The sequence below is a fragment of the Enterobacter sp. UPMP701 genome (genome assembly GCF_053709515.1).
Map to the genome: position 1 here is coordinate 1 of NZ_JBSKJN010000017.1, position 56,338 is coordinate 56,338.

Below are 56,338 nucleotides of genomic sequence, written 5' to 3' on the forward strand. Positions count from 1 at the left end.
CATCCGGAAGGATGGCCTTTTTGCGTTTCTGAACCACCGGATGTTGCAGGCCGGGTAAGGCGAAGCCGCCACCCGGCAGGTCAGAGCGCACTATCCACATTCAAACGACGCAATTGCCGCTGATGGAAACCCCCAAGGATCAGCACCGTCGTTAACGCACCAAGCAGCGCGCAAAACATATCAGACTGGGTATCCCATGGATCGCCCTGCGTCCCCAGAAAATCATCCGCACCCTGTCCCATCGCCAAAGCAGCCCACCACTCAATGAGTTCATAGGTGGCGCTAATGGCCAAAGCAACACAGCACACTAGAAATCCCGTCATCTTATGTCCACGAACATACTCACCGCGCAGCAGAATTTCTCGTGCTGCCAGTGCGGGAACCAGCCCCTGGAAGAAGTGACCGAGCTTGTCATACGGATTTCGGCTAAGCCCGAGCATCTCCTGAACCTCAAAACCAACCGGAACCTTTGCATAGGTGTACATACCACCAACCATCAGAATGATGGCGTGGAAGAAAACCAGGGTATAGAGAAGGGGAGTCAGGGGGTATCGCCGGTGCGTGGCAAGCAGAAGTGGGATGATGATAATGACGGGCGTCACCTCCATCAGCCAGGTGACGCGATCGCTCGTGAACAGGCCGGTATAAAACAGGATCATCAGCAGGAGCAGTGACCCGACTTTTAAAGCAGATAAGGTCATATCATTTTCATTGTCAGGGGAAAAAATCACTATTACCTGACAGAAGGGAAAATTCAATGCGTAGCGGATACAGAAAAGCAAAAACCCAGCCATAGGCTGGGTTCTTTAAATAGTGGTGCCCGGACTCGGAATCGAACCAAGGACACGGGGATTTTCAATCCCCTGCTCTACCGACTGAGCTATCCGGGCAACGGAGCGCATTAAACCGCAATCGCGCGCGATCGTCAACATTATTTCGGGAAAAGCTGTTCAACTGCTTAAGTTTGCGGCAATCTGTCCGTTTGTGCCCTGGAATTGCACAAATCTTCCAGACAGTTCAGGCAAGATGTGACAATGCTGACGGTAAGAGGAGGGCAGTATGGCAAACGACTGGCTTGAGCTGCGTCAGCATGCAGAAACAGGTATTGAGACAATTAAGGCGCATTTCGAAGGACATGCCTTTGATCCCCACTGGCATGATAGCTATCTGGTCGGAATAACCCTTTCCGGCACGCAGCAGTTCCACTGTCGCCGTGAACGCCACCGTAGCCAGCCGGGCGATGCTTTTTTACTTGAGCCCGGGGAGATCCATGACGGTGATGCACCGGTAGAGGGGGGCTTTACTTATCTTACCTTTTATCTGGATGAACACTGGCTCACCCGTACGCTTCAAGGGCTGTACGACTCTACTCCCGGGAGCTACACCCTCCACTTTGCCCAAACGCTGACGCGAGAGCCTCAGTTGGTGCGCGCTATCGGTGATACATTTTCCTCGTTACATAACGATGAGATGAAGATCGTACAACAGAGCACAATGGATAACCTGCTCTCTCAGATCACTGCCCACTGCCACTGGCGTAAGAAACTCCCGTCTCAGCTACAAAGCTCCGCTGTGGCGCATCGTGCCCGCGACTATCTCTATGCGCATATCGGCGAGAACGTGGGGCTGTCAGACCTTGCCCGTGAGACGGGTACGGATCGCTTTACGCTCACCCGCTGTTTTAAGCGCGAATTTCACCTGGCACCGCACGCCTGGCTTATCCAGCTGCGCCTGGCAAAGGCCCGACAGATGCTGGCGTGTGGGGAACTGCCTGTTGATGTTGCGACGGCAGTGGGTTTTGCCGATCAAAGCCATCTTGGTCGCTGGTTCCAGCGGGCATATCGTATTTCTCCGGCACACTACCGCCGGTTGTGCACAAACCTTCCAGACGTTTCCAGAAAATAACGGCACATTCGTGGCTCTAATAAAAAAGGAGTCACCTGTGAATTTATTACCTTTCCTGCTGTTTGCATTTGTCGCCTCGATTACACCGGGGCCAACCAATATTCTGGTACTGGCTAACAGTCAGCACTTTGGCGTAAAAAATACGGTTCCTGCGATCCTGGGCGGGTGTATTGCCGCCAGCGCTATTGTTCTGGTTTCAGGCGCGGGGGCAGGGGAAGTGTTACGCCAGTATCCGCTGATACGTCAGGTAATGATCTGGGCGGGCGTGCTGTGGCTTTCCTGGATGAGCTGGCAGCTGTTTAGCGCCCCGGCCGCGAATCTCTCCTCCAGACGCCATGTCCGGTTTACCGCGCGGGCGGCGGCGTTATTACAGATTGTAAACCCAAAAACGTGGATGATGGCGCTGGCAGTTGTCAGCCTGTTTGCTCCGGCAAGCGACCATGCATTACGGGATATTGCGCTGATGGCGCTATGGTTTCTGGCGATTTCCGTGGTCTGTTTGTTGTGCTGGGCGTGGCTGGGGAAGGCGGTGAACCGGATTTTCCGCACCACCGTGGCGATGGTGCGATTTCAGCGTGCGATGGCGCTGTGTTTGTTTATTTCCGCTTGGACGGGAATGCTGGCTTAGGTCAGTGCACCACCCATACGACACTGCGCGAACCGCAAAATATCTTCCGCCAGACGATGCGCCGTATCCACATCAGCCTGGCTACGGTTCACCAGCATACGGCTCAGACAGCCCTCAAGTACGAGCTCCATCTGCCTGGCGACCATTGCCGGGTCATCCACTTCAAGCGTTGTCAGCAGTTCGTGGGTGAAGTTATGCGCCGCCCGTTTTTGCTGATCCGCCAACTGGTGAATAGGATGGCCGGGATCGGGAAAGTAGGTGCAGGCGGCAATGAACAGGCAGCCCGGGTAGCGGTTATTGCTGACACATTCCGTCAGGGCGGTATAGCGCGCCAGCAGTTTTTGCTCCGCAGTTAATTCTTCATTCAGCATCAACTGCCTGCGCCAGATATCCACCTGCTGGCTGAGATAGCGCAGCGCATCATAAAGCAGCGCCTCTTTATCCGGCCAGAAGCGCTTAAGCTCATCCAGAGGGTAATTGATACGGTCGGCTACCATCTCAAGCGTGGTGCTGGCGATCCCTTGAATCTCAAGTAGTTGCAGGGCTTGTCCCAGTACGTCTTCGCGTTGCACGGTTATCTCCTCCGCTATTCCCAACGGTATGTCCCGTCTAAAGTGTTGTTTACGGTTGGCGATTGCGCAAATGCGCGCTGAAGGCCGTTGCATCCATAAACCCGGTTACACGCTGTTCTGGCTGCTCGTCTCCCTGTTTATTGAAGAACAGGATGGTCGGCAGCCCGAGTACGTTAAGCTGTTTAAGCAGGGCCTTATCCTGCGCACTGTTGGCGGTGACGTTTGCCTGAAGCAATACCGTCTCTTTCAGAGCATTTTGCACCTGCGGATCGCTAAAGGTGTATTTTTCAAACTCTTTGCAGGCGACGCACCAGTCGGCATAGAGATCCAGCATGACTGGTTTCCCTTTTGCCTGAGCCAGCGCGCTGTTGAGTTCCTCCACGTTTTTAATTTGCGTGAAATTCAAATGCGCCTGGGGCTGTACTACCGGCGAGCCGAACGCCCAATCCTGAAGCGGACGCGCGCTCACCAGCGCGCCAGCGAGCAGGAGAATTTGCACCAGACGCATCCACGCTTTTTTGGCCCCCAGGCTGACGATAAATGCCCACGCAAAGAAGGCCACGACCAATATTGCCCACAAGCGAATGCCCCATACATCACCCACAATGCGTTCCAGCAGGAATACCGGCAGCGCCAGAATGACAAAACCAAACGCGGTTTTCACCGTCTCCATCCACCGGCCGCTCTTCGGCAGCAGGCGATTGCCAAACACCGTCACCAGAATCAGCGGCAGGCCCATACCGAGCGCATAGAGATACAGCGTACCCCCGCCGAGCCACATATTGCCGCTCTGAGCAATGTACAGCAGGATAGCGCTCAGCGGCGCGGTGGTGCAGGGGGAGCAAATTAACCCGGCGATGGCACCCATTGCGAATACGCCGCCCGCAGAGCCGCCCTGCTGGCGATTGCTCATCAGCGTTAAGCGGGTTTGCAGTGAGGAGGGCAACTGCAGCGTGAACAGGCCAAACATCGACAGCGCCAGCAGGACAAATAGGGCTGACAGTCCGATAAGCACGTAAGGGTGCTGAAGTGCGGCCTGGAACTGCAGTCCGGCCGCGGCGACCACGAGGCCGAGTGCGGTATAGGTAAGCGCCATGCCCTGCACGTAAATAAAGGCCAGGAACAGCGCCCGGGCGGTGGAAAGACGCTGTTTGCCGCCCAGCACAATGCCCGAAATAAGCGGGTACATCGGTAATACGCACGGGGTAAAGGCAATGCCGATACCAATCAGTAAGGCCCAAAGTGCTGAGAACGGAAGGTCTGATGCGGCTTCGCCTTCTCCCCTCACCCTGGCCCCCTCCCCAGAGGTGAGAGGGGAGAAAGCGGCTGCAGCCTTAACTTCGCTGAGCGGAACGATCTTCGTTTCAGGCGGATAGCAGAATCCCGCATCCGCACACCCCTGGTACGTCACCGTCAGCGTGGCGCCTTTATCTGCCTGATTCACCATAACAGGCACGCTCAGGCGCTGGCGGTAGATTTCGCTCTTACCGTAGAACTCATCCTCGTGCCACTCGCCTGCGGGCATCTGCGGTGCGCCGACGCTAGCCTTTGCAGGTGTGATGCTGACCTGCTTGCGGTAGAGGTAGTATCCCTCTTTCACCTGCCAGGTGAGACTGAGGTCGTGCTGGTTTTGCTGAAAGTCGAAAATAAATGCCTGATCGGCAGGAATAAAGTTTGAACGGCCGGGTGCGTCAAACAACCCGGCAAATACTGACGTGCTGCACAGCAGCAGGATCAGCGTAAAGAAGCGTTGAGCCATGAGAGATAGTCGTTATCGCCGTGGACCACTGGCAGCACCAGCAGTTCCGGGGTTTGGTAAGGATGATGAGACTTGAGGCAGTCGAGGAGCGCCTGCTGGTTTGTCAGATTGGTTTTGAGAAACATCTGGACTTCGTACTCCTGCTCCAGCTTGCCTTCCCAGTAATAAAGGGAGGTGGCACCAGGCAGAAGAGTTACGCAAGCGGCCAGTTTTTCGGCCAGCACTTTGGCGGCGAGATCCTGGGCAGAGGCTTCATCAGGGGCGGTACACAGTACGACAACAGCATCAGGCGTGTTCACAAGTCGACCTCCTCATCGCGAAAGTCTTCACTATATCACGCAAGAGGATTGGTCATTAATGAAACGGGCCGCAGAGCGGCCCGATTTTAACTATTTTTACAACGGCTAACCGTTTACAACACAATGCCGCCGATGATAAAGCCGAGGACGACGCAAAGCGTAATCGCCACCACGCCCGGGATCAGGAACGCATGGTTAAACACGTATTTACCGATACGGGTGGAGCCGGTGTCATCCATCTCAACCGCGGCCAGCAGGGTTGGGTAGGTTGGCAGGACGAACAGGGCAGAAACCGCCGCGAAAGAGGCAATCGCCGTTAGCGGCGTCACGCCCAGCATCAGTGCCGCAGGCATCAGCGCTTTGGTGGTGGCCGCCTGAGAGTAAAGCAGCGTCGCTGCAAAGAACAGTACCACCGCCAGCAGCCACGGGTAGTTGTGCAGCAGGTCGCCGGCAACGGTCTGGATATCGCTGATGTGCGCTTTCACGAAGGTGTCACCGAGCCACGCCACGCCCAGTACGCACACGCAGGCGCTCATACCGGATTTGAATGTGCTGGCATTCAGCACTTCGCTGGTGTCGATTTTACAGGTGATGCTAATCAGCGTGGCGATGGTCAGCATGAACACCACAATCGCTTCGTTACGCGGCAGCACCGGGTTCTGGATCAGCCCCACGGTGTCGCTGATGGCGGTCGCGTAGAACATAACGGCGACGATACCAATCAGGAACAGCAGTACGGAGCGTTTTGCATGCGGCTTCAGCTCGAAGACCTGGCTACCGCGCAGGCTCACTTCACCTTTTGCCAGACGCTCCTGATAAACCGGATCGTCTTTCAGCTCGGCACCGAGGAAGTTACACAGCACGGCGGTAATCATCACCGCAATCAGCGTGACCGGAATACAGATCGCCAGCAGCGTCAGGTAGCTCACGCCCATCGGCTCAAGAATACCCGCGAAGAACACCACTGCAGCGGAAATTGGCGACGCGGTGATCGCAATCTGCGATGCCACCACGGCAATAGACAGAGGGCGAGACGGGCGAATACCTTGTTCTTTGGCCACCTCGGTAATCACCGGCAGCGTGGAGAAAGCCGTGTGTCCGGTTCCCGCAAGAATGGTCATAAACCAGGTCACCAGCGGAGCAAGGAAAGTAATGTATTTAGGATGGCGACGCAGCATACGTTCCGCCAGGCTCACCAGGTAGTCCATACCGCCTGCCACCTGCATGGCTGCAATAGCGGCAATAACCGCCATGATGATTTCGATAACGTCAAAAGGGATTGCGCCGGGTTTAATCTGAAAGATCAGGGTAAGAACAAGCACCCCGAGACCGCCGGCAAAACCGATGCCGATACCCCCGAGTCGTGCGCCCAAATAAATCGCCAACAAGACGATGACGAGTTCTGCTCCAAACATAAAGACCTGCCTTGCTTATTAACAAGTTGATATTGAATTGTTGTATTTAGGTAACGCCTAAAAAGAAAAAAGGCACGTCACAAGTGACGTGCCTTAAGGAAGCCTAGCCTGAGCTGTTACTGTTCGCTTTCATCGGTATATCGTTTCGCTTTATATGCCGGGTGCATCAGGTTCTGGGCCGAGAAGATATCGTCCAGCTCGGCTTCGGTCAACAGTCCGCGCTCCAGTACCACTTCACGCACGCTCTTGCCGGTTTCGGCGCAAATCTTACCGACGATGTCGCCGTTATGGTGGCCGATGAACGGGTTGAGGTAGGTGACGATCCCGATAGAGTTGTACACATAGCCTTCACAGACTTCTTTATTCGCCGTGATGCCGTTAATGCATTTTTCCAGCAGGTTATAGCAGGCGTTAGTCAGGATGTGAATGGATTCAAACATCGCCTGGCCAATCACCGGCTCCATCACGTTCAGCTGCAGCTGACCCGCTTCGGAGGCCATGGTCACGGTCGTATCGTTACCGATGACTTTAAAGCAGACCTGGTTTACCACTTCTGGCACCACCGGGTTCACTTTCGCTGGCATGATAGAAGAACCTGCCTGCAGCTCTGGCAGGTTGATTTCATTCAGGCCAGCGCGCGGGCCGGAAGAGAGCAGGCGCAGGTCGTTACAGATTTTGGACAGTTTCACCGCCAGACGTTTCAGGGCGCTGTGTACCATAACGTAGGCGCCGCAGTCGGAGGTGGCTTCAATCAGGTCTTCTGCAGGCACAACCGGCAGGTTAGACACTTCCGCCAGCTTCTGTACCGCCAGCTGCTGATAGCCATCTGGTGTGTTCAGACGTGTACCGATGGCGGTTGCGCCCAGGTTCACTTCCAGCAGCAGTTCGGAGGTGCGCAGCAGATTCTTGGTTTCTTCGTTAAGCAGCACGTTGAACGCGTGGAATTCCTGACCGAGGGTCATCGGCACCGCGTCCTGAAGCTGGGTACGGCCCATTTTCAGGATGTCCTGGAACTCAACGGCCTTACGCTGGAAGCCATCACCCAGCTGGTTGATCGCGTCGACCAGTTTGACCACGGAGGCATACACCGCGATGCGGAAGCCGGTTGGGTAGGCGTCGTTGGTAGACTGGCATTTGTTAACGTGGTCGTTCGGGTTGAGGTACTGGTATTCACCTTTCTGGTGGCCCATCAGCTCCAGGCCGATGTTTGCCAGGACTTCGTTCGTATTCATGTTGACGGAGGTACCCGCGCCGCCCTGATAGACGTCAACCGGGAACTGGTCCATGCATTTGCCGTTGTTCAGCACTTCATCGCAGGCAGCGATAATCGCATTTGCCGCGCTTTTAGGAATGGTTTGCAGCTCTTTATTCGCCAGCGCTGCGGCTTTCTTCACCATCACCATGCCACGGACAAACTCAGGGATGTCGCTGATTTTGCTGTTGCTGATGTAGAAGTTTTCAATCGCTCTCAGAGTGTGAACACCATAGTAGGCATCCGCTGGAACTTCCCTGGTACCCAACAAGTCTTCTTCGATACGAATGTTGTTTAACATGTGAACCTTCTTTTCAAGCTGCCGATGGATTGTACTAAACACACAACACATATGTGGTTTTGAATATTTTCTGACCGACGATTATTCCCTCAATCGGCCAGATGTTCGAGATCATATGCTGATGATAGCGAATTGCCGTAAGCTGGATCACTTATTATCGACCCGATTCCATGATAATTATTAATCTGTGAAATGTGTCACCGCTTTAATATTTCCAAAAAAAATATCCGTGCAAACCGATTGAATTTTAGCTAACCGTCTCCATCTCTTACAGATGCGTGACGCGAACACATTCAGACAGGGGCCAGATGGCGCCTGCCACACAGGAGATGCCAGTGCGCTGGATACCGTTTATTGCTTTCTTTCTTTATGTTTACATTGAGATTTCGATTTTCATCCAGGTTGCCCACGTGCTGGGCGTCCTGCTGACGCTGGTTCTGGTGATCTTCACCTCCGTCATCGGCATGTCGCTGGTGCGTAATCAGGGTTTCAAAAATTTCCTGATAATGCAGCAGAAGATGGCCGCAGGCGAAAGCCCGGCAGAAGAGATGATCAAAAGCGTGTCGCTGATTATTGCGGGCCTGCTGTTGATCCTGCCGGGATTCTTCACCGACTTCCTCGGCCTGCTGTTGCTGTTGCCGCCGGTGCAAAAGCACCTGACCATGAAGCTGCTGCCGCACCTGCGTTTCAGCCGTATGCCGGGTGGTGGTTTCAGCACCGGCCCGGGGGATACCTTCGAAGGGGAATACCAGCGTAAGGATGAGCAGCGCGACCGTTTAGACCATAAAGACGATCGGTAATTTTTTGCCCGGTGGCTTAGCTTACCGGGCCTGTGGATTTTTCCGCTTCGGTAAAAACACCCACAGCCCCGCCAGCATGACAATGGCGTACAGACTCTTCCATCCCACCATCGCCAGCAACAGCAGGCACAGTACACCCCCGACGACCGCCAGTGCTTTATAGCGACCTTTCAGCAGACGGCAGCCCGCCAGCATGCACAGCAGGTAGATCATGATGAAAATACCGTTGGCGTAGATAATCAGCGCATCAAGGTTGATGTCGAGAAGATAAATACCCAGCGAACTCAGAACGCAGCAGCCCAGCACGGTATTCAGAGCATTCATCGGAAGTTGACGTTTAGACAGCCGCGCGAGGCGGCTCTCAGATTTATAAAGAGCCTGTGACCACACCAGCCGGGCGAAGCTCTGGATATAAATGTTGAGGCTGGCAAAGCAGGCAAGATAGCCAATCACGCAGGCCACCCATAAGGCTTTTACGCCAAACAGTTGCACCACGATACCCGGCAGTGACGCGGCGGCGGCTTTATCTTCGCCGAACGCGTTGAAGTGAAGCACCAGCACGGTACAGGCCCAATACACGGTACCCGCCAGCAGCAGACCAATCATCAGGGCACGCGGGAAATCGCGTTCAGGTCGCTTAAACTCAGAGGCTAAATGGGCGAATGCTTCCAGCCCGACAAAACACCAGAACATAACGGAAAGGGCCGCAAAAAGCTGCGAATGATCGACGTCCCTGACTGGCGGGAACGGAATATCTTTTACCGTGATATCGCCCGCCCACCAGATAGCGCCAATGAGTGCAACAATCATCACCGCGACGAGCGTCTGCAGATTCGCGCTTGAACTGGCGCCGCGTGAACCCACCCACCAGACGATGGCCAGCGTGCCCAGTTCGGCCAGCAGCAGCTGTGCGTTATGCCAGCCAAACAGCGCCTGACCAAAACCGGTCGCAATATGTAGCGCTGCCGGAAGACCAACCGGAATGACGGAGAGAAACAGCCAGCCGGTGACGCGCTCCAGACGTGGGCCAAAGGCCAGCCCGACAAAATGCGCCACGCCGCCCGCGCTGGGGAAGTGTCGTCCCAGGATGGCAAACACAATGGCTATCGGGAACACCAGCACAATCAGCACCGGCCACGCCCACAGGCTGTTATTTCCTGCCACCAGCGCCGCCAGTGCCGGTACGGCAAATACGCCCGTACCTAACAAGGAGGTTGAAAGCAGGCCAACGCCCTGCGCCAGCCCCAACTCCTGCTTAAGTCCACTCATTGACATCATCCTGCCAATACCAAAAGAGAGGCGATGGTAACACTTTCGCAAATTTTTTTTCGATTCCCCCTTGAAGGGGTAAAAAGCTATCCCCATCTCTCAGGGCACTAGTCGGAAAACCGCATGCGGGCCGGCGTCATCCATAACTGATAATGACTTTCTCAAAGGAGAGCTATCAATGAGTATTCGTCCGTTACATGATCGTGTGATCGTCAAACGTAAAGAAGTTGAAACCAAGTCTGCTGGCGGCATCGTTCTGACCGGTTCTGCAGCAGCCAAATCAACGCGTGGCGAAATCATCGCTGTCGGTAAGGGCCGCATCCTGGAAAACGGAACTGTGCAGCCACTGGACGTTAAAGTTGGTGACATCGTAATTTTCAACGATGGCTACGGCGTGAAATCCGAGAAGATCGACAATGAAGAAGTGTTGATCATGTCCGAGAGCGACATTCTGGCAATTGTTGAAGCGTAATTTACGCACGAGAATTTGAGGAAATAAGAACATGGCAGCTAAAGACGTAAAATTCGGTAACGACGCTCGTGTAAAAATGCTCCGCGGCGTAAACGTACTGGCAGATGCAGTTAAAGTGACCCTGGGCCCGAAAGGCCGTAACGTAGTGCTGGATAAATCCTTCGGCGCGCCAACCATCACCAAAGATGGTGTTTCCGTTGCACGTGAAATCGAGCTGGAAGACAAGTTCGAAAACATGGGCGCGCAGATGGTGAAAGAAGTTGCCTCTAAAGCGAACGACGCTGCAGGCGACGGTACCACCACCGCGACCGTACTGGCGCAGGCTATCATTACTGAAGGCCTGAAAGCCGTTGCTGCGGGCATGAACCCAATGGATCTGAAACGTGGTATCGACAAAGCAGTCGCATCCGCTGTTGAAGAACTGAAAGCGCTGTCCGTACCGTGCTCTGACTCTAAAGCCATTGCTCAGGTTGGTACCATCTCCGCTAACTCCGACGAAACCGTAGGTAAACTGATCGCTGAAGCGATGGATAAAGTCGGTAAAGAAGGCGTGATCACCGTTGAAGACGGTACCGGTCTGGAAGACGAACTGGACGTGGTTGAAGGTATGCAGTTCGACCGCGGTTACCTGTCCCCATACTTCATCAACAAGCCAGAAACTGGCGCTGTTGAGCTGGAAAGCCCGTTCATCCTGCTGGCTGACAAAAAGATCTCCAACATCCGCGAAATGCTGCCAGTGCTGGAAGCCGTTGCGAAAGCAGGCAAGCCGCTGGTTATCATCGCTGAAGATGTTGAAGGTGAAGCGCTGGCGACCCTGGTGGTTAACACCATGCGCGGCATCGTGAAAGTGGCTGCGGTTAAAGCACCTGGCTTCGGCGATCGCCGTAAAGCAATGCTGCAGGATATCGCTACCCTGACCGGCGGTACCGTGATCTCTGAAGAGATCGGTATGGAACTGGAAAAAGCGACCCTGGAAGACCTGGGCCAGGCAAAACGCGTTGTGATCAACAAAGACACCACCACCATCATCGACGGTGTGGGTGAAGAAGCCGCTATTCAGGGCCGTGTTGGTCAGATCCGTAAGCAGATCGAAGAAGCCACTTCCGATTATGACCGTGAAAAACTGCAGGAGCGCGTAGCGAAACTGGCAGGCGGCGTTGCGGTTATCAAAGTTGGTGCTGCGACCGAAGTTGAAATGAAAGAGAAGAAAGCACGCGTTGACGATGCCCTGCACGCGACCCGTGCTGCGGTAGAAGAAGGCGTTGTAGCGGGTGGTGGTGTCGCGCTGGTGCGTGTAGCCGCTAAACTGGCCGGCCTGACCGCTCAGAACGAAGACCAGAACGTGGGTATCAAAGTTGCGCTGCGCGCGATGGAAGCGCCTCTGCGTCAGATCGTGTCCAACGCCGGTGAAGAGCCATCTGTCGTTGCGAACAACGTGAAAGCGGGCGAAGGTAACTACGGTTACAACGCTGCAACTGAAGAATACGGCAACATGATCGACTTCGGTATCCTGGACCCAACTAAAGTGACCCGTTCTGCTCTGCAGTACGCGGCATCTGTAGCTGGCCTGATGATCACTACCGAATGCATGGTGACCGACCTGCCTAAAGGCGACGCGCCTGACTTAGGTGCTGCTGGTATGGGCGGCATGGGTGGAATGGGCGGCATGATGTAATCATGTTGTTCTGAACCTCTCAGAACGAACCCCGGGCAGAAATGCCCGGGGTTTTTTATTACCGCTACTCAAATGTCCCTTTCACGCACACAACACCTTCGCGCACCATCTGATGGCCTTTCGCCCAGACCTCGTGGATCTTCAGATCATCCGTTAGCACCAGGAAATCAGCATCGCATCCGGGTGCGATCCGCCCCTTATGCTCCAGCCCGAGAAACTCCGCCACGTTACGCGTAAACGGCAGGAGCGCCTCCTCCAGCGGCAGATGATACCGGTTGACCAGCTGCTGCAGCGTCTCAGGCAGAGATTCGAACCCGGCTACGCCAATGCCCACCAGATTACCGTTCGCGTCAAAATTCGGCTGGCTGCCGTTGCCGTCCGAGCTGAGGGTGAGACGGTTAAACGGCACCTGCGCTTCACGAGCCGTCACGATGGCGGTGGCGGCATCTATGGGTTCACGAATGCTGGTGGTGATATCGATGTAACCCCCTTCGCGGGCATAGTTCAGCGCGGCGAGGAACAGCGCCTGGGCGCGGTTGACGTGAGTTGGCAGCAGTTTCGTGCGGGGAACGTCGGCGTTATTCAGGATGTTAAACAGCGGCTCCAGCAGCATCGGGCTATTGCCGAGATGAAACACGGATACGCCCGCTTTGGCACCCAGCAGCCCCCCAACGCGCGACTGAGCGGCCATATTCGCGAGCTGGTCATCTGCCGGTGCGGAAGAGCGATGGTCGGAAATCGCGCATTTCACACCAATGATTTTATCAATCAGCGCCACATCCTTTTCGATACTGCCGGTAATCGTCGGAGACGGCAGCCCGTACGCACCTGTCAGCATCCACGCACTGATCCCTTCATGCTCAAGCGCCCGCGTTTTTGCCAGCAGCGACTCGGGATGGCGGGTCACGCCGTCGGTGCCCAGCAGGCCCACAACGGAGGTGATGCCTGCCGCCACCAGCGCAGACAGCCGCACTTCCGGCGTACGGGTGTGCGGACCGGCTTCGCCGCCGCCGCCGATCAGATGTACGTGCTGATCGATAAATCCCGGGCAAACCACCGCCCCGGCGAGATCGCTTTCAGGGCAGTCTGGTCGCGTTATAGCATGGCCCGTTTTTTCGATCGCAACGATTTTTCCCGCGGCGATCAGCAGGTCGCAATATCCCCGATCCTCCGGCGCGTAAAGATGCGCATTGCGGAAAAGATGGGGGGCGAGCACTGAAAAATCCATTTTTATCTCCTCAGAAGAGTAGCTGCATCACCCACATTGAGAGCAGGGCGTTAATAACGCAGACCGTAATAATGTGCGGGTAATATTTCGGGTTCACCCCGGCGGTACCCAGGCAGCGGCCCGTGTTTTGTACCGGGTTGCCCATCAGATAGATGGCGGGTAGCAGGACGGTGGCATCGTGACCGTTGAGCGTGCCGGCGGCGACCAGACTGGCGCAGACGCCTACGCCGCCTCCCATACTCATCACCGAGGCCAGCATAACCGTTGCCGCTGCGCCCGGAAGTCCCCATAGCGCCATGATCGGCTCGCATACCCTGCCGACAATATCCAGCAGGCCGGTTACCTTGAGCGCCTGAATAATGACAAACGCCATAACCACGTTTGGTAGCAGGCTGGTGGTGGCGATGGTAAAGCCGCGGCGGGCGCCATCAATAAACATGTCCATGATATTTTTACGCGGCTGGGCGATCATTTTTCCTCCTGAACGCGGCGAACTTCCATGTGGGCGATCCACAGACGCAGGAAGTTCGCACCAACAAATTTGAATACCAGAATGACGGCAAGCGGCGTAATCACCGGGACGGTGATGAAGGTAAAGAGTGCGGCTCCGGAAGAAAAATAGTTGGTAATGATGGCGCTACCGCTGGTCTGGAAGGTGGCGAAAATGGCGCGTTCATGGTCAGTAATTGCCCCTTCATCGGTCAACTCTTTGGTCATCCCAGCGGCTGCATCGGTGTTTTGCAGGTTAGCGATAAGCGCCAGAGAGCAGATGCCGGGCACGCCAAGGAGCGGGCGTAAAATGGGCGTCATGAGCTGTTGTGCGGCGCGCAGCCCGCCCAACCCCTCGGTGACAGCAATGATCCCGAGCGATAAAATGACTGAAGGTGCCAGTTCAAGGGCAAACAAGAAGCCATCTTTCGCCCCCGTGCCACCCTCACCGCGAAACGTTAGCGCGCCGTTCACCGGACCAAAGCTGCCGTTTAAGACGGTAAAATCCAGCACACGCCACCATTCGGTACTTTTAGCGAAAAAGCCCGAGAAAAATACGATGGTAAGGACAAACGCCAGATAGCCCACCCATGAAACTTTTTCCTCTCCTGAGGATGATGCACTCATGAAACCCCCTTTTTTAGTCGCGTACAAAAGATGTACGTTGCACCACTAAAAACGATCGGGGGCTAAAACACGATATCCCAAAGGGCATTATCAGAATTCATTTAAGATGTCGGAGGAGTACCATGCGGAATCTGGCTCGCAGAAATGCGCGGGGGTTTTTCTTTTAGTCATCTTTTAGGTATAAGATTCACACACGGACAACTACTGTCCAGCTTATTGAAAACGAGGAATAACATGCGCGTAAAAGTCTGTGCAGGGATCGTAGGAGCAGCATTGCTGCTGGCGGGGTGTAGCTCCAGCAATGAACTGTCGGCAGCGGGCCAGGGCGTTCGCTTTGTGGAAGATAAGCCAGGCAGCGAATGCCAGCTGTTAGGCACGGCCACCGGTGAACAAAGCAACTGGATGTCGGGTCAGCACGGTGAGGAAGGCGGCTCTATGCGCGGCGCGGCGAATGCCCTGCGTAACCAGGCTGCTGCAATGGGTGGAAACGTGATTTATGGCGTGAGCAGCCCGACGCAAGGGATGCTTTCCAGCTTCGTGCCAACGGCCAGCCAGATGAGTGGCCAGGTCTACAAGTGCCCGAACTGAGTTAATTTGCTGATGGCGCTGCGCCCGGACCCGTAGGGCAGTTAAGCGTAGCGCCACCTGCCTTTCTACTGCTGCCGCAGCTGTAAATCCAGCGGCGTTTTACTCGGCTCTCCGCCAATCTCGCGTGCCAGCTTCGGCACCATATACCCTGAGACCAGCGTTAACAGCTCGCGCATAATCTGTCGGGCCTCGTCATCCGTCACCATAAAGTGCGCCGCTCCCTGCACGCGATCCAGAACGTGCAGGTAATAGGGCATCACGCCCGCATCAAACAAGGCGTTGCTGAGGTCTGCCAGCACGCGAGCGCTATCGTTCACGCCGCGCAGCAGCACGCTCTGGTTCAGCAGCGTCACGCCCGCCTTACGCAGACGCGCCATCGCCGCGCGAAATTCATCGTCAATTTCATTCGCGTGGTTAATATGGTTTACCAGCAGCACCTGCAGACGGGACTGCTCAAGGCGTGATACCAGCCCGTCGGTAATACGTGCCGGAATGACAATCGGTAAACGGCTGTGAATGCGCAGACGCTTGATGTGCGGGATGGCTTCCAGCTGCGTCAGCAGCCAGTCCAGCTCATGATCTTTTGCCATCAGCGGGTCGCCGCCGGAAAAAATAATCTCATCCAGCTCTGAATGGTCGGCGATATAGTTCAGCGCGACCTGCCAGTTACGTTTGTTTCCCTGGTTTTCGGCATACGGGAAGTGCCGACGGAAGCAATAACGACAATTTACCGCGCAGCCGCCTTTAACCAGCAGCAGGGCGCGGTTGAGATATTTGTGCAGTAAGCCGGGCACCACGCTGTTCTGCTCTTCCAGCGGATCGGTGCTGTAACCCGGCGCGGTGATAAACTCATCCTGCGACGTAAGCGTTTGTTTTAATAGAGGATCGTCGGGATTGCCTTTTTCCATCCGCGCCACAAACGCGCGGGGAACACGCAGGGCGAAAAGGCGCTTTGCCTCGCGGCCTGCAAGCAACTCTGGGTGCTGATCGAGGTCTAAAAGACGCAGCAATTCATCAGGACTGGTGATTACATCGGCAAGTTGCGATAACCAATCTTCTCTGGACGGGGTGTTTAGGGTTACAATATGCGCCATTTTGTGGCTTAGCTACCAGTTAACAAATTTAGAGGGCCTTATGGCAACGTACTATAGCAACGATTTTCGTGCTGGTCTTAAAATCATGATGGACGGCGAACCGTACGCGGTTGAAGCCAGCGAATTCGTTAAACCAGGTAAAGGCCAGGCATTCGCACGCGTTAAGCTGCGCCGCCTGCTGACCGGTACCCGTGTTGAGAAAACCTTCAAATCTACTGACTCCGCTGAAGGCGCTGATGTTGTCGATATGAACCTGACTTACCTGTACAACGACGGTGAGTTCTGGCACTTCATGAACAACGAAACGTTCGAGCAGCTGTCTGCTGACGCGAAAGCGATTGGCGATAACGCGAAGTGGCTGCTGGATCAGGCTGAGTGCATCGTGACCCTGTGGAACGGCCAGCCTATCGCTGTGACTCCACCAAACTTTGTTGAACTGGAAATCGTTGAAACCGATCCAGGTCTGAAAGGTGACACCGCAGGTACTGGCGGCAAGCCAGCAACGCTTTCTACTGGCGCTGTGGTGAAAGTACCTCTGTTCGTTCAGATCGGTGAAGTGATCAAAGTGGATACTCGCTCCGGCGAATACGTATCCCGCGTGAAGTAATTTACGTCATGATTCGAGGCGCAGCGCCCGCTGCGCCTGATTTTTGCAGGCAGGGATGATGAAACGTACCGTTAAAATTCTGCTTCTGTTAGCACTCTCCAGCGTACTGCTTTCCGGCTGTAACACCGCCCGTGGCATGGGGGAAGATATCCAGGACCTCGGTCATATCATTTCTCACGCAGCCAGCTAAGTCCGTCTAATTTTCCTAAAATTGCTTCCTTTTCCGTCAATCGGCGGGATCTTGTCTATTCTTAAGTTGCTATACACAAAACAACTTTGGCTATAAAAGGAAGATATTATGGTTAAGAAAACAATTGCAGCGATCTTTTCTGTCCTCGTGCTTTCCTCAGTGTTGACTGCATGTAATACCACCCGCGGCGTAGGGGAAGATATCTCCGACGGTGGTAACGCGATTTCTGGTGCAGCAACTAAAGCCCAAAACTAATGAAGCATGGACGGTACGGCGCGTCAGTTCCACCGTACCGTCAATTCTCTACTTCCTGCAGGGATAAAAACGGAGAAAAGCGTGTATCCATATGCAGCTTCATGCGGATATTGCGTTTATAGGTATAAACCGTTTTTCCGTTAATACTCAGGTGAGCGGCAATCTTTTGGTTGCTCGCGCCGTCCATCCATAACGTCAGCACTTTCTCCTCCTGTCGGGTCAGCAAAGGGGCGGCCACCGTCGGGCGGTACGAGCTTGCGCGCGAAATTAACGCGTCATTGATAACCGTCGCGATTTCCTCAAGAGGGGCGTTTTTCATGAGTGAAGACCAGACCGGGAAGTTCCCGAGCCAGGTCGCCAGGTCCTTGTCCTCTCCCGATTGCAGCATAATAAAAGGTAATTGTTCGCTGGCATTCAGCAAAGAAGAGAGTTGCTGGAAATGGTGAATATCCTGTCTGAAACCATGCAGGTCAGCGATGACCAGCTCAGGTTTCCATTGCAGAATGTGCTCTCTGGCGAGGAATAGATTGTTCAGCCCGGTCACAACGTAGTGCCCCGGGAACAAACCGGAATGATTGAGCCATGCTTCAAACCCCGTACGGGTGAAGTGACAACGGTCAATCAAAAGAATCTTGAACATATTTTATTCGCAGTCGGCTAGTGGTTTGGCTTCCTGCCATCAGAAAGCACATCATCATAGAGAAGTCCGATGAGCTATAAATGCCTGAACTCCGCGCCATACTGCGGCTATTTCTGGGCTTAACGCGTTCATCAGAAAATGATTGAAAAAAAATCGCACGCTAACCAAAATATGGGGTGTTATCTGCCTTGCGGGACGACCCGTAAGCGCTTCCTTCATCGGGGACGGCCCCAACTGTTTCTAAGTTAAGGAGCCCGAGATGTCCTGGATTATTCTCTTTATTGCTGGTCTGCTCGAAGTGGTATGGGCGATTGGTCTCAAGTATACCCACGGATTTACCCGCCTGACGCCCAGCGTCATTACCGTCACGGCGATGATCGTGAGCATTGTTTTGCTCTCGTGGGCGATGCGTTCCCTGCCCGTGGGAACGGCTTACGCCGTCTGGACGGGGATCGGTGCCGTAGGCGCGGCGATTACCGGCATTCTGCTGCTGGGTGAGTCAGCGAGCCTGGCGCGTATCGCCAGCCTCGCTCTGATTGTGGCTGGTATCATTGGACTGAAGCTCAGCACCCATTAACGGGGCTGTTTTACCCAGATGAGTTTCGACACATCAAACCCTTGCCGGGTCGCGACGTCCAGCATCTGTTGTTTCATCTCTGACGGAATAGTTGGCGTGCGGGAAAGTATCCACAGATAGTCGCGATCCGGCCCGCAGACCAGCGCGTGACGGTACTCTCTGTCGAGCGCTATCACGTTATAGCCGCCATAAAACGGGCCAAAGAAAGAGACTTTGAGCGCGGCCCGTCGCGGGTCGCCAGTAAAGTAGGCTTTCCCAACCGACTGCTGCCACATCTCCCGATCGGGATTATAGCCCCGGTTGATCACCTGAATACCGCCATCATCCATTGGGCTGTAATTCGCAGTGACCTTCTCTAAGCCCTGCTCAAACCGATGGTCGAGGCGCGCGATTTCATACCATGTTCCAAGGAAGCGTTGTGCATCAAAAGGCGTGACGACGGTAACGCCGGGAGGTGGAGTAGGTGAACTGCAGGCAACCACTAAAAACGCGGCTGTCACCGCGGCGATAACAGGCAAAATGCGCATAGGAGTTTCCTTACTGTTTTTTGTTAAGTGTAGATGACGGCAAGGAAAATGTGGTTTTTGTGCGGTGTGTTTCGCCGGGTAAGCGCAGCGCCACCCGGCAAAGTTTTACTGCAGCGCGTCGAGGATACGGTATGCCGCCTCAACGCGTGTCGGGTTCGGATAGCTTTTATTCGCCAGCATCACAATGCCGAGCTGCTTTTCAGGAATAAAGGCCACGTAGCTGCCAAACCCGCCGGTTGAGCCTGTTTTGTGGACCCAGGACGCGTTGACCGGGGGGGCCGGAGGATTTACTTCTGCTACGGGCAACGGCGCCAGCGCCACCTTATTGTCGCTACCTTCTACCACGGTTTTGGCATCGACCGGCCAGTTAAGCATTTCCCAGCCTAGCCCCTGATACATGGCCCCTACGCGCCAGTAGCGAGACTGCGCCAGGGCAATGCCTTGCCTGAGTGAAGTATCCTGAAGGGAGTCCGGCTTCATGTTGATCATCACCCAGCTCGCCATATCCTGCACGTTGGTTTTCACCCCATACGCCTCTGCGTCCAGCATGCCTGGCGAAACGTGGACCGCTTTACCGTCACGGTATCCCCAGGCGTAATGCGCTTCTTCCGTTTTCGGGACGTTAATCCAGGTATGGTTCAGCTTGAGCGGCTTGAAGACCCGCGTCGTCATGGCTTGCTCATAGCTCATGCCGGAAGGTTTGACCGCCAGCGCGCCAAAAAGGCCGATGCTGGAGTTGGCGTAAAGACGCGTTGTGCCCGGTTTCCACTGAGGCTGCCAGTTCTGATAAAAGCGCAGCAGAGAGGCATTATCAGTGACCTCGTCCGGCACCTGGAGCGGCAGGCCACCAGCGGTATAAGTCGCCAGATCGAGCATGCGAATTCCCTGCCATTGCGTGCCTGTCAGCTCAGGCCAGTATTTAGTCACCGGATCGCCCAGCGAAATTTCACCGCGAGCAATGGCATCGCCACCCAGCACGCCGGTGAAGGTTTTACTTATAGAACCCAGTTCGAACAGGGTTTGTGGAGTAACGGGCTTGTTTGCCGCAACGTCGGCTTTTCCGAAGGTAAAGTAGTGCGGCTGGCCCTGATAAATCACGGCTACCGCCATGCCTGGAATACCCTGCGCTTTCATCAGGGGCGTGACGCTACGCTCTACAACATCAGCCAGCTGTTTTTCTGACATCGGCGCGGCGAGTACAGCGGAGGAGGTGCTGAGCAGCAGGGCGCAGCAAAGGGATTTTTTCATCATTAATTATCTTCCGTAATAGCAGGTCAAGGGTGTGTCCGGGCCCGACAGACCGCTGTAGTTTGTTAGATTTGACTATGGCTGACAAACGGTTAAATTTAGCATTAGCTGTTAATTTTTCTAACGGATGGAACGATGACCCGCAGCTATCTCCCGTTAAATTCGCTTCGCGCCTTCGAAGCGGCCGCAAGGCATCTCAGTTTTACGCATGCAGCGATAGAGCTGAACGTCACCCATTCTGCCATCAGCCAGCACGTTAAGGCGCTGGAGCAGCATCTGAATTGTCAGCTGTTTGTCCGCGTTTCGCGCGGCCTGATGCTGACAACGGAGGGGGAAAATTTGCTGCCGGTGCTGAATGATTCATTCGATCGTATCGCCGGAATGCTGGATCGCTTTGCCAGCCAGCGCGCTCAGGAGAAGCTAAAAGTTGGTGTGGTAGGGACTTTCGCCACGGGTATCTTGTTCTCTCTGCTCGCAGACTTTCGGCGCTGTTATCCGCATATCGACCTTCATCTCTCAACCCATAACAACCGTGTCGATCCTGCGGCTGAAGGGCTTGATTATACGATCCGCTACGGTGGTGGCGCATGGCACGGCACCGAGGCGCAATTCCTGTGCCCTGCGCCGCTGGCACCGCTTTGCTCGCCTGATATCGCCGCCGTGCTGCAGTCTCCGGCCGACATCCTGAAGTTTACCCTGCTGCGCTCCTACCGACGCGACGAATGGTCGGCGTGGATGCAGGCGGCGGGGGAACATCCCCCGTCACCCACGCATCGGGTGATGGTCTTTGATTCGTCTGTCACCATGCTGGAAGCCGCCCAGGCAGGCACAGGGATTGCCATTGCGCCTGTCGATATGTTTACCCATTTGCTCAACAGCGAGCGCATTGTTCAGCCGTTTACAACGCAGATTGATCTGGGTAGCTACTGGTTAACAAGACTGCAGTCGCGGGCTGAAACGTCCGCAATGCGTGAATTTGCCCAGTGGCTGGTGGGAAAAATGCAGAAATAAAAGGCCCGCCGGATGGCGGGCCAGAAGCGTCAGATAGTGACGACCGCAATCAGCGTCACGACCGTCAGGATGGTTGCCAGCCCGTAGAATACCCATTTACCGCTCGGGACATGGATTTTCAGATCGTGCATTGCATGGTGAATACGGTGCAGACCACACCACAATGGCAGGACGATCATCAGGAAGATAAACACGCGACCGATAAAGCTGCTCGCAAAGGCCAGTACGCGCTCATAGCTCAGCGCATCGCCCGGGAACAACCCCAGCGGCAGCATGATCCCGACCAGCAGGATAATGACCGGGGCAATAATGGCGCTCCACATGCCGCCTGCGCCAAACAGCCCCCAGAAGACCGGCTCGTCTGAACGTTTTGGATTTGGATTGATCACAGTAGTCTCCTTACCAGAACAGTGCGACAAACAGAATGACCACAGAGACAACTGCCGTCACTGCCCAGAGCCCTTTAATGACCGGCTCTGGCCCCATTTTTTCGCCTTTTACAATGATGTTCGCTGCTTTTGGCGCCAGTTCAAACCAGGTTTTGGTATGAAGCAGCGCCGCCGCGAGCACGATCAGGTTCAGCACCACGATGATCGGGTTTTGCAGGAAGCCCACAAAGCTGGCCCAGGTTTCCGGCCCGTGTTTAAGGGCGAAAACGCCGTACATCAGCTCAAGGCTGAACCAGACCGCCGGTACCGCCGTGCCTTCACGCAGCATATAGAAGCGATAAAACGGCAGGTTTTTCCACCAGGTGGACGGCATTGGTCGCACGTAGGCTTTGCGTTTAGTCGTCATCATGCACTCCTTAGCGTGGTTTCAGGGTTGCGATAAGAAAGTCTTTCGAGCTTTCCACTTTACCCTGCTGAATTGCGGCGGCCGGGTCGACGTGCTTCGGACAGACTTCGGAGCAGTAGCCCACAAACGTACAGGTCCAGACGCCGTTCTGGCTGTTAAGCTGCGCCATACGTTCTTTTTTGCCGTGGTCGCGGCTGTCTTCGTTATAGCGGTGCGCCAGGGTAATGGCGGCCGGGCCGATAAACTCCGGGTTCAGGCCAAACTGAGGACAGGCGGCATAGCACAAGCCGCAGTTGATGCAGCCGGAGAACTGATGGTATTTCGCCATCTGCGCCGGTGTCTGGGTATTTGGCCCCTGTTCCGGCGTGCGCGGGTTGCCGATGATGTACGGCTTAATCGCTTCCAGGCTTTCGATAAAGTGGGTCATATCGACCACCAGATCGCGCTCGATCGGGAAGTTACCCAGCGCTTCAACCTTGATGCCTTTGGTATAATCGCGCAGGAAGGTTTTACAGGCCAGCTTCGGCACCTTGTTGACCATCATGCCGCATGAGCCGCAGATCGCCATGCGGCAGGACCAGCGGTAGCTCAGGTCCGGCGCCAGGTTGTCTTTGATATAGCCGAGCGCATCCAACAGGGAGGTTTGCTCGTCATAAGGGACTTCGTAGAAAGCGCTGTGGGGGGCGGTATCCACTTCCGGGTTGTAGCGCACCACTTCAACTTTCAGTTTTTGCATCTCAGCCATTCGCCTTCTCCTTCTTCTCGGCGGCTTCTGCTTCTGCGCCGTACACGCGTTTAGCCGGTGGCAGCGTGGTGATTTTCACGTCGCTGTAGTCCAGGCGCGTGGTGCCATCCGCATCGCGCCAGGCGAGAGTGTGTTTCAGGAAATTGACGTCGTCACGTTCGGTACAGCCTTCGTCCAGACGCTGGTGGGCGCCGCGGGATTCTTTACGCGCCAGCGCAGAGTGCGCCATACATTCTGCGACGTTCAGGCCGTGACCCAGTTCGATGGTATAGAGCAGGTCGGTATTGAAGACGCTGGAGGTGTCGGTGATGCGCACGCGCTTGAAGCGCTCCTGGAGTTCCGCCAGCTTGTCGACGGTTTTCTGCATCAGCTCTGGCGTACGGTAGATACCGCAGCCTTCTTCCATCGACAGCCCCATCTCGTCGTGGATCTTTGACCAGTTCTCGTTGCCTTCCTGGTTTACCAGATCCTTCAGGCGTTTCTCAACGTCTGCGACCTGTGCATCCAGCGCGGCACCGTTGGCTTCGCCTGCGGTAGCCGCCCGCTCCATCGCGCGCTCGCCCGCCATGCGGCCAAAGACGACCAGCTCTGCCAGCGAGTTAGAGCCCAGACGGTTGGCGCCGTGCAGGCCGACGGAGGAGCATTCGCCAACGGCAAACAACCCCTTGATGCGTGTTTCACACTGCTGGTCGGTTTCGATTCCGCCCATGGTGTAGTGCGCGGTTGGACGCACCGGAATCGGCTCTTTCACCGGGTCGACGCCCACATAGGCTTTTGCCAGTTCGCAGATGAACGGCAAACGCTCCAGCAGTTTCTTCTCACCCAGATGACGCAGATCGAGGTGAACCACGTCGCCGCGCGGCGTGGAGATGGTGTTGCCTTTGCGCCACTCGTGCCAGAAGGCCTGAGAGACTTTGTCGCGCGGGCCGAGTTCCATGTATTTGTTCTTCGGCTCGCCGAGTGGGGTTTCCGGACCCATGCCGTAATCCTGCAGATAGCGGTAGCCGTTTTTGTTGACCAGGATACCGCCTTCACCGCGGCAGCCTTCCGTCATCAGAATGCCGGAGCCCGGCAGGCCGGTTGGGTGATACTGCACGAACTCCATATCGCGCAGCGGCACGCCGTGGCGGAGCGCCATGCCCATCCCGTCGCCGGTGACGATGCCGCCATTGGTGTTATAACGATAAACGCGGCCCGCACCGCCCGTTGCCATTACCACCGCATTGGCGCGGATCTGGACGAGCGTGCCTTCCATCATGTTCATCGCCACCAGGCCACGTGCATGACCATCGTCGACCAGAATGTCGAGGACAAAATGTTCATCGAAGCGCTGAATTTGTGGGAACTGAAGGGAGGTCTGGAAGAGGGTGTGCAGCATGTGGAAGCCGGTCTTATCGGCGGCGAACCAGGTGCGCTCTATTTTCATTCCGCCGAAGCGGCGAACGTTAACGCTGCCGTCCGGCCGGCGGCTCCACGGACATCCCCACTGCTCGAGCTGGGTCATTTCCGTTGGGCAATGGTGCACGAAGTAGTCAACGACATCCTGTTCGCAAAGCCAGTCGCCCCCTGCAACCGTGTCGTGGAAATGGTATTCAAAGCTGTCATGATCCTGCGCAACGGCGGCGGATCCTCCCTCTGCTGCCACCGTGTGGCTGCGCATTGGATAGACTTTTGAAATCAATGCGATTTTAGCGTCAGGATTAGCTTGTGCTGCAGCAATCGCAGCACGTAATCCAGCCCCGCCAGCGCCTATTACGGCAAGATCGGCTTGAAAAGTTTGCACGACATTCCTCCAGATTTTTGTTATTTCGCAACGCGACAAACTAAAGGTAGTTCACCCGTCCAGACGGACGATTGCGAAAGCGTTTCCACTGCTCCTTTATGGGTAAAAGAGTATAACCGTGTAGACGTCAGGGAAATTTGACGTGTTCGATTTTTTTGCTGTTCTGTGCGGTGATTTATCATTGTGATTGATGAATTGCGTCATGGAATAATCCACCTAAATGAAATGCGCTTTTTTACTGCGCAAAATTTGTCTCTGTCCCTGCTAACGAGTAGACTTCGTGCCCTTGTCTGAAATCGGAGAAAAACTCATGAGCGAAACGGCCACCTGGCAGCCGAGCGCATCCATCCCAAATCTGCTAAAACGCGCCGCAATTATGACGGAGATCCGCCGTTTCTTTGCCGACCGCGGCGTCCTGGAGGTGGAAACCCCGTGCATGAGTCAGGCAACGGTAACGGATATTCATCTGGTCCCGTTTGAAACCCGTTTTGTTGGCCCAGGCCACTCCCAGGGCATGAATCTCTATATGATGACCAGCCCGGAATACCACATGAAACGCCTGCTGGCCGCCGGTTGTGGGCCGGTGTATCAGCTGTGCCGTAGCTTCCGTAATGAAGAGATGGGGCGTCACCACAACCCGGAATTCACCATGCTGGAGTGGTACCGCCCGCATTATGATATGTACCGCCTGATGAATGAGGTGGACGATCTGCTGCAGCAGGTACTGGACTGCTCAGAGGCCGAAACGCTTTCCTATCAGCAGGCCTTCCAGCGCCACCTGGAGATCGATCCGCTGTCGGCGGACAAAACTCAGCTGCGTGAAGTAGCGGCAAAGCTCGATCTGAGCAACGTGGCGGATAGCGAAGAGGATCGCGACACGCTGCTGCAGCTGCTGTTCACCTTTGGCGTTGAACCGCAGATTGGCAAAGATCGTCCGACGTTTGTCTATCATTTCCCGGCAAGCCAGGCCTCGCTGGCGCAGATCAGCACCGAAGATCACCGTGTCGCTGAGCGTTTTGAGGTCTATTACAAAGGTATCGAGCTGGCGAACGGCTTCCACGAACTGACCGATGCGCGCGAACAGCAGCAGCGTTTCGAGCAGGATAACCGCAAGCGCGCCGCGCGCGGTCTGCCGCAGCAGCCCATTGATACCAACCTGCTGGAAGCGTTAAAGGCCGGTCTGCCGGATTGCTCCGGCGTGGCGCTGGGCGTGGATCGTCTGGTCATGCTGGCGCTGGGCGCAGAACAGCTGGGCGATGTGATTGCGTTTACGGTCGATCGCGCCTGAAAAAATGCCGGGTGGCGCTGCGCTTACCCGGCCTATATTACCTGTGGCAATATTCCTTTCCATTTCTTATCGGCAACATTAAAAACTGCCATTTTCTCTGTACACGGGTCTTTTTCTTAAATTGCCTCGTATAGCCACAATATTAGTCTGGTCATCTGCTACCATCCGCGCAGTTTAATTCCTCTTCGGATGGCGATATGTCCCACTCACTTAAAAAGATGACCCTCACCGGGCTCATCCTGATGATTTTTACCTCCGTCTTTGGCTTTGCCAACAGCCCGTCGGCTTTCTATCTGATGGGCTACAGCGCGACGCCGTTTTATATCGTGTCCGCTCTGTTCTTCTTTATCCCGTTTGCGCTGATGATGGCGGAGATGGGCTCGGCTTACCGGAAAGAAGAGGGCGGCATTTATTCGTGGATGAACAACAGCATCGGCCCGCGCTACGCGTTTATCGGGACGTTTATGTGGTTCTCCTCTTACGTCGTCTGGATGGTCAGCACGGCGGCCAAAGTCTGGGTGCCGTTCTCCACGTTTCTTTTCGGCGCGGATAAAACGCAGGTCTGGTCTCTGGCGGGGCTGAGTTCCACGCAGGTGGTCGGTATTCTGGCGGTCTGCTGGATGGTGGTGGTCACGCTGGTGGCCTCTAAAGGCATCAATAAAATCGCCCGTATCACCGCTGTTGGCGGTATTTCTGTGATGTGCCTGAACCTGGTGCTGCTGCTGGTCAGCATCGCCATTCTGTGCCTGAACGGCGGACATTTTGCTCAGGAGGTCAACTTTGTTTCGTCGCCGAATCCAGGTTACCAGTCCGGGCTGGCCATGCTCTCCTTCGTGGTGTTTGCTATTTTCGCTTACGGCGGTATTGAAGCGGTAGGCGGGCTGGTCGACAAAACCGAAAACCCGGAAAAGAATTTTGCCAAAGGGATTATTTTTGCCGCTATCGTCATCTCCGTCGGCTACTCGCTGGCGATTTTCCTCTGGGGCGTCAGCACCAACTGGCAGCAGGTATTGAGTAACAACACCACCAACCTCGGGAATATCACCTACGTGCTGATGAAAAGCCTGGGGATGACGCTGGGTAACGCCATGCACCTGAGCCCGGAGGCAGCTTCTGTCATGGGTGTCTGGTTTGCGCGTATTACCGGCCTGTCGATGTTCCTCGCCTATACCGGTGCGTTCTTCACGCTCATCTACTCGCCGTTAAAGGCGATCATTCAGGGTACGCCAAAAGCGCTGTGGCCAGCACGCATGACGCAGCTGAATACCGCAGGAATGCCTGCTAACGCCATGTGGATGCAGTGCCTGCTGGTGTGCGTCTTCATTCTGCTGGTGTCATTTGGCGGCGATACGGCGTCTGCGTTTTACAACAAGCTGACCCTGATGGCGAACGTGTCAATGACGCTGCCGTACCTGTTCCTGACTCTGGCGTTCCCGTTCTTTAAAGCGAAGCAGGATCTTGAGCGTCCGTTTGTGATCTTCAAAACCCGCGCGGTAACGCTGCTGGCCACCACGGTGGTGGTGCTGGTGGTGGCGTTTGCCAACATCTTTACCGTTATTCAGCCCGTGGTTGAGGCGAACGACTGGAACAGCGCGCTGTGGATGGTCGGCGGGCCTGTCTTCTTCTCGCTGCTGGCGATGGGAATTTATGAGAATTACCGTCGACGCTCGATGGCGTACGTCACGGAAGTGGCGTAGCGGTTAAATACCCCTCCCGAAAGGGAGGGGAGAAAGATTACAGGCTTCCTGCCGGGCGCGATCTTGCCGCCGACGTCAGCGTTTTACCCATCTTACGTCCGTCCATGCTTTCCAGACGCATCTGGAACGGTGGGAACGGCATATCAATTCCGTGCTCGCGGAAGCCCGCCAGAATCAGCTGGTGGATCTCATGGCGCAGCGGCATGCGGTGCCCCATTTCGGCGGCGTAGATACGCAGTTCGAAAATCTGGATCCCCTGCTGTAAATCAACCAGGAACACTTCCGGCGCAGGGTTATCGAGCACCAGCGTACAGCGTTCAGCGGCGGTGTAGAGGATCTGCGTGACCTCTTCGCTGTTGGCATCCGACGGAGCCGGTACCGTCAGCACCACGCGCGTGACGGAGTCCGACAGCGACCAGTTGATAAACTGTTCGGTAATAAATGCCTTGTTCGGCACGATGATCTCTTTACGGTCCCAGTCACTGATCGTGGTGGCACGGGTGTTGATCTTCGTTACGCTCCCGGTCAGATCGCGGATCGTCACCGTATCGCCAATGCGAATCGGTTTTTCAAACAGAATGATCAGGCCGGAAACAAAGTTCGCGAAAATCTCCTGCATGCCAAAGCCAAGGCCGAACGTCAGCGCAGCAACCAGCCACTGCAGTTTAGACCACTCGATACCAATCATTGAGAACCCGACCATCCCGCCAAAAAGCAAGATCAGGTATTTCGTGATGGTCGTAATGGCGTATCCCGTGCCGGGGGTTAAATCCAGATGCTGCAGCAGCGCCAGCTCCAGCAGCGCCGGGAAGTTACGCACCAGCTGGGTGGTGATGATCAACACCAGAATGGCAATCAGCACCGCGCCTAAGGTAATCGGCTCCAGGCTTTCAACGCCCTGCACCGTGGACGACACGTCCCACAGAGAGATGTTCTCCAGGAAGCCAAACGCGGAATGAATTTCCGACCACAGGAAGATCACCGACAGAAGGGCAATCAGCATCAGGATGGAACGTACCAGACGCAGAGACTGGGTACTGATGGCATCCAGATCCAGTTCTACCTCGTCGGCATCCATCGTGCCTTCTGTGCTGTTGACATGTGTTGGCTCTTCCTCGCCCCGGGCGCGCTGGGCAAGGATCTCCGCCCGGCGATGCTTGGCGCGATCGAAGGCCAGACGGCGGCGCTGGATCAGCATCCAGCGGCGGATCACGTGGTAAACCACCAGAAGCAGGAACCAAATTGCCACCGACGTTTCCAGTCGCGCCAGCAGCGCCTGCGAGGTTGCCAGATAACCCACCGCCGCGGCCAGCATCGCAATCAGAGGGGCGCTCAGCAGCAGGTTCCAGAGCAGCCGGTTGAACATGTTGTCGCCGCTGCCGGATTTATCGAGATAAAGCGGTATCCCCGCACGCTTCAGGCTGAGCGTGACGATGGCCAGCGCGCCGCATATCAGCATAAAGCAGAGGCGTCCCAGCGAGCCTGAGAATTCCCGATCATTAAGATTATCAAACATGATCAGCGCCATAATCAGCGGCACAATCAGCCCGATGCTCATCAGGTAGTAACGCATGGCGCGCGCCACGCGGTTACGCGGCCAGCCAAAGTGGGCAATGAAGAGGCCGTTGGGCCGCGCGAAGGTCGCGCAAATCATCACTACCCACAGCAGCGGCACCGTGGCGGTGACGCCATCACCAATGGCGACCGCGAGCGGATAGGGCCACGCTTCCCGCAGACCGTAGCCGAGGGTCATCCACAATACCGGCAGCGGAGACGCGACGAGAATCGACCAGAACACGGTACGCAACGTCAGCCAGAAGTGGTCCTGGGTGACTTTCCCCACCCGTGCGCTGGAGCGCTCCAGGAAGCGGGTGAAATGTCTGCGCGAGTAAATGCTGAACCCCACCAGGATCAATGCGCCCAGCAGCGGGAAGATCGTCTCTTTGCTGGTCAGCATCATCACGCTGGCCTTTCCCAGCTGGCTGAAAGTGTCCAGCGAAATCAGACGGCGCAGATCCTGAACAATATCAATGGGCCATGAGAAGGTCATCGGACGTACGTCGGAGGTCCAGAAGAGATAACGGTGCGTTGCCTCGTTCACCTCTTTCAGCGCATCTTCCAGCTGGCTGTTGGAGACCTTGAGCTTAGTCAGTTCAAGGATCAGCGTATCGCCGCCCTGGAGCAGCGAGTTCAGCAGTTCGCGCTGGGTACGCAGCTGGGCTTCAAGAATCCGGTTTTGCTCGTTGGTCAGGGGCTGTCCGTCAGCCTGACGGATCTGGCGAATTTGCGGCTGCTTATTAAGGAGATCTTCAAAGTGCAGTCGCTGAACGCGCAGCTGGGCCATCTCGGTATCCAGCTGTTGCGGCTTCGGCATTTCAGGCAGGCGCGAAACCTGGGCGCGTAACGCTTCGCCTAACAGGTTTGATGACCCGAGCCACTGGGACTGCTCGCGCAGCGTGTTAAGTGCCTGACGCACCTGCAGGGTTTGATTCGTCGCCTGACGCTGCTGCGAGGCAACCAGATCCATACGCTGCGCCTGCTGATTCAGGGCGGCGGAAAGCTCGCGGTTGACCTTAAACTGATCGACGATACCTTCCGGCAGATTGGCACTGTTTTCCGCCAGCAGCTCGGTGCTTTCAAGGGCACGCTCGGCTTCAAGCTGACGCTGGCTGTTAAGCTGATTACGCAGGGCCTGAAGATAAGCATCCAGTTGCTCGCTCTGCTTCTGAGCGAGTTCAGAGCGCATTCGCGCCAGCTCCTGGCGGTTGTTGGCAGAAAGCTGCGCCAGCTCAAGCTCATCCACAAGGGCCTTCAGACGCGCCGATTCCGCCTGCAGTCCCAGATTTTGAGCCTGAGCCTGCGGCGTGTTGCCGCTTTGCGTACCCACGCGACGCTCAACGTCATTGAGCTGGCGGCGGGCATCGGTTTGCTGCTGCGGAAGCTGGCTGAGGGAATCGGCAATTTCGCGCGCACGCTCCTGCTCCTGCTGAGCCTGGCGGCTCTTTTCCAGAAGCTGGCTGCTGACCTGCAGGATTTCCTGATTCAGGGCGTCGGTGGTCATACCTGCCGGCACATCGCGCGGCTCATCGCGCAGATTAGCAAGCTGCGCGCGCAGCGTTTGCGAGAGTTTAGGGAAGTTGTCGATAACCTGCTGATACTGCTGAGCGCGCTCAAGCGAGCCTTTCCGCTCCTCAAGCGCGTTCAGTGCGGACTGGAGCGACTCAACGGTCTCTGGCTGTGCGGGTTTGGCCGCTTTTGCCTGCTCCAGCTCCTGGGTTATCTGTTTGGCGTCGGGGGCTGTCGCTGCGTACGCCCCCATGCTGAGGCACCAGGCCATCAGTAGAACGATAATCGGGCGCACGTCAGCGATCCTTCTGTTGTTAGCCTTCGTCTTTTTTGTCGTCAACCAGCGGGCTGGCGTCGTGCTCGGCGTCAATCTCTTCTTGCGGCAGCGGAGCAGGTTCTGCATCCGGCGTCACGAAGGTTTCGGTAGAGACCGCCAGCGGCTGACCTAGTCTGGTGACCGACAGGCTTTCGAGCTGTTCAGCCAGCTTCACTTTGCCCGGCGCAAACAGGTTGATGACGGTAGAGCCTAGCTTGAAGCGACCCATCTCCTGTCCTTTCAGCAGGGCGACAGAGCCTTCCTCTTCACCAGCAGGCCACGTCCAGCGCTTGATCACGCCTTCACGAGGTGGGGTGATGGTTCCAGCCCAGACGGTTTCGATGCTGCCGACAATGGTCGCACCCACCAGGATCTGCGCCATCGGGCCGAATTCAGTATCGAACAGGCAGATGACGCGTTCGTTACGGGCAAACAGGTTCGGTACGTTTTGCGCGGTCAGGTGGTTCACGGAGAACAGATCGCCCGGCACGTAGATCATCTCACGCAGGATACCGTTACATGGCATGTGCACACGGTGGTAGTCGCGCGGTGACAGATAGGTGGTGGCAAAGGTACCGTTGCGGAACAGGTCCGCCATCAGGTAATTGCCCGCCAGCAGCGCTTCCAGGCTGTAGTTATGGCCCTTCGCCTGCAGGATTTTGTCGTCTTCAATGTTACCCAGCTGGCTGATGACGCCGTCTGCTGGCATCACCAGGACGTTAGGATCGGTGTTCAGCGGGCGCACTTCGTCGCGCAGCGGGCGCACGAAAAATTCGTTGAACGTGCGGTAGCTGGCGGTATCCGGCTTCTGCGCTTCTTTCATGTCGACCTTGTAATACTTAACGAAAAGGTCGATGACCAGTTTGGTCAGCCAGCCCGCGCGTTTGCTCGCGCCCCAGCCCGCCAGGCGAGTAAGCCACAGTTTTGGCAGAATGTATTGAAGCGAAAGTTTAAATGCGTTTAACAAGGTAGCCTCCAGGCCATTGTTTTGTCGTTCCTGATCCGGCGTTAAGCCGCCGGAACCTGAAAAAAGGGGACGATTTTAGCGATGCTTAGCTTAGTTGTCAGTTATCAGAATCAGAAAAGTTTTTACGCGTTTTTACCTGATCCATGCTCTCAAGAATGCGGTGGTAATTCTCGAAGCGGGTCTCCGCGATTTCACCTTTCTCAACCGCTTCGCGGATAGCGCAGCCCGGATCGTTATCGTGTTTGCAGTCGCGGTACTTGCAAGCGCCTAAATAATCATGGAATTCGACAAAGCCGTTGAAGATTTGTTCCGGCTCAAGATGCCACAAACCGAATTCACGCACGCCCGGAGAATCGATGACATCGCCACCGTGCGGGAAGTGATACAGACGTGACGCGGTGGTGGTGTGCTGGCCCAGGCCCGAGACGTCAGACACATCGTTGGTAAGGATCTCCTGCTGGAGGCCGAGAAGGTTGTTCAGCAGGCTCGATTTCCCCACGCCGGACTGGCCCGCAAAGATGCTGATGCGATCGGTAAGCGCCTCTTCCAGCGGTTTCAGTCCGTCTTTGGTGTAGCTGGACACCATCAGAACGCGATAGCCAATCTTGCGGTAGATATCCATCTGTTCATTAACGAAAGCCATGCCTTCGTCATCCAGCAGATCGATTTTGTTCAGCACGATAATCGGTTCAACCTGCAGCGTTTCGCAGGCGACGAGATATCGGTCGATAATATTGAGCGAAAGTTCGGGCAAAATCGCCGATACGATGACAATCTGGTTAATGTTGGCGGCAATCGGCTTCACTCCGTCGTAAAAATCCGGACGGGTTAACACGGACGTGCGCTCATGGACCGCTTCAACGATACCTTTAACGGTAACGCCTTCTGCTGCCTCTTTACCCGGCCGCCAGACGACGCGGTCGCCGGTGACCAGAGAACGAATGGTTCGGCGGATGTTGCAACGGTGGATTTCTCCATCGGCAGATTCCACGTCGGCGTGCATACCGAAACGGCTGATGACTACGCCTTCCGTTGGTTCGCCAAACAGGTTGTCGTCGTAATCGACCTTCTCCGAAGTGGTTTTAAGACGGCGCTGATGATTGGCATTCACGCGGCGCTGCTGCCCTTTGGAGAGTTTATTTTTACTCAATCGCACTGGCTCCTGGTCGCCCGTAAGGGGCAAAACCTCTATGATACACTCTAATTAATACTAGTTAACCTGCTACTGCTGGTTATGCGAGAAGGGTGGAAAATAACATGAGCGCGGATGAAAACAACCTGATTTGGATCGATCTCGAAATGACCGGCCTGGATCCCGAGCGCGATCGCATTATTGAGATCGCCACACTGGTCACCGATGCCAACCTCAATATTCTGGCGGAAGGCCCAACGATTGCGGTGCATCAGTCCGACGACCAGCTTGCGCTGATGGATGAGTGGAACGTGCGTACCCACACCGGCAGCGGCCTTGTCGAGCGCGTCAAGGCGAGCACCCTGGGTGATCGCGAGGCGGAACTGGCGACGCTCGAATTTCTGAAGCAGTGGGTACCGGCGGGTAAATCGCCGATCTGCGGCAACAGCATCGGTCAGGATCGTCGTTTCCTGTTTAAGTATATGCCGGAGCTGGAGTCTTACTTCCATTACCGCTATCTGGACGTGAGCACCCTGAAAGAGCTGGCGCGTCGCTGGAAACCTGAAATTCTGGACGGCTTTAAAAAACAGGGTACGCACCAGGCGATGGACGACATTCGCGAGTCTGTGGCGGAGCTGGCGTACTACCGCGAAAACTTTATTAAGCTGTGATTTTGAGATCCGGCGCCTTGCGTGGCCGGGTTTTTGTCGTTAAATTGTTCAGCTTGCCGATTTAATAAGCATTTGAACTGAATTTCGAAAAAATCGCTTTAAGGGGGGTTGCAGCTAAAAGGATTTCTCGTATAATGCGCCTCCCGTAACGACAGAGAATTACACGTTACGACAGCAACAAAAGCAGTACAGATTTGCGGGAATAGCTCAGTTGGTAGAGCACGACCTTGCCAAGGTCGGGGTCGCGAGTTCGAGTCTCGTTTCCCGCTCCAAAATTTGAAAGTGCTTCCACAGCACAGACTGCCCAAGCGGGAATAGCTCAGTTGGTAGAGCACGACCTTGCCAAGGTCGGGGTCGCGAGTTCGAGTCTCGTTTCCCGCTCCAAAATTTGAAAGTGCTTCTAAAGCACGGACCACCAAATCGTGGGATTTCGAGTTGCAACAAGGCGGCAACTGAACGAATCCTTAGGAGCTTAATTAAGTAAGTGACTAAGGTGAGTGAAGGCAGCCAACGCAGTGGCAGCTTGAAAGACACAGATTAAGCGGGAATAGCTCAGTTGGTAGAGCACGACCTTGCCAAGGTCGGGGTCGCGAGTTCGAGTCTCGTTTCCCGCTCCAAATTCTTCTTCATCTCAAAAATATCCACAGCGAAAAGAGTCGTTGGGGACGTTTTCTATTGCATCTGAAATACTCTTGTAAACAGAGTTATCCACAGAAACTGCGCTTAACCGAAACAGGGTGAAAGCTTAGCAGGGTGAATAATATCTTTGTAACGTGCTGTATTTAGTTGATAAATTTTCATTTCAAAATGTTATTGAGATCACTTGACCTCTTCTCCAGCCCAGATGGCGCTTGAGTTTTTATTTTTATTCACAGGCTGTGAATATATCACGCATCCCGCGTAAGTCCTTTTTCTATCACCCTGACCAGACGCTGTTTCTTAGGAAGCTGCACCTCGACCACGCAGGCATTTCGCTTCTCAATTTGCTGCGCAATCGCCCATTCTATGTGTTCATCAAGAAGTGGGTGCTCACCTCTACGACTTTCCAGCGCCTGAATATTCGCTTCATCCCACGGGGCATTGCCCAGCGCAACGGCGACATTTCGCAGCCAGCGCAGATGACCAATACGGCGAATGGCCGATCCTTCCGTCACTTTCAGAAACCAGGCTTCGCTCCAGGCGAACAGCTCAATAAGCTGCGGCGCATGCAGCGCCTTACGCGGGCTGAAGTCCTCTTCGTTCGTGAGCTGTGAATAGCGGTTCCACGGGCAGATGAGCTGGCAGTCGTCGCAGCCGTAGATCCGGTTGCCGATAAGCGGTCGAAACTCCTCTGGAATGGCTCCTTCCAGTTCGATAGTGAGGTAGGAGATACAGCGGCGTGCGTCGACGGTGTAAGGCTCAACGATAGCGCCCGTCGGGCAGATGGTCATGCAGGCCACGCAGCGGCCACAGCCTTCCTCCACCGGGCCGTCTACCGGCAGGGGTAAATCAATCAGCAGTTCACCCAGGAAGAAGAACGAACCGGCGTCACGACTCAGAATAAGTGAGTGCTTACCTGTCCAGCCAAGCCCGGCTTTTTCGGCGATCGGGCGCTCAAGAATAGGCGCGGAATCGACAAAGGGTCTAAAATTCAGCGAAACACAGTGCTGCTGAATAGTTTCCCCGAGTTTTTTTAGACGGTTACGCAGAAGCTTATGGTAATCACGTCCCAGGGCGTACCGGCTGACGTAACCCAGAGAGGGATTTTTTAGCGTGCGCGCGAAGGCCGCGTTGGCAGGCAGATAGTTCATGCGCACGCTGATGACGCGTAATGTGCCCGGCAAAAGCTCGTGAGGACGGGCGCGCATCATGCCATGACGCGCCATCCACTCCATTTCGCCGTGGTATTGTTTGTCCAGCCAGGCCTGCAGTTTCGGCTCGCTGGCGGAGAGGTCGGTATCGGTAATACCCACCTTCTGGAAGCCAAGTTCAGCACCCCACTGTTTTATTTTTTGCGCTAATTCATTGAGATCGAGGGGCTGTGACATGACGGACCATACGGTGAAGAAAAACCCCGCAAGTATACCACATTCCATCTGGCATGCGGATGACCTCCGGCGTGCCGAAAAAGAGGCCGCAGACAGCCTCGGGATCACCCTTTATGAACTGATGCTCCGCGCAGGTGAAGCAGCGTTTAACGTTGCCCGCAGCGCGTACCCGCAGGCCGCTCACTGGCTGATTTTGTGTGGTCACGGCAATAACGGTGGTGACGGCTATGCTATTGCGCGTCTCGCGGTTGCGGCGGGTATCCGCGTTACGCTACTGGCCCTGGAGAGCGATAAACCGCTGCCGGAAGAGGCCAGCGCGGCGCGGGAGGCATGGTTGAACGCAGGCGGCGTGATTCACGCGCCTGATATCGTCTGGCCGGAAGATGTTGATCTGATTGTTGATGGTCTGCTGGGCACCGGGCTACGCAGCGCGCCTCGCGAGAACATCGCCGCGCTTATTGAACGCGTTAACGGGCACTCCGCGCCGGTAGTCGCGCTGGACATTCCGTCAGGCCTGATCGCGGAGACCGGCGCGACGCCGGGGGCGGTGATTCATGCTGCTCACACTGTGACCTTTATCGCCCTGAAGCCGGGTTTGTTAACCGGAAAAGCACGGAATGTGGTCGGCGTGTTGCACCATAACGCACTGGGGCTGGAGAGCTGGCTGGCCGGGCAGGAAATGCGCATCGCGCGTTTTGATGCGTCGCAGCTTGCAGCGTGGCTACCGCCGCGCCGACCAACGTCCCATAAGGACGATCACGGCAGGCTGGTGATTATTGGCGGAGACCACGGCACGGCAGGTGCGGTTCGCATGACCGGTGAAGCGGCATTGCGCAGCGGCGCCGGATTAGTGCGAGTACTCACTCGCATTGAAAATATTGCGCCAATAATCACAGCCAGACCGGAGCTGATGGTCCACGAGCTTACGCCCCAGACGCTGGAAGAAAGCCTGGAATGGGCGGATGTGGTGGTCATCGGTCCCGGGCTTGGGCAACAGGCATGGGGTAAACAGGCCCTGCAAAAGGTCGAGAATTTTCGTAAACCGATGCTGTGGGATGCCGACGCGCTTAACCTTCTGGCAATAAACCCGGATAAGCGTCACAATCGCATTCTGACGCCACACCCCGGCGAAGCCGCGCGCCTGCTCAACTGCAGCATGGCAGAAATTGAAAGCGATCGCTTACTTTCTGCTCAGCGTCTGGTAAAACGTTACGGAGGTGTTGCCGTTTTGAAAGGGGCAGGAACCGTTGTCGCCAGTGACGAGACGCAGGGCATTATTGATGCCGGAAATGCGGGCATGGCGAGCGGCGGCATGGGCGATGTGCTTTCCGGTATCATTGGCGCATTGCTTGGACAGAAACTTCCCCTTTATGATGCAGCCTGTGCGGGCTGCGTGGCCCACGGTGAGGCAGCAGACAGGCTGGCTGCACGCGAGGGTACGCGCGGTATGCTGGCCACCGATCTTTTTTGCACGCTGCGGCGTGTTGTTAACCCGGATGTGATTGACGTAGAAAATGACTAATCGAGCGATTCCTTTACCTGATGAACAAGCCACTTTAGATCTCGGCAAGCGCGTGGCGCAGGCCTGTCAGGGGGCAACCGTCATTTATCTGTATGGTGATTTAGGTGCGGGTAAAACCACCTTCAGCCGGGGTTTTTTGCAGGCGTTAGGGCATAACGGGAACGTTAAAAGCCCAACCTACACGCTGGTCGAGCCGTACGCCCTCGACAATCTTATGGTGTACCACTTTGATTTATATCGTCTTGCGGATCCTGAGGAGCTGGAATTTATGGGGATCCGTGATTATTTTGCCAACGACGCCATCTGCCTGGTGGAGTGGCCGCAACAAGGTGCGGGTGTGCTGCCTGACCCGGATGTCGAAATTCACTTAGATTACCAGGCTCAAGGGCGTGAGGCTCGCATCAGTGCGGTTTCCTCATCAGGGTGTTCCTTACTGGCGCGTCTCGCCGGTTAAGAGTAGGGATGACGGGATGATTAGTCGCGTTAAAGGTTGGGTGTTGGCTGCGACGGTGCTGCTGTGCGCGCAGGCCGGGGCGGCAAGCCTTTCGGATATTCAGGTTTCAAACGGCGAAAGCCAGGCCCGGATCACGTTAAGCTTTATGGGGGACCCTGAATACGCCTTTTCACAGCCGGACAGCCACAGCGTGGCGCTGGATATCAAACAGACAGGCGTGATCCAGGGGTTACCGCTGCAGTTCAGTGGTAATAATCTGGTGAAAAGGATCCGCTCGGGTACGCCGCAGGACAGCCAGTCACTGCGCCTGGTGGTCGATCTGACCGAAAAGGGCAAAACGAAGGCGGTGAAGCAACAAAACGGTGCGAACTATACCGTGGTCTTTACTATTAACGCCGACGCGCCGCCGCCTCCACCGCCTCCGGTTGTGGCGAAACGCGTGGAAGAGCCAGTGTATACGCCGCGCTCCTCGGAACCTGCGCGTAACCCGTTTAAATCGCAGAACGATCGCATGACTGCGGCAACCAGCAGCAATACGGTGACGCGTCCGGCAGTCAGCGCGCGCCGTGCTGTCAGCGGCGACAAAGTGATTATCGCCATCGATGCAGGTCACGGTGGACAGGACCCAGGTGCAATTGGCCCGGGGGGGACACGAGAGAAAAATGTCACCATCGCCATTGCCCGTAAGCTGCGTACGCTACTCAATGACGACCCTATGTTTAAAGGCGTGTTGACCCGCGACGGGGATTACTTCATTTCGGTGATGGGACGTTCGGACGTCGCGCGAAAGCAAAATGCGAACTTCCTGGTTTCCATCCACGCGGATGCTGCGCCTAATCGTAACGCAACAGGCGCATCGGTATGGGTACTCTCGAATCGTCGCGCGAACAGTGAAATGGCCAACTGGCTGGAAGAGCATGAGAAACAGTCTGAACTGTTAGGCGGCGCGGGGGATGTGCTGGCAAACAGCCAGTCTGACCCGTACCTCAGCCAGGCGGTGTTGGATTTACAGTTCGGTCATTCTCAGCGCGTCGGGTATGATGTCGCCACTAACGTATTGAACCAGCTGCAGGGCATCGGGGCATTGCATAAGCGCCGTCCTGAACATGCGAGCCTGGGCGTTCTGCGCTCGCCGGATATTCCGTCAATTCTGGTGGAGACCGGCTTTATCAGCAATAACAGTGAAGAGCGTCTGCTGGGCAGCGACAGCTATCAGCAGCAAATTGCCGAAGCGATTTATAACGGTCTGCGAAAATACTTTGACGCGCACCCGCTTCAGTCTGCGCCGCAGGGCGGGGCAGCCCAGACGGCAAGCGCCGCGCTGCCGGGTGAGATGACCGCGACTAATTAAGGAGAATTCATGCCGATTCAGGTTCTACCGCCGCAGCTCGCGAACCAAATCGCCGCCGGTGAGGTGGTGGAGCGCCCTGCGTCGGTGGTGAAGGAACTGGTGGAAAACAGCCTCGATGCGGGCGCAACCCGCATTGATATCGATATCGAACGCGGTGGCGCAAAGCTCATTCGCATTCGCGATAACGGCTGTGGCATCAAAAAGGACGAGCTGGCGCTGGCGCTGGCGCGTCATGCCACCAGTAAAATTGCTTCGCTGGACGATCTGGAGGCGATTATCAGCCTTGGGTTTCGCGGCGAAGCACTGGCCAGTATCAGCTCCGTTTCCCGTTTGACGCTGACCTCCCGCACGGCCGAGCAGCAGGAAGCCTGGCAGGCCTACGCCGAAGGACGCGATATGGACGTCACGGTCAAACCTGCGGCGCACCCTGTCGGCACTACCCTTGAAGTGCTGGATCTGTTCTACAACACCCCCGCTCGCCGCAAGTTTATGCGTACCGAGAAGACCGAATTCGGCCATATCGATGAGATTATTCGCCGTATCGCGCTGGCCCGTTTCGATGTCACCATCAACCTCAGCCATAACGGCAAGGTGATGCGCCAGTATCGCGCGGTGGCAGAGGGTGGGCAGAAAGAGCGTCGCCTGGGGGCCATTTGTGGGACACCATTTCTGGAGCAGGCGCTGGCTATCGAGTGGCAGCACGGCGATCTGGCTTTACGCGGCTGGGTGGCGGATCCGAACGCCAGCAGCGCGGCGTTCGCTGAAATTCAGTACTGCTATGTGAATGGCCGCATGATGCGCGACCGCCTGATTAATCACGCCATTCGCCAGGCCTGTGAAGACAAGCTTGGCGCGGATCAACAGCCAGCGTTTGTGCTTTATCTGGAGATCGACCCGCATCAAGTGGATGTCAACGTTCATCCTGCCAAGCATGAGGTGCGGTTCCACCAGTCGCGTCTGGTTCACGACTTCATTTATCAGGGCGTGGCCACCGTTTTGCAGCAGCAGGCAGAGCCAACGCTGCCGCTGGAAAATGACGCCCCTGCACCGCGTCCGCTTCCGGAAAACCGTGTCGCTGCGGGCCGCAACCATTTTGCAGAGCCTGCCGTGGCGCGTGAACCGGAAGCCTCGCGTTTCTCCTCAGCAGGAGCCGCGCCTCGTCCGACGGGGGCGAACTACCCGAACGCTCACCCTGGCTATCAAAAGCAGCAGGGGGCGTTATACCGCAAATTGCTGGACACGCCAGCCGTTGAGCGTAAAGAGTACGTTCCGGCGCCAGCACCTTCCCTTGACGGTCATAGCCAGAGTTTTGGCCGGGTGCTGACGGTTATCGCCCCGGATATGGCACTGCTTGAGCGTGACGGCAAAGTGATGCTTCTGGCGTTGCCGGTTGCCGAACGCTGGCTTAAGCAGGCGCAACTGACGCCGGGGGAAAATGCGGCTTGTGCGCAGCCGTTATTGATCCCGGTTCGCCTGAAAATATCCGCTGAAGAAACAAGGGTATTGCAGCGTGCAGAGGCCCAGCTGGCGCAAATGGGCATTGAAATTGTGCTCGAACCCCAACATGTGACAATTCGTGCAGTCCCTTTACCCTTACGCCAACAAAATTTACAAAACTTGATTCCTGAACTGATAGGCTACCTGGCGCAGCAAACATCGTTTGAGGCCGCCAATACCGCGCAGTGGATCGCCCGCCATCTGGCCAGCGAACATTCACCGTGGAGTATGGCGCAGGCGATTACCGTGCTGGCGGAGGTGGAACGCCTCTGCCCACAGCTGGTGAAAGCGCCGCCGGGTGGGTTATTACAACCTGTTGATTTAAAAACGGCGATGACCGCCCTGAAACATGACTGACGTAAGCAAGGCGAGCCTGCCAAAGGCAATTTTTTTAATGGGCCCAACGGCCTCCGGCAAAACAGCGTTAGCCATTGAGTTACGTAAAGTTTTGCCTGTAGAGTTGATTAGTGTGGATTCAGCCCTCATCTATCGGGGGATGGACATCGGTACGGCGAAGCCAGACGCAGACGAACTGCGTGCAGCGCCGCACCGTTTGCTGGATATTCTCGACCCGGCAGAGGCCTACTCCGCAGCGGATTTTCGCTGGGATGCCTTAGCCGAGATGGCCGAGATCACCGCTGCGGGACGAATACCGCTGCTGGTTGGCGGAACCATGCTCTACTTCAAGGCGCTGCTCGAAGGATTATCACCATTACCTTCCGCGAACCCTGAGGTGAGAGCAAAGATTGAGCAGCAGGCAGCAGAGCAGGGATGGGACGTATTGCATCAGCAACTGGCAGAGATAGACCCGGTTGCGGCAGCGCGAATCCATCCAAATGATCCGCAAAGGCTTTCCCGGGCACTGGAAGTTTTTTTCATTTCGGGTAAAACTTTAACGGAACTGACGCAAACGTCAGGAGACGCTCTGCCGTATCAGGTGCATCAGTTCGCCATCGCCCCGGCGAGCCGTGAACTGCTCCATCAACGAATTGAGCAGCGTTTTCATCAGATGTTGGCTTCAGATTTTGAAGCAGAAGTGCGGGCGCTATTTGCCCGTGGAGATTTGCATACGGATATGCCTTCCGTTCGTTGTGTGGGATACCGCCAGATGTGGTCGTATCTTGAAGGCGAGATTTCATACGATGAAATGGTTTATCGAGGTGTTTGCGCCACGAGACAGTTAGCGAAGCGCCAGATCACCTGGTTGCGCGGTTGGGAGGGGGTTCACTGGTTAGACAGTGAAAAACCGCAACAGGCGTTAAACGACGTGATTGAGGTTGTTGGTGATATCGCTCACTGAATGTGTACAATTGAGACGTATCGTGCGCAATTTTTCAGAATCGCAAGGTTCTAAGTACAAAACAAGCATATAAGGAAAAGATAGAATGGCTAAGGGGCAATCTTTACAAGATCCGTTCCTGAACGCATTGCGTCGGGAACGTGTTCCAGTTTCTATTTATTTGGTGAATGGTATTAAGCTGCAAGGTCAGATTGAGTCTTTCGATCAGTTCGTGATCCTGTTGAAAAACACGGTCAGCCAGATGGTCTACAAGCACGCTATCTCTACTGTTGTTCCGTCCCGTCCGGTCTCTCATCACAGCAATAACGCTGGCGGCGGCACTGGCAGTAACTACCATCATGGCAGCAACGCGCAGGGTTCTTCAACGCCAGCGCAGGACAGCGACGAAACCGAGTAAGGTTTCAGGCTGTTATCCACACGGGGAGCCAGGGATCCTGCGTTCCCCGCTGATTTTTTTAGAGAGGTTTTCGCTTGTTTGACCGTTATGATGCCGGTGAGCAGGCGGTGCTGGTACACATCTATTTTTCGCAAGACAAAGATATGGAAGACCTCCAGGAGTTTGAATCTCTGGTCTCTTCCGCCGGTGTCGAAGCAATGCAGGTGATTACCGGTAGCCGTAAAGCGCCGCACCCAAAGTATTTTGTTGGTGAAGGTAAAGCAGTAGAAATTGCGGATGCCGTAAAAGCAACCGGCGCGTCAGTCGTGTTGTTTGATCATGCGCTGTCTCCAGCCCAGGAGCGCAACCTGGAAGCTCTCTGCGAATGCCGTGTGATCGATCGCACGGGATTGATTTTAGATATTTTTGCTCAGCGTGCCCGTACCCATGAAGGGAAACTGCAGGTTGAGCTGGCGCAGTTGCGCCATCTGGCGACGCGTCTGGTGCGTGGCTGGACCCACCTTGAAAGACAAAAAGGCGGGATTGGTTTGCGCGGTCCGGGTGAAACCCAGCTCGAAACCGACCGCCGTTTGCTGCGTGGCCGTATTACCCAAATCCTCTCACGTCTGGAACGTGTAGAGAAACAGCGTGAACAGGGGCGTCGGGCGCGAACCAAAGCCGACATCCCAACGGTGTCGCTGGTGGGCTATACCAACGCCGGTAAATCTACCCTGTTTAACCAGATAACCGAGGCCCAGGTGTATGCCGCAGACCAGCTGTTTGCGACCCTGGACCCGACGCTGCGTCGTATTGACGTTGCTGACGTCGGCGAAACAGTACTGGCGGATACCGTAGGGTTTATCCGCCATCTGCCGCACGATCTGGTCGCGGCGTTTAAAGCGACGTTGCAGGAGACCCGTCAGGCGACCCTGCTGCTGCACGTGATTGATGCGGCTGACGTACGCGTGCAGGAGAACATCGAGGCGGTGAACGTGGTGCTCGAAGAGATCGACGCCCACGAAATTCCCACCCTGTTGGTGATGAACAAGATCGATATGCTGGACGATTTTGAACCGCGTATTGACCGAGACGAAGAGAACAAACCGATTCGGGTCTGGCTTTCTGCTCAGGCCGGTATTGGTGTGCCACTGCTTTTCCAGGCTTTGACAGAACGTCTTTCCGGTGAGGTAGCTCAGCACACGCTGCGACTGCCGCCACAGGAAGGCAGGCTGCGCAGCCGGTTTTATCAGCTTCAGGCGATAGAAAAAGAGTGGATGGAGGATGACGGCAGCGTGGGGATGCAGGTGCGTATGCCGATCGTTGACTGGCGTCGCCTCTGTAAACAAGAACCTGCGCTGGCGGACTATATCGTCTGATCAGAAAGGGGAAGCCTGAATAATTCGCCCTTGCATAACAAATATGGAGCATATACATGGCGTGGAATCAGCCCGGTAATAACGGACAAGACCGCGACCCGTGGGGAAGCAGCAATAATCAAGGCGGCAACTCTGGGGGAAATGGCAACAAAGGTGGTCGCGAGCAGGGGCCACCGGATCTGGATGATATCTTCCGCAAGCTGAGCAAAAAGCTTGGTGGCCTTGGCGGAGGAAAAGGTTCTGGCTCGGGTGGTAATTCTACTCAGAGTCCACGCCCGCCAATGGGTGGCCGCGTAGTGGGCATTGTGGCCGCTGCGGTGGTAATCATCTGGGCAGCCAGCGGATTCTACACCATTAAAGAAGCAGAACGCGGCGTGGTCACCCGTTTCGGCAAGTTCAGCCATCTGGTTGAGCCGGGCCTGAACTGGAAACCCACCTTCATTGACGATGTGACCGCGGTAAACGTGGAGTCCGTCCGTGAACTGGCGGCGTCCGGCGTGATGCTGACCTCAGATGAGAACGTGGTGCGCGTCGAGATGAACGTGCAGTACCGCGTGACCGATCCTGAGCGTTATCTGTTTAGCGTGACCAGTGCCGATGACAGCCTGCGTCAGGCGACCGACAGCGCCCTGCGTGGTGTGATCGGTAAATACACCATGGACCGCATTCTGACCGAAGGTCGTACCGTTATTCGTAGCGATACCCAGCGCGAGCTGGAAGAGACCATTCGTCCGTATAACATGGGTATCACCCTGCTGGACGTCAACTTCCAGGCTGCACGTCCGCCGGAAGAGGTGAAAGCCGCATTTGATGATGCGATTGCTGCCCGTGAAAACGAACAGCAGTACATCCGTGAAGCAGAAGCGTACACCAACGAAGTGCAGCCGCGTGCTAACGGTCAGGCGCAGCGTATTCTGGAAGAAGCTCGCGCTTATAAGACTCAAACCATCCTGGAAGCACAGGGTGAAGTGGCTCGCTTCGCGAAGATCCTGCCGGAATATAAAGCGGCTCCGGAAATTACCCGCGAGCGTCTCTATATCGAGACCATGGAAAAAGTGCTGAGCCACACCCGCAAAGTGCTGGTTAACGACAACAAAGGTGGAAACCTGATGGTTCTGCCGCTGGATCAGATGCTGAAAGGCGGTTCTGCACCGGCAGCGAAAGACACCAGCGGTGCCAACAACCTGCTGCGTCTGCCGCCAGCCTCTTCAGGCAGCTCAAGTGCGAACACAACGCCTTCTTCGAACGATGGTGACATTATGGACCAACGCCGTGCTAACGCGCAGCGTAACGACTACCAGCGTCAGGGGGAATAAGGATGCGTAAGTCAGTTATTGCGATCATCGTCATCGTACTGGTCGTGCTGTATACCTCGATCTTTGTGGTGAAAGAGGGCGAGCGTGGGATCAAGTTCCAGTTCAGCAGCGTCGTGCGTGATGGCGACAAACGTCCGGTGATTTACGAGCCGGGCCTGCACTTCAAGGTGCCGTTCATTCAGTCTGTGAAAACGCTGGATGCGCGTATCCAGACTATGGATAACCAGGCTGACCGTTTCGTGACCAAAGAGAAGAAAGACCTGATCGTTGATTCTTACATCAAATGGCGCATCAGCGATTTCAGCCGTTACTTCCTGGCAACGGGCGGCGGTGATGTTTCTCAGGCAGAAGTGCTGCTGAAACGTAAGTTCTCTGACCGTCTGCGTTCTGAAATTGGTCGTCTGGATGTGAAAGACATCGTGACCGACTCCCGCGGTCGTCTGACCCTGGAAGTGCGCGATGCGCTGAACTCCGGTACAGCAGGCACCGAAGACGAAGTGGAAACGCCAGCAGCAGATGACGCGATTGCTAAAGCCGCTGAACGCGTTCAGGCTGAAACCAACGGTAAAGTGCCGGTGATCAACCCGAACAGTATGGCTGCGCTGGGTATCGAAGTGGTTGACGTGCGCATCAAGCAGATCAACCTGCCAGCGGAAGTGTCCGAGGCGATTTACAACCGTATGCGCGCCGAGCGTGAAGCGGTAGCTCGTCGTCACCGTTCACAGGGTCAGGAAGAGGCTGAAAAACTGCGCGCCGCAGCGGACTACGAAGTGACCAAGACTCTCGCAGAGTCTGAGCGTCAGGGCCGTATCCTGCGTGGTGAAGGTGATGCGGAAGCCGCGAAGCTGTTCGCCGATGCCTTCAGCCAGGATCCAGACTTCTACGCCTTTATCCGTAGCCTGCGTGCTTACGAGAACAGCTTCCAGAGCAACCAGGATGTGATGGTGCTCAGCCCGGACAGCGATTTCTTCCGTTATATGAAGACGCCGACTAACGCAACGCGATAAACTCAGGCTCGTTTGAGTATTCAAACCACCGCTCCCAACGGCGCGGTGGTTTTCTTTTATAAGGATGAAAAATGAATTCAACGATCTGGCTCGCACTAGCCCTGGTTCTGGTGCTGGAAGGTCTCGGACCGATGCTCTATCCGCGCGCCTGGCGTCGAATGATCGCCACGATGAGCCAACTGCCGGATAATATTTTGCGTCGTTTTGGCGGCGGTCTTGTGGTTGCTGGTATCGTTATCTACTACATGTTGAGGAAAACGATTGGCTGATCAAAAACTAACCGCAATTGGCATATTTTAGGGTCAAAAAGTGCTGTATATCTGAAAAAGCGATGGTAGAATCCATTTTTAAGCAAACGGTGATTTTGAAAAAAATGGGTAACAACGTCGTCGTACTGGGCACCCAATGGGGTGACGAAGGTAAAGGGAAGATTGTTGATCTTCTGACTGAACGGGCTAAATATGTTGTACGCTACCAGGGCGGTCACAACGCAGGCCATACTCTCGTAATCAACGGTGAAAAAACCGTCCTCCATCTTATTCCATCAGGCATTCTTCGCGAAAACGTCACCAGCATCATCGGTAACGGCGTTGTGCTGTCTCCAGCTGCGCTGATGAAAGAGATGAAAGGTCTGGAAGACCGTGGTATCCCTGTTCGTGAGCGTCTGCTGCTCTCCGAAGCCTGCCCGCTGATCCTGGATTATCACGTGGCGCTGGACGTGGCGCGTGAAAAAGCGCGTGGCGCGAAAGCGATCGGCACCACCGGTCGTGGTATCGGTCCGGCTTACGAAGATAAAGTGGCACGTCGCGGTCTGCGCGTGGGCGACCTCTTCGACAAAGCAACCTTCGCTGAAAAACTGAAAGAAGTGATGGAATATCACAACTTCCAGCTGGTGAACTTCTACAAAGCCGAAGCCGTTGACTACCAGAAAGTGCTGGATGACGTCATGGCGATCGCTGACATTCTGACCGGTATGGTTGTTGATGTGTCCGATCTGCTGGACCAGGCGCGCAAGCGTGGCGATTTCGTCATGTTCGAAGGCGCGCAGGGTACGCTGCTGGACATCGACCACGGTACCTATCCGTACGTTACCTCCTCTAACACCACCGCCGGTGGCGTGGCAACGGGCTCCGGCCTGGGCCCGCGTTATGTGGATTACGTTCTGGGCATCATCAAAGCATACTCCACTCGCGTGGGTGCGGGTCCATTCCCGACCGAGCTGTTTGATGAGACCGGCGAGTTCCTGTGCAAGCAGGGTAACGAGTTTGGCGCGACCACCGGTCGTCGTCGTCGTACCGGCTGGCTGGATGCGGTTGCCGTGCGTCGCGCAGTGCAGATCAACTCCCTGTCTGGCTTCTGCCTGACCAAGCTGGACGTCCTGGACGGCCTGAAAGAAGTGAAAATCTGCGTAGGCTACCGTATGCCAGATGGCCGCGAAGTGACCACCACTCCGCTGGCTGCTGACGACTGGGAAGGCATTGAGCCAATCTACGAAACCATGCCGGGCTGGTCTGAGACCACCTTCGGTGTGAAAGAGCGTAGCGGCCTGCCGCAGGCGGCGCTGGATTACATCAAGCGCATTGAAGAACTGACCGAAGTGCCGATCGATATTATTTCTACCGGCCCGGATCGTACTGAAACGATGATCCTGCGCGACCCGTTCGACGCATAATCTTCGTGACTGCTGGCCTGCGGGGAAACCCGTAGGCCGGATAAGCGCAGCGCCATCCGGCGACCGCTCCTGGATCTCCGCTTTTTCGCCCCGTCTGTCAAATAAATTAGCCGCTAACTATCTGGCTGGTTTATCATCATTAATGAATATCTCTGCGGTTTGACCGCGTTTTCCCTTTTTCCTGAGGTTGATGTGCAGTTAACAAGTTTCACCGATTACGGCTTACGCGCGCTGATTTACATGGCGTCGTTACCCGATGGGAAGATGACCAATATCTCTGAAGTGACAGAGGTGTACGGTGTGTCCCGTAATCATATGGTCAAAATAATCAATCAACTTAGTCGTGCCGGATACGTTGCTGCCGTCCGCGGGAAGAATGGAGGGATCCGTCTCGGTAAACCGGCGCAGAGTATCCGTATCGGGGATGTGGTACGTGAGCTGGAGCCGTTGTCTCTGGTGAACTGCAGCAGCGAGTTCTGCCACATTACGCCCGCTTGCCGCCTGAAACAGGCGCTTTCTAAGGCCGTGCAAAGTTTTCTCAAGGAACTGGATAACTACACGCTGGCCGATTTGGTTGAAGAGAATCAACCGCTTTATAAATTATTGCTGGTGGAATGAAGAAAATTTCCACCGGAGCTGACAACGGAGGAACCGACATGTCACAAGATCCTTTCCAGGAACGCGAAGCCGAAAAATACGCGAATCCTATCCCCAGCCGCGAGTTCATCATTGAACACTTAACAAAACGCGAAAAACCCGCCAATCGTGAAGAACTTGCCGTTGAATTAAATATTGAAGGTGAAGAGCAAATTGAAGCGCTTCGCCGCCGCCTGCGCGCCATGGAGCGTGACGGGCAGCTGGTCTTTACTCGCCGCCAGTGCTACGCGTTGCCAGAACGCCTTGACCTGCTGAAAGGAACCGTTATTGGTCACCGCGATGGCTTCGGCTTCCTGCGCGTGGAAGGCCGTAAGGACGACCTGTACCTCTCATCTGAGCAGATGAAAATGTGCATCCACGGCGACCAGGTCCTGGCGCAGCCGCTGGGCGCTGACCGTAAAGGTCGCCGCGAAGCGCGCGTGGTGCGTGTGCTGGTGCCAAAAACCAGCCAGATCGTCGGCCGCTACTTTACCGACGCGGGTGTGGGCTTCGTGGTGCCGGACGACAGCCGTCTGAGCTTCGATATCCTGATCCCGCCTGAAGAGGTGATGGGTGCGCGCATGGGCTTTGTGGTGGTGGTGGAGCTCACCCAGCGCCCAACCCGTCGCACCAAAGCGGTGGGTAAAATCGTCGAAGTGCTGGGCGATAACATGGGCACCGGTATGGCCGTCGATATGGCGCTGCGTACCCATGAAATTCCGTACGTCTGGCCGAAAGCGGTTGAAGAACAAATTTCCGGCCTCCGCGAAGAGGTGCCTGAAGAATCTAAAGCAGGCCGTGTGGATCTCCGCGATCTGCCGCTGGTGACGATTGATGGCGAAGACGCCCGCGACTTCGATGACGCCGTTTACTGCGAGAAAAAACGCGGCGGCGGCTGGCGTCTGTGGGTGGCTATTGCGGATGTCAGCTACTACGTTCGCCCGCACACGCCGCTGGATAACGAAGCGCGCAGCCGCGGTACGTCGGTCTACTTCCCGTCTCAGGTAATACCGATGCTGCCGGAAGTGCTCTCCAACGGTTTGTGCTCCCTGAACCCGCAGGTTGACCGTCTCTGTATGGTATGTGAGATGACCATCTCCACCAAAGGGCGCTTAACGGGCTATAAATTCTACGAAGCGGTGATGAGTTCCCACGCGCGTCTGACCTATACCAAGGTCTGGCACATGCTGCAGGGCGATCAGGATCTTCGTGAGCAATACGCGCCGCTGGTTAAACACATTGAAGAGCTGCATAACCTCTATAAAACGCTGGATCAGGCGCGCGAAGAGCGCGGCGGGATCTCGTTTGAGAGCGAAGAAGCGAAGTTCATCTTCAACGCCGAGCGTCGTATTGAGCGTATCGAACAGACCCAGCGTAACGATGCGCACAAGCTGATCGAAGAGTGTATGATCCTGGCGAACATCTCGGCGGCACGTTTTGTTGAGAAAGCCAAAGAGCCTGCGCTGTTCCGTATTCACGACAAGCCAACTACGGAAGCCGTGACCTCGTTCCGCTCCGTGCTGGCTGAACTCGGTCTGGAGCTGCCTGGTGGTAACAAGCCAGAGCCGCGCGATTACGCCGAGCTGCTGGAATCCATTAGCGATCGTCCTGACGCGGAAATGCTGCAGACGATGCTGCTGCGTTCCATGAAGCAGGCGATTTACGATCCGGAAAACCGGGGGCACTTCGGCCTGGCGCTGCAGTCTTACGCGCACTTTACCTCGCCGATCCGTCGTTATCCTGACCTCTCACTGCACCGTGCGATCAAGTATCTGCTGGCGCAGGAGCAGGGCCACAAAGGGAACACCACCGAAACCGGCGGTTATCACTACTCCATGGAAGAGATGCTGCAGCTGGGTCAGCATTGTTCCATGACCGAGCGTCGTGCCGACGAGGCGACGCGCGACGTGGCGGACTGGCTGAAGTGTGACTTTATGCTCGATCAGGTGGGCAATGTCTTTAAAGGCGTGATTGCCAGCGTGACCGGCTTTGGTTTCTTCGTTCGTCTGGACGAGCTGTTCATCGACGGTCTGGTGCACGTCTCCAGCCTGGATAACGACTACTACCGCTTCGACCAGGTCGGTCAGCGCCTGATTGGCGAATCTGGCGGCCAGACCTATCGTCTGGGCGACCGTGTGGAAGTGAAGGTCGAAGCCGTGAATATGGACGATCGTAAAATCGATTTCAGCCTGATCTCCAGCGAGCGCGCGCCGCGTAACGTCGGTAAAACCGAGCGTGAAAGGGCGAAAAAAACCGGTAACGGTAAACCGGGCGGCGGTAAACGTCGTCAGGCGGGCAAGAAGGTAAACTTCGAGCCGGACAGCGCGTTCCGCGGCGAGAAGAAACAGAAGCCGAAGGCGGCGAAGAAAGAAGCCCGTTCAGCGAAAAAACCGTCCGCGAAAACGCAGAAAATCGCTGCCGCGACAAAAGCGAAGCGCGCAGCCAAGAAAAAGCAGGCGGAGTAATTCTCCCCTCACCCTGACCCTCTCCCCAGCCGGGAGAGGGGAAATACCTATTACGAGAACCATCAATGAGTGAAATGATTTACGGCATCCACGCGGTGCAGGCCCTTCTCGAGCGCGCACCGGAGCGTTTTCAGGAAGTGTTTATTCTGAAAGGGCGTGAAGATAAGCGTCTGATGCCGCTGATCCACGCGCTGGAAGCACAGGGCGTGGTGATCCAGCTGGCGAACCGCCAGTTCCTGGATGAGAAAAGCGAAGGCGCGGTGCACCAGGGGATCATTGCCCGCGTGAAGCCAGGCCGTCAGTATCAGGAGAACGATCTGCCGGACCTGATTGCCGCGCTGGATAACCCGTTCTTCCTGATCCTCGATGGCGTAACCGATCCGCATAACCTCGGCGCGTGTCTTCGCAGTGCCGATGCGGCGGGCGTGCATGCGGTGATCGTGCCGAAAGATCGCTCCGCGCAGCTAAACGCGACGGCGAAGAAAGTGGCCTGCGGTGCGGCGGAAAACGTCCCGCTGATCCGCGTGACGAACCTGGCGCGCACCATGCGTCTGCTGCAGGAAGAGAACATCTGGATCGTCGGTACCGCCGGTGAAGCGGATCATACCCTGTATCAGAGCAAAATGACTGGCCGTCTGGCGCTGGTGATGGGGGCGGAAGGCGAAGGTATGCGTCGTCTGACCCGCGAACACTGCGACGAACTGATCAGCATCCCGATGGCGGGCAGCGTGTCGTCCCTGAACGTTTCCGTTGCGACGGGTATCTGCCTGTTTGAAGCGGTGCGTCAGCGGGGGGAATAAACAGCAAGGCCGTCCACAGGACGGCCTTTTGTGTTTTCTCCCTCTCCCCGTGGGAGAGGGCCGTGATGAGGGCACCAGACGGTGACAGCCTCACTCCTCTAACGACCGCAAATGGTCATCCTTCCTCAACGTCATCAGTGCGAAAATACTTACTACCGCCGTTGCCATCACGTAATACGCCGGAATATCCAGATTGCCCGTCTCTTTTATCAGACCGGTAATAAACAACCCCGCGCAGCCCGAGAAAATCGCGTTCGACAGTGAATAGGCCAGCCCCAGCCCCGTATAGCGCACGCGCGTCGGGAACATCTCAGACAGCATTGCCGGCCCCGGCCCTGCCAGCATCCCCACCAGACCACCCGCAATTAACACCACGATAGCCTTCACCGCCAGCGTACTGGATTCTGCCTGCAAGATTTTCAGCAGCGGCAGGGCGAGGATCAGCAGCAGTGCGGTGGCAACGATCATCACCGTGCGCCGACCGATCCTGTCGCTCAGCATTCCCGATGGAATGATGGTGAGCGCAAAACCAAGGTTAGAAATCACCGCGATCAGCAGCGCCTGATTAAACCCGGTATGCAGCGCCGACTGCAGATAGGTCGGCATAATCACGAGGTAGGTATACCCCGCAGCGGACCAGACCATCACGCGGCCAATGCCCATCAGAATGATTTTGAGCGTGGCGGATGTACTGGCCTGAGCAATGACCGGTTTTTCCTTCTGTTGCACAAAGCTCGGCGTCTCTTCCATGCTTACCCGCAGCCATAGCGCCACCGCGCCCATCGGCAGCGCAAGGAAGAACGGAATGCGCCAGCCCCAGTCGTGCAGGGCTTCAGGCGTGAGGAGGGCAGAGAGCAACGCCACAATGCCCGCGCCCGCTAACAGCCCGAGCGCCACGGTAAAGGACTGCCACGCGCCGTACAGCCCGCGCTTGCCTCGTGGGGCGAATTCCGTCATCAGTGAGACGGCTCCGCCGTACTCGCCTCCCGCGAAAAGCCCCTGCAGGATGCGCAGCAGCGTAATCATCAGCGGCGCGGCAATGCCGATGCTGGCGTAGACGGGCACGATGCCTATGGCGGCGGTAGCGAGCGTCATCAGCACCAGCACAACGATCAGCGTCGGCTTCCGGCCAATCCTGTCGCCAATGCGTCCAAAGACCACCGCGCCCAGCGGGCGGAAGAAGAAGGCGATGGCGAACGAGGCCCAGGTGAGGATCAGGCTGGTGAGTGCCGCTTCCCCTTCAAGCTGGAAGAAGTTCTTCGCAATCACGGTTGCCAGAAAACCGTAGACCGCAAACTCATACCACTCGATAAAGTTACCAATAGAGCCTGCAATTAATGCACGCTTGTGCGCATCCTGTTGCATAACAACCTCACATAGACGGGGTAAGAATAAATTATTCAGCATAAGCGGAGTAATGAAATAGTTTATTCTTATGTTCTGTGAGCTATTTCACGAATGATATCAATGCGATCGTCGTCCTGTGACTCCCCTCCCATGCAGCGTGCAAGCCCTCTGTCCATACTTATACGTATTGCCAATGAAAGGAGGGAGACAGCATGCACTGGCAGACCCATACCGTTTTTAATCAACCCGCCCCACTCTCTAACAGTAACCTTTTCCTCTCAGACTGCGCGCTGCGCGACGCGGTTGCGCGCGAGGGTGCCGAGTGGGATATGGATCTTCTTGCCAGCATCGGACAGCAGTTAGGCACGGCGGAGTCGCTGGAGCTGGGCAGGCTGGCGAATGTTAACCCGCCGGAGCTGCTGCGTTATGACGCCACGGGAGAGCGGCTGGATGACGTTCGCTTTCACCCCGCCTGGCATCTTCTGATGCAGGGGCTCTGCGCTAACCGGGTTCATAATCTGGCGTGGGAGGAGGAGGCGCGAAAAGGCGCTTTCGTCGCCAGGGCCGCGCGCTTTGTGCTCCATGCTCAGGTTGAAGCGGGGACGTTATGCCCGGTGACCATGACCTTCGCCGCCACGCCACTGTTGCAACAGTCGCTGCCCAAACCGTTTCATGACTGGTTAACGCCGCTGATGAGCGATCGCTACGATCCCCATCTCGCCCCGGGCGCGCAAAAACGCGGCCTGCTGATCGGCATGGGGATGACGGAAAAGCAGGGCGGCTCGGATGTGCTCAGCAATACCACCAAAGCGGAAAAATGCAGCGATGGCAGTTACAGGCTGGTGGGGCACAAATGGTTTTTCTCCGTGCCGCAGAGCGATGCGCATCTGGTGCTGGCGCAGGCGAAAGGCGGTTTGTCCTGCTTTTTTGTTCCGCGTTTCTTACCCGACGGACAGCGCAACGCCGTACGGCTGGAACGTCTGAAAGACAAGCTCGGCAACCGCTCGAACGCCAGCAGCGAGGCGGAGTTCCTCGATGCCTCCGGCTGGCTGCTGGGTGAAGAGGGAGAAGGCGTGCGGCAAATCCTGAAGATGGGCGGGCTGACGCGCTTCGACTGCGCCCTTGGCAGCCATGGGCTGATGCGTCGGGCGCTCTCGGTGGCGCTTTATCATACCCATCAACGGCAGACCTTCGGCAAAAACCTCATCGATCAGCCGTTAATGCGTGAAGTGCTGAGCCGTATGGCGCTGGTGCTGGAGGGGCACACGGCGCTGCTGTTCCGTCTGGCCCGGGCGTGGGACAACCGAACGGACCCGCATGAGGCTGCGTGGGCAAGGTTGTTTACCCCGGCCGCAAAATTCAGCGTGTGCAAAGCGGGCATCCCCTTTGTGGCGGAGGCGATGGAGGCGCTGGGCGGCATCGGGTACTGCGAGGAGAGTGAGCTTCCCCGCCTGTATCGCGAGATGCCGGTGAACAGCATCTGGGAAGGATCGGGAAATATCATGTGCCTGGACGTGCTGCGCGTGCTGGCGAAGCAGCCAGGGATCCACGACCTGCTTGCCGATGAATTTGCCCAGGTCAAAGGACAGGACAGACACTTCGATCGCAGCTGGCGGCAGTTACAGCAGAAGCTGCGTAAACCGCAGGAGGCGCAGGGGAGGGAGATCGCGCAGCAGCTCTTTTTACTGGGCGCTGGAAGTCAGATGCTGCGGCACGCATCGCCGCCCGTGGCGCAGGCGTGGTGCTGCATGATGCTGGATGCCCGTGGCGGTACGCTAATGAGCGAGCAGGTGCGTAACGATCTGCTGCTGCGCGCCACGGGCAGAGTTGGCTAGCGCTTAAGCTGGAACAGGCTCACCAGCTGGGTGAGGTGTGAGCCTTTCTCACGCAGCGTGTGTGCAGTTTGCTCGCTGCGCGAGACGCGATCGGCGTTGATATGCGACGCTTCGCCAATGTGGGTCATGGCCAGATTCACCTGGCCAATCCCGGCGGACTGCTCGCGCGATGCGTGGTTAATCTCCGTGACCAGCTGGCTGATGTTATCGATATGAACGATGATAGAGTCCATCGCCAGACGTGTCTGTTCAGACAGCGCGTGGCCTTCGCTCACTTTCCGCAGCGTATCGCCAATCAGCTGTTCAATCTCTTTCACCGCGTTGGCGCTGCGTCCTGCCAGCGCGCGAACTTCCTGCGCGACCACCGCAAAACCTTTTCCGTGCTCGCCTGCGCGGGCGGCCTCAACTGCCGCATTCAGCGCCAGAATGTTGGTCTGGAAGGCGATGGATTCGATCACGCGGGTAATGTCTTCAATGCGTTTTGACGCTTCGCGAATGTCATCCATCGTGGCAACCGCATGGGTTACCGTCTCGCCACCCTGATGAACCGCGCGCGAGGTTTCACCGACCAGCTGCTGCGTTTGCTCCATGTTGGCGGCATTTTGCTGCACGGTTGCGGCCAGTTGTTCCATGCTGGCGGAGGTCTCCTCCACGCTGCTGGCCTGCTTGTTGATCTGCTCTGAGATCTCGCCGGTATCGGAAGCCAGCGCATTGGTGCCCAAATGGATCTCGCCTGCGGCTTCACGTACCTGCAGGACAATTTTTTGCAGCCCATCGCCAATACCGTTGATGGCATCAACCAGCTGGCCGACCTCATCCTGACGGGTGACAGGCAGGCTGGATCGCAAATCCCCTGCGGCATACTGGCGGGCCAGTTCGATCACGTTACGCAGCGGGCGGGTCAGCATTCGGCGGATGAGCACCACAAACAGGCCCGCGAAGAGGGCAGACAACGCTACGCCTGCCAGCAGGAAACGGTCGCGCATGGCGTTGACGCTGGAGAGCAGGACCGATTTATCCACTTCACCCACGATGGTCCAGTTCCAGCCGGGCAGCGGGGTATAGGCCATTTTCAGCGTTCGGCCATCTTCGCTCAGGCGTTCCAGCGTGCCTGAGGAATCGCTCAGCAATTGCTGTTGGGTCGCGTTGTCCCACTTCGGTTGTTTTCCCTCTTCGCTGGTATGGAACAGGTACTGACCGCGTGTTTTGCCATTGCTGCGGTCCAGCACAAAGAAGTGTCCGCTCTCGCCCAGACGGCGGTTGAGGATTTTCTCGCGCATGACGTTCCAGGAGTGACTGATATCCACCCCAACAAAGATGATCCCGATAACCTGACCTTCACTGTTCTTCACGGGCTGGTACTGGGTGATGTAGCGCTTGCCAAACAGGAGCGCCAGGCCACGGTACACCTCGCCCTTAGTGACGGAGGCAAACGCCGGGCTGCTCGTGTCCAGAACGGTTCCCATGGC

53 protein-coding genes and 4 tRNA genes (1 of these 57 cut by a window edge) are annotated in these 56,338 nt (G+C 56.0%); 32 read left to right on the top strand and 25 right to left on the bottom strand.

All coding sequences use genetic code 11. The features are described 5' to 3' along the window. Positions 1-80 precede the first annotated feature (80 nt). Together ACWKXT_RS21875 and ACWKXT_RS21880 are read right to left on the bottom strand one after the other, a co-directional pair. On the bottom strand, positions 81-701 hold the full coding sequence (locus ACWKXT_RS21875) for a DUF2238 domain-containing protein (RefSeq protein WP_454533458.1): 621 nt from the start codon (positions 699-701) through the stop codon (positions 81-83). 113 nt (positions 702-814) lie between these two features. Further along, positions 815-890 (bottom strand) — tRNA-Phe (locus ACWKXT_RS21880). Between the two features lie 169 nt (positions 891-1,059). Between ACWKXT_RS21880 and ACWKXT_RS21885 the strand changes: the two genes are divergently transcribed. Together ACWKXT_RS21885 and ACWKXT_RS21890 are read left to right on the top strand one after the other, a co-directional pair. Continuing rightward, positions 1,060-1,905, top strand: a complete 846-nt coding sequence (locus ACWKXT_RS21885) for an AraC family ligand binding domain-containing protein (RefSeq protein ID WP_454533433.1) — start codon at positions 1,060-1,062, stop codon at positions 1,903-1,905. Positions 1,906-1,942: 37 nt separating this feature from the next. After that, the gene (locus ACWKXT_RS21890; RefSeq protein WP_454533434.1) at positions 1,943-2,533 is read left to right on the top strand and encodes a LysE family translocator; all 591 of its coding nucleotides are present in this window, start codon (positions 1,943-1,945) and stop codon (positions 2,531-2,533) included. Here ACWKXT_RS21890 and ACWKXT_RS21895 read toward each other — a convergent pair. The 5 genes from ACWKXT_RS21895 to aspA all read right to left on the bottom strand — a co-directional run bounded on the left by ACWKXT_RS21895 (position 2,530) and on the right by aspA (position 8,131). After that, positions 2,530-3,105, bottom strand: coding sequence for a transcriptional regulator (locus tag ACWKXT_RS21895; RefSeq protein WP_454533435.1), 576 nt, complete (start codon positions 3,103-3,105; stop codon positions 2,530-2,532). The genes ACWKXT_RS21890 and ACWKXT_RS21895 overlap by 4 nt on opposite strands. A gap of 49 nt (positions 3,106-3,154) precedes the next feature. Then, positions 3,155-4,864 (bottom strand): protein-disulfide reductase DsbD, encoded by a 1,710-nt coding sequence (locus ACWKXT_RS21900; RefSeq protein ID WP_454533436.1) that lies wholly within the window; start codon positions 4,862-4,864, stop codon positions 3,155-3,157. Further along, positions 4,840-5,163, bottom strand: a complete 324-nt coding sequence (gene cutA, locus ACWKXT_RS21905) for a divalent cation tolerance protein CutA (RefSeq protein ID WP_454533437.1) — start codon at positions 5,161-5,163, stop codon at positions 4,840-4,842. The genes ACWKXT_RS21900 and cutA overlap by 25 nt, the downstream gene beginning before the upstream one ends. Before the next feature lie 113 nt (positions 5,164-5,276). Further along, positions 5,277-6,578: an anaerobic C4-dicarboxylate transporter gene (locus ACWKXT_RS21910; protein ID WP_008502949.1), complete on the bottom strand. Its 1,302-nt coding sequence runs from the start codon at positions 6,576-6,578 to the stop codon at positions 5,277-5,279. A gap of 116 nt (positions 6,579-6,694) precedes the next feature. Beyond that, positions 6,695-8,131, bottom strand: coding sequence for an aspartate ammonia-lyase (gene aspA, locus ACWKXT_RS21915; protein ID WP_003855923.1), 1,437 nt, complete (start codon positions 8,129-8,131; stop codon positions 6,695-6,697). A gap of 335 nt (positions 8,132-8,466) precedes the next feature. Here aspA and ACWKXT_RS21920 point away from each other — a divergent pair, with 335 nt between their 5' ends. Beyond that, positions 8,467-8,931, top strand: coding sequence for an FxsA family protein (locus tag ACWKXT_RS21920; protein ID WP_454533459.1), 465 nt, complete (start codon positions 8,467-8,469; stop codon positions 8,929-8,931). 21 nt (positions 8,932-8,952) lie between these two features. On the opposite strand, the gene yjeH is transcribed toward ACWKXT_RS21920, so the two are convergent. Further along, entirely contained in the window at positions 8,953-10,200 is a 1,248-nt protein-coding gene (gene yjeH / locus ACWKXT_RS21925) for an L-methionine/branched-chain amino acid transporter (RefSeq protein WP_454533438.1), read from the bottom strand. 178 nt (positions 10,201-10,378) lie between these two features. Here yjeH and ACWKXT_RS21930 point away from each other — a divergent pair, with 178 nt between their 5' ends. Then, a complete protein-coding gene (locus tag ACWKXT_RS21930) occupies positions 10,379-10,672 on the top strand; it encodes a co-chaperone GroES (protein ID WP_003855929.1) in 294 nt (97 codons plus the stop codon). A gap of 31 nt (positions 10,673-10,703) precedes the next feature. Next, positions 10,704-12,347 (top strand): chaperonin GroEL, encoded by a 1,644-nt coding sequence (gene groL, locus ACWKXT_RS21935; RefSeq protein WP_023310114.1) that lies wholly within the window; start codon positions 10,704-10,706, stop codon positions 12,345-12,347. 64 nt (positions 12,348-12,411) lie between these two features. On the opposite strand, the gene iadA is transcribed toward groL, so the two are convergent. From iadA to ACWKXT_RS21950, 3 genes are read right to left on the bottom strand one after another with little or no spacing between them, the layout of a single operon-like run. Beyond that, complete coding sequence (gene iadA / locus ACWKXT_RS21940) at positions 12,412-13,575, bottom strand: beta-aspartyl-peptidase (RefSeq protein WP_454533439.1); 1,164 nt, start codon at positions 13,573-13,575, stop codon at positions 12,412-12,414. Between the two features lie 10 nt (positions 13,576-13,585). Then, a complete protein-coding gene (locus tag ACWKXT_RS21945; RefSeq protein WP_454533440.1) occupies positions 13,586-14,047 on the bottom strand; it encodes a YjiG family protein in 462 nt (153 codons plus the stop codon). Further along, positions 14,044-14,691 (bottom strand): nucleoside recognition domain-containing protein, encoded by a 648-nt coding sequence (locus ACWKXT_RS21950; protein WP_032104120.1) that lies wholly within the window; start codon positions 14,689-14,691, stop codon positions 14,044-14,046. Before ACWKXT_RS21950 ends, ACWKXT_RS21945 begins: the two co-directional genes overlap by 4 nt. A gap of 234 nt (positions 14,692-14,925) precedes the next feature. On the opposite strand from ACWKXT_RS21950, the gene ACWKXT_RS21955 reads away from it, so the two are divergent. Then, positions 14,926-15,279 (top strand): DUF4156 domain-containing protein, encoded by a 354-nt coding sequence (locus ACWKXT_RS21955; protein ID WP_014882205.1) that lies wholly within the window; start codon positions 14,926-14,928, stop codon positions 15,277-15,279. A gap of 65 nt (positions 15,280-15,344) precedes the next feature. Here ACWKXT_RS21955 and epmB read toward each other — a convergent pair whose 3' ends face one another. Further along, a complete protein-coding gene (gene epmB, locus ACWKXT_RS21960; protein ID WP_032104121.1) occupies positions 15,345-16,373 on the bottom strand; it encodes an EF-P beta-lysylation protein EpmB in 1,029 nt (342 codons plus the stop codon). Positions 16,374-16,413: 40 nt separating this feature from the next. On the opposite strand from epmB, the gene efp reads away from it, so the two are divergent. The 3 genes from efp (at position 16,414) to ecnB (ending at position 17,425) form a co-directional block, all read left to right on the top strand. Then, on the top strand, positions 16,414-16,980 hold the full coding sequence (gene efp / locus ACWKXT_RS21965) for an elongation factor P (protein WP_003855940.1): 567 nt from the start codon (positions 16,414-16,416) through the stop codon (positions 16,978-16,980). Between the two features lie 58 nt (positions 16,981-17,038). Then, a complete protein-coding gene (locus tag ACWKXT_RS21970) occupies positions 17,039-17,170 on the top strand; it encodes an entericidin A/B family lipoprotein (RefSeq protein WP_028015234.1) in 132 nt (43 codons plus the stop codon). A gap of 108 nt (positions 17,171-17,278) precedes the next feature. Further along, positions 17,279-17,425 carry a lipoprotein toxin entericidin B gene (gene ecnB, locus ACWKXT_RS21975; RefSeq protein ID WP_003855942.1) on the top strand — a complete coding sequence of 49 codons (147 nt, stop codon included), beginning with the start codon at positions 17,279-17,281 and terminating at the stop codon, positions 17,423-17,425. A gap of 40 nt (positions 17,426-17,465) precedes the next feature. Here ecnB and ACWKXT_RS21980 read toward each other — a convergent pair whose 3' ends face one another. Then, entirely contained in the window at positions 17,466-18,065 is a 600-nt protein-coding gene (locus tag ACWKXT_RS21980) for a helix-turn-helix transcriptional regulator (protein ID WP_454528606.1), read from the bottom strand. Between the two features lie 259 nt (positions 18,066-18,324). Here ACWKXT_RS21980 and sugE point away from each other — a divergent pair, with 259 nt between their 5' ends. Continuing rightward, positions 18,325-18,642 (top strand): quaternary ammonium compound efflux SMR transporter SugE, encoded by a 318-nt coding sequence (gene sugE / locus ACWKXT_RS21985; RefSeq protein ID WP_006178944.1) that lies wholly within the window; start codon positions 18,325-18,327, stop codon positions 18,640-18,642. Here sugE and ACWKXT_RS21990 read toward each other — a convergent pair. Beyond that, positions 18,639-19,169: a lipocalin family protein gene (locus tag ACWKXT_RS21990; RefSeq protein ID WP_454528607.1), complete on the bottom strand. Its 531-nt coding sequence runs from the start codon at positions 19,167-19,169 to the stop codon at positions 18,639-18,641. The two genes, sugE and ACWKXT_RS21990, sit on opposite strands and share 4 nt — an antisense overlap. Positions 19,170-19,274: 105 nt before the next feature. Then, positions 19,275-20,420, bottom strand: coding sequence for an ACT family cephalosporin-hydrolyzing class C beta-lactamase (gene blaACT, locus ACWKXT_RS21995; protein WP_454533441.1), 1,146 nt, complete (start codon positions 20,418-20,420; stop codon positions 19,275-19,277). A gap of 132 nt (positions 20,421-20,552) precedes the next feature. On the opposite strand from blaACT, the gene ampR reads away from it, so the two are divergent. Beyond that, positions 20,553-21,428, top strand: coding sequence for a LysR family transcriptional regulator AmpR (gene ampR / locus ACWKXT_RS22000; RefSeq protein ID WP_454528609.1), 876 nt, complete (start codon positions 20,553-20,555; stop codon positions 21,426-21,428). Between the two features lie 29 nt (positions 21,429-21,457). On the opposite strand, the gene frdD is transcribed toward ampR, so the two are convergent. Genes frdD through frdA form a run of 4 tightly spaced genes read right to left on the bottom strand, consistent with a single transcriptional unit; the run spans position 21,458 to position 24,751 of the window. Continuing rightward, complete coding sequence (frdD, locus tag ACWKXT_RS22005; protein WP_000609653.1) at positions 21,458-21,817, bottom strand: fumarate reductase subunit FrdD; 360 nt, start codon at positions 21,815-21,817, stop codon at positions 21,458-21,460. Positions 21,818-21,827: 10 nt separating this feature from the next. Next, a complete protein-coding gene (gene frdC / locus ACWKXT_RS22010) occupies positions 21,828-22,223 on the bottom strand; it encodes a fumarate reductase subunit FrdC (protein WP_454533460.1) in 396 nt (131 codons plus the stop codon). Between the two features lie 10 nt (positions 22,224-22,233). Beyond that, complete coding sequence (locus ACWKXT_RS22015; protein WP_454528610.1) at positions 22,234-22,968, bottom strand: succinate dehydrogenase/fumarate reductase iron-sulfur subunit; 735 nt, start codon at positions 22,966-22,968, stop codon at positions 22,234-22,236. Continuing rightward, positions 22,961-24,751 (bottom strand): fumarate reductase (quinol) flavoprotein subunit, encoded by a 1,791-nt coding sequence (gene frdA, locus ACWKXT_RS22020; protein ID WP_454533442.1) that lies wholly within the window; start codon positions 24,749-24,751, stop codon positions 22,961-22,963. The genes ACWKXT_RS22015 and frdA overlap by 8 nt, the downstream gene beginning before the upstream one ends. A gap of 310 nt (positions 24,752-25,061) precedes the next feature. On the opposite strand from frdA, the gene epmA reads away from it, so the two are divergent. Further along, the gene (gene epmA / locus ACWKXT_RS22025; RefSeq protein WP_454528612.1) at positions 25,062-26,039 is read left to right on the top strand and encodes an elongation factor P--(R)-beta-lysine ligase; all 978 of its coding nucleotides are present in this window, start codon (positions 25,062-25,064) and stop codon (positions 26,037-26,039) included. A gap of 197 nt (positions 26,040-26,236) precedes the next feature. Then, positions 26,237-27,736 (top strand): glutamate/gamma-aminobutyrate family transporter YjeM, encoded by a 1,500-nt coding sequence (yjeM, locus tag ACWKXT_RS22030; RefSeq protein WP_454533443.1) that lies wholly within the window; start codon positions 26,237-26,239, stop codon positions 27,734-27,736. Positions 27,737-27,773: 37 nt separating this feature from the next. On the opposite strand, the gene mscM is transcribed toward yjeM, so the two are convergent. The 3 genes from mscM to rsgA all read right to left on the bottom strand — a co-directional run bounded on the left by mscM (position 27,774) and on the right by rsgA (position 33,235). Then, entirely contained in the window at positions 27,774-31,097 is a 3,324-nt protein-coding gene (mscM, locus tag ACWKXT_RS22035; protein ID WP_454533444.1) for a miniconductance mechanosensitive channel MscM, read from the bottom strand. Between the two features lie 19 nt (positions 31,098-31,116). Next, positions 31,117-32,085 carry an archaetidylserine decarboxylase gene (asd, locus tag ACWKXT_RS22040; protein ID WP_454528615.1) on the bottom strand — a complete coding sequence of 323 codons (969 nt, stop codon included), beginning with the start codon at positions 32,083-32,085 and terminating at the stop codon, positions 31,117-31,119. Between the two features lie 97 nt (positions 32,086-32,182). Further along, entirely contained in the window at positions 32,183-33,235 is a 1,053-nt protein-coding gene (gene rsgA, locus ACWKXT_RS22045) for a small ribosomal subunit biogenesis GTPase RsgA (RefSeq protein ID WP_032644955.1), read from the bottom strand. 107 nt (positions 33,236-33,342) lie between these two features. On the opposite strand from rsgA, the gene orn reads away from it, so the two are divergent. The 4 genes from orn to ACWKXT_RS22065 all read left to right on the top strand — a co-directional run bounded on the left by orn (position 33,343) and on the right by ACWKXT_RS22065 (position 34,505). After that, the gene (gene orn, locus ACWKXT_RS22050; RefSeq protein ID WP_028015247.1) at positions 33,343-33,888 is read left to right on the top strand and encodes an oligoribonuclease; all 546 of its coding nucleotides are present in this window, start codon (positions 33,343-33,345) and stop codon (positions 33,886-33,888) included. A gap of 196 nt (positions 33,889-34,084) precedes the next feature. Continuing rightward, positions 34,085-34,160: transfer RNA gene (locus tag ACWKXT_RS22055), tRNA-Gly, on the top strand. A 36-nt stretch (positions 34,161-34,196) separates the two neighbouring features. Next, positions 34,197-34,272, top strand: a tRNA-Gly gene (locus tag ACWKXT_RS22060). A gap of 157 nt (positions 34,273-34,429) precedes the next feature. After that, positions 34,430-34,505 (top strand) — tRNA-Gly (locus ACWKXT_RS22065). 270 nt (positions 34,506-34,775) lie between these two features. Here ACWKXT_RS22065 and queG read toward each other — a convergent pair. Next, complete coding sequence (gene queG / locus ACWKXT_RS22070) at positions 34,776-35,915, bottom strand: tRNA epoxyqueuosine(34) reductase QueG (protein WP_454528616.1); 1,140 nt, start codon at positions 35,913-35,915, stop codon at positions 34,776-34,778. On the opposite strand from queG, the gene nnr reads away from it, so the two are divergent. From nnr to rlmB, 14 genes are all read left to right on the top strand, one after another. Continuing rightward, positions 35,914-37,437, top strand: a complete 1,524-nt coding sequence (gene nnr / locus ACWKXT_RS22075; protein ID WP_454533445.1) for a bifunctional ADP-dependent NAD(P)H-hydrate dehydratase/NAD(P)H-hydrate epimerase — start codon at positions 35,914-35,916, stop codon at positions 37,435-37,437. The genes queG and nnr overlap by 2 nt on opposite strands. After that, a complete protein-coding gene (tsaE, locus tag ACWKXT_RS22080) occupies positions 37,430-37,891 on the top strand; it encodes a tRNA (adenosine(37)-N6)-threonylcarbamoyltransferase complex ATPase subunit type 1 TsaE (RefSeq protein WP_414236351.1) in 462 nt (153 codons plus the stop codon). The genes nnr and tsaE overlap by 8 nt, the downstream gene beginning before the upstream one ends. Positions 37,892-37,907: 16 nt before the next feature. After that, positions 37,908-39,242, top strand: coding sequence for an N-acetylmuramoyl-L-alanine amidase AmiB (gene amiB, locus ACWKXT_RS22085; RefSeq protein WP_454533446.1), 1,335 nt, complete (start codon positions 37,908-37,910; stop codon positions 39,240-39,242). Positions 39,243-39,251: 9 nt separating this feature from the next. Next, complete coding sequence (gene mutL / locus ACWKXT_RS22090; protein ID WP_454533447.1) at positions 39,252-41,096, top strand: DNA mismatch repair endonuclease MutL; 1,845 nt, start codon at positions 39,252-39,254, stop codon at positions 41,094-41,096. Continuing rightward, positions 41,089-42,039, top strand: a complete 951-nt coding sequence (gene miaA / locus ACWKXT_RS22095) for a tRNA (adenosine(37)-N6)-dimethylallyltransferase MiaA (protein ID WP_454533448.1) — start codon at positions 41,089-41,091, stop codon at positions 42,037-42,039. Before mutL ends, miaA begins: the two co-directional genes overlap by 8 nt. A gap of 85 nt (positions 42,040-42,124) precedes the next feature. Further along, the gene (hfq, locus tag ACWKXT_RS22100; RefSeq protein WP_008502919.1) at positions 42,125-42,436 is read left to right on the top strand and encodes an RNA chaperone Hfq; all 312 of its coding nucleotides are present in this window, start codon (positions 42,125-42,127) and stop codon (positions 42,434-42,436) included. Between the two features lie 74 nt (positions 42,437-42,510). Next, positions 42,511-43,791: a ribosome rescue GTPase HflX gene (gene hflX / locus ACWKXT_RS22105; RefSeq protein ID WP_454533449.1), complete on the top strand. Its 1,281-nt coding sequence runs from the start codon at positions 42,511-42,513 to the stop codon at positions 43,789-43,791. A gap of 56 nt (positions 43,792-43,847) precedes the next feature. Then, a complete protein-coding gene (hflK, locus tag ACWKXT_RS22110; RefSeq protein WP_080328793.1) occupies positions 43,848-45,107 on the top strand; it encodes an FtsH protease activity modulator HflK in 1,260 nt (419 codons plus the stop codon). Positions 45,108-45,109: 2 nt separating this feature from the next. Beyond that, positions 45,110-46,114, top strand: coding sequence for a protease modulator HflC (hflC, locus tag ACWKXT_RS22115; RefSeq protein ID WP_010427498.1), 1,005 nt, complete (start codon positions 45,110-45,112; stop codon positions 46,112-46,114). 71 nt (positions 46,115-46,185) lie between these two features. Continuing rightward, positions 46,186-46,383: a DUF2065 domain-containing protein gene (locus ACWKXT_RS22120; protein WP_003855996.1), complete on the top strand. Its 198-nt coding sequence runs from the start codon at positions 46,186-46,188 to the stop codon at positions 46,381-46,383. Positions 46,384-46,487: 104 nt separating this feature from the next. Further along, the gene (locus ACWKXT_RS22125; protein WP_032673800.1) at positions 46,488-47,786 is read left to right on the top strand and encodes an adenylosuccinate synthase; all 1,299 of its coding nucleotides are present in this window, start codon (positions 46,488-46,490) and stop codon (positions 47,784-47,786) included. A gap of 192 nt (positions 47,787-47,978) precedes the next feature. Beyond that, entirely contained in the window at positions 47,979-48,404 is a 426-nt protein-coding gene (gene nsrR, locus ACWKXT_RS22130; RefSeq protein ID WP_454528621.1) for a nitric oxide-sensing transcriptional repressor NsrR, read from the top strand. A gap of 38 nt (positions 48,405-48,442) precedes the next feature. Then, positions 48,443-50,887: a ribonuclease R gene (gene rnr, locus ACWKXT_RS22135; RefSeq protein ID WP_454533450.1), complete on the top strand. Its 2,445-nt coding sequence runs from the start codon at positions 48,443-48,445 to the stop codon at positions 50,885-50,887. A gap of 65 nt (positions 50,888-50,952) precedes the next feature. Continuing rightward, complete coding sequence (gene rlmB, locus ACWKXT_RS22140; RefSeq protein ID WP_061099474.1) at positions 50,953-51,687, top strand: 23S rRNA (guanosine(2251)-2'-O)-methyltransferase RlmB; 735 nt, start codon at positions 50,953-50,955, stop codon at positions 51,685-51,687. 90 nt (positions 51,688-51,777) lie between these two features. Here the strand turns inward: rlmB and ACWKXT_RS22145 are convergent, their stop codons facing one another. Then, positions 51,778-53,052: an MFS transporter gene (locus tag ACWKXT_RS22145; protein ID WP_454533451.1), complete on the bottom strand. Its 1,275-nt coding sequence runs from the start codon at positions 53,050-53,052 to the stop codon at positions 51,778-51,780. Between the two features lie 194 nt (positions 53,053-53,246). On the opposite strand from ACWKXT_RS22145, the gene ACWKXT_RS22150 reads away from it, so the two are divergent. Beyond that, complete coding sequence (locus ACWKXT_RS22150; RefSeq protein WP_454533452.1) at positions 53,247-54,869, top strand: isovaleryl-CoA dehydrogenase; 1,623 nt, start codon at positions 53,247-53,249, stop codon at positions 54,867-54,869. Here ACWKXT_RS22150 and ACWKXT_RS22155 read toward each other — a convergent pair. After that, positions 54,866-56,338, bottom strand: the 3' portion of a protein-coding gene (locus ACWKXT_RS22155; RefSeq protein ID WP_454533453.1) for a methyl-accepting chemotaxis protein. It continues 459 nt past the right edge of the window; the window shows 1,473 of its 1,932 coding nt (coding positions 460-1,932); its start codon lies beyond the right edge, outside the window — the gene reads right to left on this strand; its stop codon occupies positions 54,866-54,868. The genes ACWKXT_RS22150 and ACWKXT_RS22155 overlap by 4 nt on opposite strands.

What these genes read in the sequence shown, in the direction of transcription:
- rnr (WP_454533450.1), top strand. Translation starts at nt 48,443, where the DNA reads ATGTCACAAGATCCTTTCCAGGAACGCGAAGCCGAAAAATACGCGAAT.
- yjeM (WP_454533443.1), top strand. Translation starts at nt 26,237, where the DNA reads ATGTCCCACTCACTTAAAAAGATGACCCTCACCGGGCTCATCCTGATG.
- queG (WP_454528616.1), bottom strand. Translation starts at nt 35,915, where the DNA reads ATGTCACAGCCCCTCGATCTCAATGAATTAGCGCAAAAAATAAAACAG.
- groL (WP_023310114.1), top strand. Translation starts at nt 10,704, where the DNA reads ATGGCAGCTAAAGACGTAAAATTCGGTAACGACGCTCGTGTAAAAATG.
- ACWKXT_RS21950 (WP_032104120.1), bottom strand. Translation starts at nt 14,691, where the DNA reads ATGAGTGCATCATCCTCAGGAGAGGAAAAAGTTTCATGGGTGGGCTAT.
- ecnB (WP_003855942.1), top strand. Translation starts at nt 17,279, where the DNA reads ATGGTTAAGAAAACAATTGCAGCGATCTTTTCTGTCCTCGTGCTTTCC.
- hflK (WP_080328793.1), top strand. Translation starts at nt 43,848, where the DNA reads ATGGCGTGGAATCAGCCCGGTAATAACGGACAAGACCGCGACCCGTGG.
- rlmB (WP_061099474.1), top strand. Translation starts at nt 50,953, where the DNA reads ATGAGTGAAATGATTTACGGCATCCACGCGGTGCAGGCCCTTCTCGAG.
- epmA (WP_454528612.1), top strand. Translation starts at nt 25,062, where the DNA reads ATGAGCGAAACGGCCACCTGGCAGCCGAGCGCATCCATCCCAAATCTG.
- ACWKXT_RS22125 (WP_032673800.1), top strand. Translation starts at nt 46,488, where the DNA reads ATGGGTAACAACGTCGTCGTACTGGGCACCCAATGGGGTGACGAAGGT.
- ACWKXT_RS21990 (WP_454528607.1), bottom strand. Translation starts at nt 19,169, where the DNA reads ATGCGCATTTTGCCTGTTATCGCCGCGGTGACAGCCGCGTTTTTAGTG.
- aspA (WP_003855923.1), bottom strand. Translation starts at nt 8,131, where the DNA reads ATGTTAAACAACATTCGTATCGAAGAAGACTTGTTGGGTACCAGGGAA.
- ACWKXT_RS21875 (WP_454533458.1), bottom strand. Translation starts at nt 701, where the DNA reads ATGACCTTATCTGCTTTAAAAGTCGGGTCACTGCTCCTGCTGATGATC.
- ACWKXT_RS21980 (WP_454528606.1), bottom strand. Translation starts at nt 18,065, where the DNA reads ATGTTCAAGATTCTTTTGATTGACCGTTGTCACTTCACCCGTACGGGG.
- ACWKXT_RS21970 (WP_028015234.1), top strand. Translation starts at nt 17,039, where the DNA reads ATGAAACGTACCGTTAAAATTCTGCTTCTGTTAGCACTCTCCAGCGTA.
- ACWKXT_RS21955 (WP_014882205.1), top strand. Translation starts at nt 14,926, where the DNA reads ATGCGCGTAAAAGTCTGTGCAGGGATCGTAGGAGCAGCATTGCTGCTG.
- hfq (WP_008502919.1), top strand. Translation starts at nt 42,125, where the DNA reads ATGGCTAAGGGGCAATCTTTACAAGATCCGTTCCTGAACGCATTGCGT.
- ACWKXT_RS22145 (WP_454533451.1), bottom strand. Translation starts at nt 53,052, where the DNA reads ATGCAACAGGATGCGCACAAGCGTGCATTAATTGCAGGCTCTATTGGT.
- yjeH (WP_454533438.1), bottom strand. Translation starts at nt 10,200, where the DNA reads ATGAGTGGACTTAAGCAGGAGTTGGGGCTGGCGCAGGGCGTTGGCCTG.
- sugE (WP_006178944.1), top strand. Translation starts at nt 18,325, where the DNA reads ATGTCCTGGATTATTCTCTTTATTGCTGGTCTGCTCGAAGTGGTATGG.
- mutL (WP_454533447.1), top strand. Translation starts at nt 39,252, where the DNA reads ATGCCGATTCAGGTTCTACCGCCGCAGCTCGCGAACCAAATCGCCGCC.
- ampR (WP_454528609.1), top strand. Translation starts at nt 20,553, where the DNA reads ATGACCCGCAGCTATCTCCCGTTAAATTCGCTTCGCGCCTTCGAAGCG.
- tsaE (WP_414236351.1), top strand. Translation starts at nt 37,430, where the DNA reads ATGACTAATCGAGCGATTCCTTTACCTGATGAACAAGCCACTTTAGAT.
- miaA (WP_454533448.1), top strand. Translation starts at nt 41,089, where the DNA reads ATGACTGACGTAAGCAAGGCGAGCCTGCCAAAGGCAATTTTTTTAATG.
- nnr (WP_454533445.1), top strand. Translation starts at nt 35,914, where the DNA reads ATGACGGACCATACGGTGAAGAAAAACCCCGCAAGTATACCACATTCC.
- ACWKXT_RS22015 (WP_454528610.1), bottom strand. Translation starts at nt 22,968, where the DNA reads ATGGCTGAGATGCAAAAACTGAAAGTTGAAGTGGTGCGCTACAACCCG.
- hflC (WP_010427498.1), top strand. Translation starts at nt 45,110, where the DNA reads ATGCGTAAGTCAGTTATTGCGATCATCGTCATCGTACTGGTCGTGCTG.
- ACWKXT_RS21930 (WP_003855929.1), top strand. Translation starts at nt 10,379, where the DNA reads ATGAGTATTCGTCCGTTACATGATCGTGTGATCGTCAAACGTAAAGAA.
- orn (WP_028015247.1), top strand. Translation starts at nt 33,343, where the DNA reads ATGAGCGCGGATGAAAACAACCTGATTTGGATCGATCTCGAAATGACC.
- iadA (WP_454533439.1), bottom strand. Translation starts at nt 13,575, where the DNA reads ATGGATTTTTCAGTGCTCGCCCCCCATCTTTTCCGCAATGCGCATCTT.
- ACWKXT_RS21945 (WP_454533440.1), bottom strand. Translation starts at nt 14,047, where the DNA reads ATGATCGCCCAGCCGCGTAAAAATATCATGGACATGTTTATTGATGGC.
- ACWKXT_RS22150 (WP_454533452.1), top strand. Translation starts at nt 53,247, where the DNA reads ATGCACTGGCAGACCCATACCGTTTTTAATCAACCCGCCCCACTCTCT.
- amiB (WP_454533446.1), top strand. Translation starts at nt 37,908, where the DNA reads ATGATTAGTCGCGTTAAAGGTTGGGTGTTGGCTGCGACGGTGCTGCTG.
- frdC (WP_454533460.1), bottom strand. Translation starts at nt 22,223, where the DNA reads ATGACGACTAAACGCAAAGCCTACGTGCGACCAATGCCGTCCACCTGG.
- efp (WP_003855940.1), top strand. Translation starts at nt 16,414, where the DNA reads ATGGCAACGTACTATAGCAACGATTTTCGTGCTGGTCTTAAAATCATG.
- ACWKXT_RS21885 (WP_454533433.1), top strand. Translation starts at nt 1,060, where the DNA reads ATGGCAAACGACTGGCTTGAGCTGCGTCAGCATGCAGAAACAGGTATT.
- ACWKXT_RS21900 (WP_454533436.1), bottom strand. Translation starts at nt 4,864, where the DNA reads ATGGCTCAACGCTTCTTTACGCTGATCCTGCTGCTGTGCAGCACGTCA.
- ACWKXT_RS21910 (WP_008502949.1), bottom strand. Translation starts at nt 6,578, where the DNA reads ATGTTTGGAGCAGAACTCGTCATCGTCTTGTTGGCGATTTATTTGGGC.
- ACWKXT_RS22120 (WP_003855996.1), top strand. Translation starts at nt 46,186, where the DNA reads ATGAATTCAACGATCTGGCTCGCACTAGCCCTGGTTCTGGTGCTGGAA.
- blaACT (WP_454533441.1), bottom strand. Translation starts at nt 20,420, where the DNA reads ATGATGAAAAAATCCCTTTGCTGCGCCCTGCTGCTCAGCACCTCCTCC.
- epmB (WP_032104121.1), bottom strand. Translation starts at nt 16,373, where the DNA reads ATGGCGCATATTGTAACCCTAAACACCCCGTCCAGAGAAGATTGGTTA.